General features: G+C 38.6%; 42 protein-coding genes and 1 other annotated feature. Of the genes, 12 read left to right on the top strand and 30 right to left on the bottom strand.

Translation table 11 applies throughout. From position 1 onward, the window contains the following. Positions 1-31: 31 nt before the first annotated feature. From rarD to refZ, 7 genes are all read right to left on the bottom strand, one after another. Positions 32-964 carry an EamA family transporter RarD gene (gene rarD, locus ACSU6B_RS25675; protein ID WP_410889172.1) on the bottom strand — a complete coding sequence of 311 codons (933 nt, stop codon included), beginning with the start codon at positions 962-964 and terminating at the stop codon, positions 32-34. Between the two features lie 131 nt (positions 965-1,095). Next, a complete protein-coding gene (mbcS, locus tag ACSU6B_RS25680; protein ID WP_410889174.1) occupies positions 1,096-2,682 on the bottom strand; it encodes an acyl-CoA synthetase MbcS in 1,587 nt (528 codons plus the stop codon). Positions 2,683-2,849: 167 nt separating this feature from the next. Continuing rightward, positions 2,850-3,056 carry an alpha/beta-type small acid-soluble spore protein gene (locus ACSU6B_RS25685; RefSeq protein ID WP_088089259.1) on the bottom strand — a complete coding sequence of 69 codons (207 nt, stop codon included), beginning with the start codon at positions 3,054-3,056 and terminating at the stop codon, positions 2,850-2,852. Positions 3,057-3,156: 100 nt separating this feature from the next. Next, positions 3,157-4,362: a tRNA uracil 4-sulfurtransferase ThiI gene (gene thiI, locus ACSU6B_RS25690; protein WP_410889176.1), complete on the bottom strand. Its 1,206-nt coding sequence runs from the start codon at positions 4,360-4,362 to the stop codon at positions 3,157-3,159. Further along, the gene (locus ACSU6B_RS25695) at positions 4,363-5,505 is read right to left on the bottom strand and encodes a cysteine desulfurase family protein (protein WP_410889178.1); all 1,143 of its coding nucleotides are present in this window, start codon (positions 5,503-5,505) and stop codon (positions 4,363-4,365) included. A gap of 106 nt (positions 5,506-5,611) precedes the next feature. Further along, positions 5,612-7,300: a septation ring formation regulator EzrA gene (ezrA, locus tag ACSU6B_RS25700; RefSeq protein ID WP_410889179.1), complete on the bottom strand. Its 1,689-nt coding sequence runs from the start codon at positions 7,298-7,300 to the stop codon at positions 5,612-5,614. Between the two features lie 247 nt (positions 7,301-7,547). Next, positions 7,548-8,180 carry a forespore capture DNA-binding protein RefZ gene (gene refZ / locus ACSU6B_RS25705; protein WP_088089263.1) on the bottom strand — a complete coding sequence of 211 codons (633 nt, stop codon included), beginning with the start codon at positions 8,178-8,180 and terminating at the stop codon, positions 7,548-7,550. 157 nt (positions 8,181-8,337) lie between these two features. On the opposite strand from refZ, the gene ACSU6B_RS25710 reads away from it, so the two are divergent. Then, the gene (locus ACSU6B_RS25710) at positions 8,338-8,820 is read left to right on the top strand and encodes a GAF domain-containing protein (protein WP_410889180.1); all 483 of its coding nucleotides are present in this window, start codon (positions 8,338-8,340) and stop codon (positions 8,818-8,820) included. Positions 8,821-8,858: 38 nt separating this feature from the next. On the opposite strand, the gene megL is transcribed toward ACSU6B_RS25710, so the two are convergent. Together megL and ACSU6B_RS25720 are read right to left on the bottom strand one after the other, a co-directional pair. Then, a complete protein-coding gene (gene megL / locus ACSU6B_RS25715) occupies positions 8,859-10,043 on the bottom strand; it encodes a methionine gamma-lyase (RefSeq protein WP_410889182.1) in 1,185 nt (394 codons plus the stop codon). A gap of 91 nt (positions 10,044-10,134) precedes the next feature. Continuing rightward, positions 10,135-11,565, bottom strand: coding sequence for a sensor domain-containing diguanylate cyclase (locus ACSU6B_RS25720; protein WP_410889183.1), 1,431 nt, complete (start codon positions 11,563-11,565; stop codon positions 10,135-10,137). A gap of 391 nt (positions 11,566-11,956) precedes the next feature. On the opposite strand from ACSU6B_RS25720, the gene rpsD reads away from it, so the two are divergent. Continuing rightward, a complete protein-coding gene (gene rpsD, locus ACSU6B_RS25725; RefSeq protein ID WP_088089267.1) occupies positions 11,957-12,559 on the top strand; it encodes a 30S ribosomal protein S4 in 603 nt (200 codons plus the stop codon). A 390-nt stretch (positions 12,560-12,949) separates the two neighbouring features. Further along, entirely contained in the window at positions 12,950-14,032 is a 1,083-nt protein-coding gene (locus ACSU6B_RS25730) for a hypothetical protein (protein WP_410889185.1), read from the top strand. Positions 14,033-14,042: 10 nt separating this feature from the next. On the opposite strand, the gene ACSU6B_RS25735 is transcribed toward ACSU6B_RS25730, so the two are convergent. After that, complete coding sequence (locus ACSU6B_RS25735) at positions 14,043-14,240, bottom strand: hypothetical protein (RefSeq protein WP_410889187.1); 198 nt, start codon at positions 14,238-14,240, stop codon at positions 14,043-14,045. Positions 14,241-14,438: 198 nt separating this feature from the next. On the opposite strand from ACSU6B_RS25735, the gene ACSU6B_RS25740 reads away from it, so the two are divergent. After that, complete coding sequence (locus ACSU6B_RS25740) at positions 14,439-14,858, top strand: hypothetical protein (RefSeq protein WP_410889188.1); 420 nt, start codon at positions 14,439-14,441, stop codon at positions 14,856-14,858. A gap of 89 nt (positions 14,859-14,947) precedes the next feature. Here the strand turns inward: ACSU6B_RS25740 and ACSU6B_RS25745 are convergent, their stop codons facing one another. Both ACSU6B_RS25745 and tyrS read right to left on the bottom strand, forming a co-directional pair. Further along, positions 14,948-15,136 carry a DUF6954 family protein gene (locus tag ACSU6B_RS25745; protein WP_410889190.1) on the bottom strand — a complete coding sequence of 63 codons (189 nt, stop codon included), beginning with the start codon at positions 15,134-15,136 and terminating at the stop codon, positions 14,948-14,950. Positions 15,137-15,249: 113 nt separating this feature from the next. Further along, positions 15,250-16,503: a tyrosine--tRNA ligase gene (gene tyrS, locus ACSU6B_RS25750; RefSeq protein ID WP_410889192.1), complete on the bottom strand. Its 1,254-nt coding sequence runs from the start codon at positions 16,501-16,503 to the stop codon at positions 15,250-15,252. A gap of 47 nt (positions 16,504-16,550) precedes the next feature. After that, positions 16,551-16,769 (bottom strand) — a binding site (T-box leader). A gap of 146 nt (positions 16,770-16,915) precedes the next feature. Here tyrS and ACSU6B_RS25755 point away from each other — a divergent pair. Next, positions 16,916-19,858, top strand: a complete 2,943-nt coding sequence (locus ACSU6B_RS25755) for a transglycosylase domain-containing protein (protein ID WP_410889194.1) — start codon at positions 16,916-16,918, stop codon at positions 19,856-19,858. A 111-nt stretch (positions 19,859-19,969) separates the two neighbouring features. Here ACSU6B_RS25755 and acsA read toward each other — a convergent pair whose 3' ends face one another. Further along, the gene (gene acsA / locus ACSU6B_RS25760; RefSeq protein WP_410889196.1) at positions 19,970-21,688 is read right to left on the bottom strand and encodes an acetate--CoA ligase; all 1,719 of its coding nucleotides are present in this window, start codon (positions 21,686-21,688) and stop codon (positions 19,970-19,972) included. A 219-nt stretch (positions 21,689-21,907) separates the two neighbouring features. Between acsA and ACSU6B_RS25765 the strand changes: the two genes are divergently transcribed. Genes ACSU6B_RS25765 through ACSU6B_RS25775 form a run of 3 tightly spaced genes read left to right on the top strand, consistent with a single transcriptional unit; the run spans position 21,908 to position 24,397 of the window. Continuing rightward, positions 21,908-22,540, top strand: a complete 633-nt coding sequence (locus tag ACSU6B_RS25765; RefSeq protein ID WP_410889198.1) for a GNAT family N-acetyltransferase — start codon at positions 21,908-21,910, stop codon at positions 22,538-22,540. A 40-nt stretch (positions 22,541-22,580) separates the two neighbouring features. Next, on the top strand, positions 22,581-23,228 hold the full coding sequence (locus tag ACSU6B_RS25770; protein WP_410889200.1) for an acetoin utilization AcuB family protein: 648 nt from the start codon (positions 22,581-22,583) through the stop codon (positions 23,226-23,228). Continuing rightward, positions 23,225-24,397 (top strand): acetoin utilization protein AcuC, encoded by a 1,173-nt coding sequence (locus ACSU6B_RS25775; RefSeq protein ID WP_410889201.1) that lies wholly within the window; start codon positions 23,225-23,227, stop codon positions 24,395-24,397. Before ACSU6B_RS25770 ends, ACSU6B_RS25775 begins: the two co-directional genes overlap by 4 nt. 37 nt (positions 24,398-24,434) lie before the next feature. On the opposite strand, the gene ccpA is transcribed toward ACSU6B_RS25775, so the two are convergent. From ccpA to ACSU6B_RS25800, 5 genes are all read right to left on the bottom strand, one after another. Next, the gene (gene ccpA, locus ACSU6B_RS25780; RefSeq protein ID WP_410889203.1) at positions 24,435-25,433 is read right to left on the bottom strand and encodes a catabolite control protein A; all 999 of its coding nucleotides are present in this window, start codon (positions 25,431-25,433) and stop codon (positions 24,435-24,437) included. A gap of 246 nt (positions 25,434-25,679) precedes the next feature. Further along, positions 25,680-26,759, bottom strand: a complete 1,080-nt coding sequence (locus tag ACSU6B_RS25785) for a bifunctional 3-deoxy-7-phosphoheptulonate synthase/chorismate mutase (RefSeq protein WP_168245349.1) — start codon at positions 26,757-26,759, stop codon at positions 25,680-25,682. Positions 26,760-26,977: 218 nt separating this feature from the next. Continuing rightward, positions 26,978-27,313: a bacillithiol system redox-active protein YtxJ gene (gene ytxJ, locus ACSU6B_RS25790; protein ID WP_410889205.1), complete on the bottom strand. Its 336-nt coding sequence runs from the start codon at positions 27,311-27,313 to the stop codon at positions 26,978-26,980. A gap of 95 nt (positions 27,314-27,408) precedes the next feature. Beyond that, a complete protein-coding gene (locus ACSU6B_RS25795) occupies positions 27,409-27,903 on the bottom strand; it encodes a YtxH domain-containing protein (RefSeq protein WP_410889206.1) in 495 nt (164 codons plus the stop codon). Between the two features lie 20 nt (positions 27,904-27,923). Next, a complete protein-coding gene (locus tag ACSU6B_RS25800) occupies positions 27,924-28,385 on the bottom strand; it encodes a DUF948 domain-containing protein (protein WP_215010612.1) in 462 nt (153 codons plus the stop codon). Between the two features lie 223 nt (positions 28,386-28,608). On the opposite strand from ACSU6B_RS25800, the gene ACSU6B_RS25805 reads away from it, so the two are divergent. Further along, the gene (locus tag ACSU6B_RS25805; RefSeq protein WP_088089281.1) at positions 28,609-29,724 is read left to right on the top strand and encodes an aminopeptidase; all 1,116 of its coding nucleotides are present in this window, start codon (positions 28,609-28,611) and stop codon (positions 29,722-29,724) included. Between the two features lie 36 nt (positions 29,725-29,760). Here the strand turns inward: ACSU6B_RS25805 and murC are convergent, their stop codons facing one another. The 6 genes from murC to ACSU6B_RS25835 all read right to left on the bottom strand — a co-directional run bounded on the left by murC (position 29,761) and on the right by ACSU6B_RS25835 (position 36,868). Next, a complete protein-coding gene (gene murC, locus ACSU6B_RS25810) occupies positions 29,761-31,062 on the bottom strand; it encodes a UDP-N-acetylmuramate--L-alanine ligase (RefSeq protein ID WP_410889207.1) in 1,302 nt (433 codons plus the stop codon). A gap of 235 nt (positions 31,063-31,297) precedes the next feature. Further along, entirely contained in the window at positions 31,298-33,523 is a 2,226-nt protein-coding gene (locus tag ACSU6B_RS25815) for a DNA translocase FtsK (RefSeq protein WP_410889226.1), read from the bottom strand. A gap of 427 nt (positions 33,524-33,950) precedes the next feature. Further along, on the bottom strand, positions 33,951-34,739 hold the full coding sequence (locus ACSU6B_RS25820; protein ID WP_410889227.1) for a DUF1444 domain-containing protein: 789 nt from the start codon (positions 34,737-34,739) through the stop codon (positions 33,951-33,953). A 95-nt stretch (positions 34,740-34,834) separates the two neighbouring features. Beyond that, positions 34,835-35,149 carry a thioredoxin family protein gene (locus tag ACSU6B_RS25825; RefSeq protein ID WP_214719066.1) on the bottom strand — a complete coding sequence of 105 codons (315 nt, stop codon included), beginning with the start codon at positions 35,147-35,149 and terminating at the stop codon, positions 34,835-34,837. Positions 35,150-35,230: 81 nt separating this feature from the next. Beyond that, positions 35,231-35,734 carry a DUF84 family protein gene (locus tag ACSU6B_RS25830; protein ID WP_410889208.1) on the bottom strand — a complete coding sequence of 168 codons (504 nt, stop codon included), beginning with the start codon at positions 35,732-35,734 and terminating at the stop codon, positions 35,231-35,233. A 60-nt stretch (positions 35,735-35,794) separates the two neighbouring features. Then, positions 35,795-36,868, bottom strand: coding sequence for a M42 family metallopeptidase (locus tag ACSU6B_RS25835; RefSeq protein WP_215001123.1), 1,074 nt, complete (start codon positions 36,866-36,868; stop codon positions 35,795-35,797). Between the two features lie 193 nt (positions 36,869-37,061). Between ACSU6B_RS25835 and ACSU6B_RS25840 the strand changes: the two genes are divergently transcribed. Continuing rightward, the gene (locus tag ACSU6B_RS25840) at positions 37,062-37,391 is read left to right on the top strand and encodes a PepSY domain-containing protein (protein WP_410889210.1); all 330 of its coding nucleotides are present in this window, start codon (positions 37,062-37,064) and stop codon (positions 37,389-37,391) included. A gap of 184 nt (positions 37,392-37,575) precedes the next feature. On the opposite strand, the gene ACSU6B_RS25845 is transcribed toward ACSU6B_RS25840, so the two are convergent. After that, a complete protein-coding gene (locus ACSU6B_RS25845) occupies positions 37,576-38,418 on the bottom strand; it encodes a YtnP family quorum-quenching lactonase (protein ID WP_410889211.1) in 843 nt (280 codons plus the stop codon). 98 nt (positions 38,419-38,516) lie between these two features. Beyond that, the gene (gene trmB / locus ACSU6B_RS25850; protein WP_410889213.1) at positions 38,517-39,158 is read right to left on the bottom strand and encodes a tRNA (guanosine(46)-N7)-methyltransferase TrmB; all 642 of its coding nucleotides are present in this window, start codon (positions 39,156-39,158) and stop codon (positions 38,517-38,519) included. A 153-nt stretch (positions 39,159-39,311) separates the two neighbouring features. Between trmB and ACSU6B_RS25855 the strand changes: the two genes are divergently transcribed. Then, a complete protein-coding gene (locus ACSU6B_RS25855; protein ID WP_410889214.1) occupies positions 39,312-39,590 on the top strand; it encodes a YtzH-like family protein in 279 nt (92 codons plus the stop codon). Here ACSU6B_RS25855 and ACSU6B_RS25860 read toward each other — a convergent pair whose 3' ends face one another. From ACSU6B_RS25860 to thpR, 4 genes are all read right to left on the bottom strand, one after another. Continuing rightward, positions 39,591-40,364 (bottom strand): phosphotransferase, encoded by a 774-nt coding sequence (locus ACSU6B_RS25860; RefSeq protein WP_410889216.1) that lies wholly within the window; start codon positions 40,362-40,364, stop codon positions 39,591-39,593. 220 nt (positions 40,365-40,584) lie between these two features. Beyond that, positions 40,585-42,717: a type I pullulanase gene (gene pulA / locus ACSU6B_RS25865; protein WP_410889218.1), complete on the bottom strand. Its 2,133-nt coding sequence runs from the start codon at positions 42,715-42,717 to the stop codon at positions 40,585-40,587. Next, positions 42,704-43,687: a diacylglycerol/lipid kinase family protein gene (locus tag ACSU6B_RS25870; protein WP_410889220.1), complete on the bottom strand. Its 984-nt coding sequence runs from the start codon at positions 43,685-43,687 to the stop codon at positions 42,704-42,706. Before ACSU6B_RS25870 ends, pulA begins: the two co-directional genes overlap by 14 nt. 22 nt (positions 43,688-43,709) lie before the next feature. After that, positions 43,710-44,288, bottom strand: coding sequence for an RNA 2',3'-cyclic phosphodiesterase (gene thpR, locus ACSU6B_RS25875; protein ID WP_410889222.1), 579 nt, complete (start codon positions 44,286-44,288; stop codon positions 43,710-43,712). Between the two features lie 167 nt (positions 44,289-44,455). On the opposite strand from thpR, the gene cysK reads away from it, so the two are divergent. Then, entirely contained in the window at positions 44,456-45,385 is a 930-nt protein-coding gene (gene cysK / locus ACSU6B_RS25880) for a cysteine synthase A (protein ID WP_410889224.1), read from the top strand. Positions 45,386-45,418 lie beyond the last annotated feature (33 nt).

The following is a 45,418-nucleotide window of genomic DNA, read 5'->3' on the forward strand; positions in this document are numbered from 1 at the left end:
CCTTATCCTATTAAAGGGATAAGGTTTTTGCTTATATGCTCGTGCTCTTTTCTTTTCGCAAATGTAACCATTGTGGAGACAATAGTTTTGTTTTTGAAAGGGAATAAATTGTTAACGCAGACCAGATGAACATAAAGGATAGAAGTTGTATTTTTGAAAAATGTTCATGATAGATAAATACCCCTAATAATAAGGTTAATGTAGGTGCAATATATTGGAGAAATCCTAATAAAGATAAGGGAATTTTTTGTGCTCCTTTTGCAAAATATAGAAGCGGCACTGCTGTTGCAACTCCTGCACCGATTAAAAGCAGATCGGTTTGGATCCCTGATGTTATAAAGGAATTGGATTCATTCATAAATAAGTAACCAATATAGATGGCGGCAACAGGTGTAACAACAAGTGTTTCTAATGTTAATCCGACTGCAGAATCAACGTTTATTAACTTTTTCGCTAAACCATACACTCCAAAGGATAGGGCCAAAGAAATGGCAATCCATGGAAACTGCCCATGCGAAATAGAAATAATCAATACCCCTATTGCAGCTAAAATGAAAGAGACGTATTGATAAATAGTTAATTTTTCCTTAAGAACAATCATTCCTAATAAAATACTAATTAATGGATTGATATAATATCCAAGGCTAGCTTCAATCATATGACCACTATTAACCGCCCAAATATAAATGAACCAATTCACACTTATTAATAAGGAGGCAATCGTCAGGGCATACATTTGTTTTTTATTCTTAGTAAACCCTTTAATGGTTTGGAGAAATAGTCCTAATTTTTTTGTTAGGAAGAGAATGATGATCATAAAAATAAATGACCATAAAACACGGCTCGCTAAAATTTCCTTTGCATTAACATGGTCTAAGAGCTTCCAATAAATCGGCAATAATCCCCACAGCAAGTAAGAAAAGCCGGCATAAATGACTCCTTTTTGCGTTTCAGTCTTTTTCATCTGTTTTCGAGCCCCTATTCTTTCTAGTTTCGAAATAATTTCTATTATAACTCGAAACATCGTGAAATGGGGAATTTTTTGCTTCCAATAAAAAGCAGACGGAATTCCGCCTGCTTCCATGAAATATTAAACTAAACTTGTTTAGCCGCCTCGAGTTCCTTTTTGCGGAGTTCAATTCGACGGATTTTCCCTGAGGTTGTTTTTGGAAGTTCACTCAAATATTCTATTTTTCTAGGGTACTTATATGGAGCTGTAAGTGTTTTGACATGCTCCTGCAAGTTCTTTGTTAATTCTGGGTCCGTTGAATCAATATCCTCTTGTAAGACCACAAATGCTTTGACAATAAAGCCACGAATTTCATCCGGGCTTGCCACGACGGCACATTCCTTAACAAATGGATGTTTAACGAGCGCATCCTCCACTTCAAATGGTCCAATTGTATAGCCCGAGCTAATGATAATATCATCACCGCGGCCTTCAAACCAGAAATAGCCATCTTGATCCATTTTGGCTTTATCGCCTGTTACATAATAGTCACCTCGGAACTGCATTGCCGTTCTTTCTGGATCTTTATAATAATTTTTGAAAAGAGCTGGAGTTTCTACATGGACGGCAATATCGCCCACTTCCCCGACAGCACAAACTTGGCCTTCTTCGTTAATGATTTCAACTCTATTTCCAGGTGTCGGCTTGCCCATGGATCCAGACTTCAATTCCATCCCTTTTGTAACCCCTACTAGCAAGGTATTTTCAGTTTGTCCATAACCGTCACGGACATCAATATGAAAATGCTTTCTAAACGTATCAATAACCTCTCTATTTAAAGGTTCACCTGCTGAAACCGCACTATGAAGATTTGGCAATTGATAATCAGCTAAATTATCTACCTTCGCCATTAATCGATATTCGGTAGGTGTACAACAAAGGACATTGACATCATATTTTTGAAGGAGGCTCAAATATTTTTTCGGATCAAATTTTCCGTTGTAGACTAATCCTGTTCCTCCTGAGCCAAGTACCGATAGGAAGGGACTCCAAATCCATTTTTGCCATCCTGGACCTGCAGTTGCCCAAACCGTATCACCATCTTCAATGCAAAGCCACTTTGGTGCAGCTGTTTTTAAATGAGCATAGGCCCAGCCGTGCGTATGAACAACCCCTTTAGGATTCCCTGTTGTGCCGGAGGTATAGGACAAAAATGCCATATCGTCTCTAAACGTATCTGCTAGCACCAATTCTTCTGATGCAGCTTTCATCTCTTCGTCCAAATGAATCCAGCCATCTTCAGACCCTCCGATAGTAAATTTAACCAAAGCTTGTGGTGCCGTTATATTTTTAAATTGATCAACGAATGGATAATAACTAATGATTCCCTTAACATCACCGTGTGTAATACGATACTTCAAGTCTTTTTCCTTTAACATTTCAGAGCTTGGAATGACAACCATTCCAGCTTTTATTGCCGCTAAATAAACAACATATGCTTCAATCAGACGGGGCACGATAACAAGGACTACGTCGCCCCTGTTTAAACCATTCTTGGCGAAAACATTCCCCGCTTGGTTAATCTTCTTCATTAATTGCTGATATGTAACTTGTTTTGTCTCTCCAGTCTCATTCTCCCACTTCAATGCGACTCTGTTCGGTTCTTTGGCAAAACGCTCCATTTCAGAAACAAGATTATACTTTTCCGGCGCAATTAAATCTTCCCGCTTCATACTTCTCCCCCTTAACTTTTTCGTATTTATCCCATCAAATTAATTATACAAAATTATTTAAAAATTTTAAATTATTTTTATTTTAAAAACATTTTTCACTATCTTGAGCATAAAAAAGAGAGCGGGGGAAGCCCCACGCTCTCTGTAGCCATCGTATTTATTTTTTATTAACGAGAGAATCCGCCGCCTAATTGAGATTCAGCCATTGCTACTAGACGCTTTGTGATTTCACCACCAACAGATCCGTTGGCACGTGAAGTAGTGTCAGCTCCAAGATTTACACCAAATTCAGAAGCAATTTCATATTTCATTTGGCTTAGAGCTTGTTCAACACCAGGAACCAATAATTGATTTGAGTTGTTGTTGTTTGCCATGTGATATCACCTCCTTGTGAGTATAGAATGTGTAGAACTTAAAAGCTTCATTCTATTTTACAATTGGTAATTGTTCACAAAATATTCTAATTTTACCTTTTTAAAATAATTCACTAAATTCTGAGTGCTGTTTGTCATCAGGTTTAATTACAAGTGTCTCTGTCTCCTGCACCGCTTCATGAATGAGTGGCTCGAAATCAAAGAAGCTTTCATAATGCTGAACCTTTTCCCTTTTTGGCTTTGTTTTTGGAGAAGCTGGGACAAAGATGGTACAGCAATCCTCAAACGGCCTATTCGAAATTTCTAGTGTATCAATTTCCTGTGCGATTTTAATGATATCCGTTTTATCCATCGTAATCAATGGCCTCAAAAGAGGCGTATTTGTTACATCATTGATTGCGTACATACTCTCAAGCGTCTGGCTCGCAACCTGACCGAGGCTTTCACCGGTAATTATAGCAAGACCTTCATGTTTTTTCCTAATCTCATCCGTGATTCGAAGCATCATCCTTCTCGTAGATGTCATCGAATAATTTTCAGGTACTTGTTCGCGAATTGTTTGCTGAATATCAGTAAACGGGACAATATGCAAGGTCATCGATCCATATATTTCAGCCAGTTTTTTTGAAAGGTCAATGACCTTTTCCTTCGATCTTTCACTTGTAAATGGGGGGCTGAAAAAATGAACCGCTTCGATTTCTAGACCCCTCTTCATTGCCATATAGCCGGCAACAGGGCTGTCAATTCCACCTGAAAGCATGAGCATGGCTTTTCCACTTGATCCAATCGGTAGTCCACCGGCACCCTGTATGGTTTCGCATGATAGGTAAATGGCTTCCTTTCTGACTTCAATCCGTAAATTAATATCCGGATTTTTCACATCCACTTTGAGTCCAGAGATATGCTGCAACAAATGACCGCCAAGGGTGTGGTTAATTCCGTCCGTATCCAACTCAAATGTTTTATCAGATCTTTTCGGAGTAATTTTGAAGGTTTGACCCTTCTTGTATAGGGAGCACATCATATCTAGTGAAGTCTGTTTTAATACCTCAATATCTCTTTCCAGCTTGATGGCCGGACTAAAGGATTGGATACCAAATATATTCTTCAATTTTCCAATAATTGCTTCGCTGCTTTCACCATTTAATAAGACATACATCCGATCACGGCTTGCTTCTACTTTAATTTTTGGAAAGGGAGCAAGAGCAATTCTAACACTTTTTCTTAATTTTTCTACAAATTGATTGCGATTTCTTCCTTTTGTCGATATTTCACCGTAGCGAATGAGTATACGATCATATTCCATTTATTTCATAACCTTTCGTAATTGGTTTGCGGATTCTTTAAATGTAACTAGAGCTGTCACTGCCTCTTCTCTGGTATTCTCAAATGAGAGACTAATCCGGATGGCACTTTCAGCTTGCGTTTCATGAACGCCCATTGCGAGAAGCGTTTTACTTGGTGATTTCTTTTTTGAGGAACATGCACTTGTGGTGGATACAAAGATACCTTTCCGCTCAAGTGAATGAATGAATACTTCTGATTTTATTCCCTTTAATGAGAAATTTAAAATATGGGGTGCTGCATGTTCAGTAGGTGTATGAATTTGAACACCTTCTATTTCTGCTAACCCCTTCCTGAGCAGGCTGTGGATATTCTTCATTCGTTCCATCTCTGCTTCGCCTTTCATTAATGTCATCCTAAGTGCCTTTGCCATCGCAACGGCGCCTGCCACATTTTCTGTACCGCTTCGAATCTTCCGTTCCTGATTGCCGCCGGAAAATAATGGAGCAAGTCTCACACCCTCACGGATAAAAAGGGCACCGGTGCCTTTTAAACCATGAAATTTATGACCGGATATCGAACAAAGATCCACTCTGTTTTTATAGAGAGAAAGGGGAATCTTTCCTATTCCTTGAACTGCATCAACATGAAATAAAATTGTTGGATGTTTTTTTAATAGGTCTCCAATTTCTTTAATTGGCTGAACCGTCCCCACTTCATTATTCACCTGCATAATGGATATTAAAATGGTATCTTTTCTTATCGCTTTTTCAAGATCCGAAACATTAATTCTTCCAAACCTGTCAACAGGCAAGTAAGTTATCTCAAAACCCTCCTGTTCAAGCTGTTCCATTGCGGCTCTTACTGATGGATGTTCAACACTTGATGTAATCAGGTGCCGACCTTTATTTTTATGTAATAAAGCAGATCCTTTTATCGCTATATTATTACCTTCCGTTCCCCCGGAAGTAAAATAAATTTCAGATGGCTTTACTGTTAAGAGCTTGCTTACTTGTTCCCGCGCCTGGGATAACAGCTTCTCTGCCAGTCCCCCCATACTGTGTAGTGAGGATGGGTTCCCATAATATTCACTAGACACCGTAACAAACGAATCTATAACGTCTTTAAACGGTTTTGTCGTTGCACTATTATCAAAATAAATCATTTTTTCTCCTCCGAACTCTTACAAAAATAAATCTTATCATAAAGACAAAAAAAAGAATAACAAAAAACCGATTCAGCGAAAATGGCACTGATCGGTTTTTTGTTATTTATTCTGTTACAAATGTTGCTTTTATTTTTTTCAATGCATCTGGGTCAATAACATCAAGTGTTGCAGCCGCTTGTTCTAAAGCCTCTTGATATTCATAGTGTCTAAATGCCATTTCTGCTTCCAATAATCCTTTTGCTACATTTGGATATTGGCTTTTATAACGATTTCCATATTGAATGGCTTTTTCCGCTAACATAACATTTTCTAGCAGTTCTATCGTTGAATTGGTAAGTTTCTCCACCGTTAATACAGCAATTTCTAAATATTGATTGAGAGCAGAAATGTTAAGTGGCTTTTCTTCAAGCTGGTATCTCACATTTTGAATACTTTCATTTGTATCCTCAAATAAATACCTATAATCTTCTGGTAAGCCAGGGACATTACTCTTAGTAACGAGACGAACCGTCTCTCCAACTTTCTTGGTAAGTTCTTTAAGCTTTTCTCTTGCTTCAAATTCATCTTTCCTAAGGGCTTGAAGTTTTAAAGCAAAATCTTGCTGCCCTTCTCGAATGATATCCAACTGTTCTTTTACTTGAGCTAACTCTTTACTAATCACCGATTGTGCTGTTTCGTTTAACTTTAGTTTTTCAATCAGAATCTCAAAATGTTTATAAACAGTGGAAAGTTCTTTTTCGAGCTGTCGCTGCGTTTCAAAGTCACCTTCAGATAGCTGGTAACTTTCTTGAACATGAATGACTTCACTTGAAAGATGACTATTTTCCTCATAGGCAGAAATGAGAAGTTCACTTGCTATTTTTTCATTTTTTTGGACAAAATGCTTGGCGTGTACTTCTTTTTCCAATAAATCGAAAAGGACATCAATTCTTTCCTTTATTTCTTTTATACATTCTACTGCCTCATCAATCTTCGTTGCTTCGATAAGCTCTAGATTCTCAACCAGTTTCTCTTCTAAGCGTTTGATTTCTTTTTCCAAATTAATATGTCCTAAATAGTATTCTTGATCAGACATTTCACGGTATCCGTCAAGCATATCTGAAAGCTGATTTGGCAGAAGTGATTGACATTCAATTAACAGCTGCGGAATCAAGTCCATATCTTTTTTAATCATTCCAAGCTGACTATGAATCATTAAAACTACTTCACGGGCTTCAAGATAATTACCATGTTCAGTTTTCTCATCAAATTCCTGAAATTTTAGTGAAACGCCGTTGAGTTGTTCCTCTAAGCACTTTTCTGAACTGCCAAAGCTGTGACGATGGGCAAGCAGCATTTTTTTTGATTCCCGATACTGCTCTTTAAGCTCTTCAATTTCAACTCGGTTCTTTTCCTCGCTGCCAACCAATTCATGTAACTCTTCTAATATACTTTTTATTTGATCCTCAGTTTCTTGTAACTTTGCTCCAATAGCTTGCTGGACACCTTTCGCTTTGCTAAATCGGTACTTATCTATGTACTCTTCGGCATCAAAAAGCATTTCCTCTAAATCAGGCAGCTGTACCGTTACCACATCGTCCCATTGATTTCGCCAACGTTCGAATAGTTCTTCAGTTTGCCCTGTCATATTAAGCAGCTTCACTTTTGACATTTCATCCAGTACTGGACGATTCATTAAATCGATTTTCCATCCTTCCAATCGATCCATTTCCTTAAAGTACTTTTTCTTTATTAAATACCCAATTACAAATAAGGCTAGTAAAAGGATAAAAAATCCAATGAAATATTTCACAAGTAAGCCCCCTATTTCCCAAAACATTCTTTCAAATTCCAGTTTTCATGCATCTATTATAAAAAAATCTCTTAATGTTCGATTCAATGCTATTATGATACCATGTTAACGACATTTTTTGACTATTATTTTCAATTTTTTTGTAAAATAAATGAAAACTCACCAATTGGCGAGTCTGATAGGACGGTTCATGAGCCTCAGTTGAATTTATGCTTTCCTATTAACTAAAAAAAAATAGCGATTGCCGCTATTTTATGACTGCACTCATTTTCATTGGTACATCCGAGCATAGTGTTTTATCAATCCACAAGTTAATATCCTTTAAATATTTCTGCTCAAAAAATGGTTCATTTGGAAAGACATACAAGACTTCCCTCATATAATGTGTATTCATAAATGGCATCATCAATAATCCTTTAAGTTGAATAATTAAATAAGGAATCGAGTGGGGGCGGAATTCATTCCATTCAAAACCACGCTCAAATACTAATTGAAAATAGTATTTTTCCTTAAGTAAATAGGTTGACATGATTTCGCGAACCACCTGCGAATCCATGGACATTTCCCGATAGACAAGACTGGCTAATTTACTATTTTCACATTGATAATGAAGTAAATCAGTGACAATTCGCTTTAAACACTCCTTTGCTCCCTTGTCTATCGATGCGTAGGCTTCTTCCATTTTACTAATATACTGTTCAAAAAAATGCGTAAAGCAATATTCTAGCAGACCTGGTTTATTTTCGAAATGGTAGGCAATCGTTGCCGTATTTACTTTTGCCAGTCGGGCGATATCCCGAATTGATGTTCCAGAGTATCCATTGGACTTAAACAATGTTATAGCGGCCTTAACAATTGCTTCTTTAGCATTTTTCTTCATAAATTGTCCCCCCTTCTGGTATACCCAAAAATCCCCTTACATTATAATTCTTTGTTATAACACAGATTCCTTTATGAAAAAATCGACAAAGTCTGCTCATTTTCTTGTAAATTTGATAAAATAATAAATAAAATTGTTGAAAAAAAGGGGAAATACCATGTTTAACGTCGAAATGTATACTGCGAGCCGCGAGGAAAATTATAATCTTGTTAAAAAACAACTGCATGCTCTTATTCACGATGAGAGCAATCAGATTGCAAATCTCAGCAATGCCAGTGCCCTTTTGAATCAATTTCTTGACCGAATTAATTGGGTCGGTTTTTATTTAATGGATACGAATCAACAACTAGTATTAGGACCATTCCAAGGTCTTCCTGCATGTGTACGTATTCCTTTGGGTAAGGGTGTATGCGGGACATCTGCTTTGAAAAAAGAAACCTTTCTTGTAGCAGATGTTCATCAGTTTCCCGGCCACATTGCTTGTGATGCAGCCTCCCAATCCGAGATTGTTATCCCTCTCATTAAAAATGAGCAGCTAATTGGAGTTTTGGATATTGATTCACCTGAAAAAAATCGTTTTGATGCACTTGATCAACAAATGTTGGAGGAATTTGTTGCAATTCTAGTTGAACATATATAGAAAATAGCACAGAGAAATTCTCTCTGTGCTTTTTCTCTTTAAATCCTTTCCAGTGCCTGATCCAGGTCTTCTTGAATGTCCTCCCATGCTTCTAAACCAACAGATAGACGCAGCAAGTTATCTTCAATCCCCATTTTTTTTCGTTCCTCCTCTGGAACCACGGCATGGGTCATCGTTGCAGGATGCTGAATCAATGTTTCTGCGTCTCCAAGACTTACCGCAATTTTTATTAATTGTAATTGATTCATAAACTGTTGTGCCGATTCCTTAGATCCCTTTATCGTGAATGATATGAGCCCGCCTGATTGTTTCATTTGTTTTTTCGCGATCGAATAATCTTGGTGTTCTGCATCGCCAGGGAAATACACTGATTCAATTTTCGGATGACTTTTCATAAATTCAAATAACCTCTGGGCATTTTCACAATGGCGGTCCATGCGCACTGGAAGTGTTTTAATCCCCCTTAACAACAGCCATGCATCAAAAGGCGAGATAATCCCGCCAATATCTTTTTGGGTCGTCCGTGACACCTGCCTAATAAACTCCTTCTCCCCAATGACAAGACCCGCTATAACATCGCCATGGCCACAGATATATTTTGTTGCACTATGAATGACAACATTGCATCCGAGGGTAAGAGGGGTTTGTATATATGGGGAACAAAATGTGTTATCCACAACAACGGGAATCCCTTTTTTATTTGCCACCCTCGCCACCAATTCCAAATCTACCAGCTTCATTGTAGGGTTTATTGGCGTTTCAATATAGATACAAGCCGTATTAGGGAGGATTTCTTGATCTAATGCTTCTGCCGATTCCATTAATGAAAAGTCGTGTTCAATCCCATATTTCCCTTTTAATAGTTCCAACAATCCGAAGGTACAGCCGTATACTCCTTGTGAACAAAGGATATGGTCACCTGTTTTTGTTAAGGCCACTAGCACTGCACTCACGGCCGCCATTCCTGACGAAAAAGCCAAGCCTGCCTCACCTTGTTCAAGGACTGCTATCCGTTCTTCCAGTATTTTCACCGTTGGATTTCCCAAGCGTGAATAAATAAATCCCTCTTCTTGCCCAGCAAACCTTCTTTCCCCTTGTTCCGCACTGGTAAATGTAAAGGTAGATGTTTGATATAACGGGGGAACTAAACTGTCATGATGTTCGTCTGGCCGGTAGCCTGAATGAATAACTTCCGTTTCAAACCGTGATTTCTTTTTCCCCATTTTGGATTCCTCCTGTTTGAAAACGTTTTCATACTTATAATATATTATGTTGATTGGGGGAATATCGTTAGAGAATTCATAAATGAATGTCCTAACTAACCATTATTTTGTTTCCTTGAATGACCACTTTGTTCTTCCCAGTTCCTTTAGCAATATACAAAGCTTCATCTGCTCGTTTAAATAAGAAATTATAGGCATCGATCCGTTCCTTATGCCAATAAGAAACACCACAGGACACTGTAATATGCGGGTCGGAGCATTCGGATACCTTTTTAACTAATCTTTCAGCGATGGCTGCTCCTCTTTCTAAAGGGACACCAGGAAGATAAAGGGCGAGTTCTTCCCCACCCCAGCGGGCGCCTATATCTTGCCCGCGAATATTTCGTTTAATAAGGTTTGCAACCTGAACCAGAACTTTATCTCCAACCTGATGGCCGTATGTATCATTTAATTCTTTAAAATTATCAATATCGAGGAGAATAAAGGTACCTTCTTCAATCTCTTTCATTGACCACTGGATTTTTTCATCCAAAAATTTGCGGGAATGGAGCTTTGTAAGGTGGTCTGTGATTACCATATGCTCTAACTCTTCTCTGAGCATTGAATTGGTAAGCGCTAGCGATGAATGATGAACTAGTGACTGCAGGAGCTTAAATGTGTCAAAGGAAAAGAAATAAGGCTTTTGATGCATCACAATGGAGAAACCTTTTAATTTTTCGCTCTGAATCATCGGAATCGCAAGAATCGAATGAAAGCTTTTCATACTTTTTATGTTTTGGAGATTGATATCTCCTATAAATAAAGGATTTTTTTCCTTTTCGATCTTTTCCTTTATATAATCAATGTAGAGTCGGGCCTGTTTAGTGTAAAAGTATGAAGTGGAACCTGGGAGTATTTTTACATTTGCTTGTTCATTTGAGAATAAGAAAAAGCCAACTTCTTGTGCATCAATGGAAGTGATGATTTGTTCTGACATATATGTCATCGTATCAACCATGCGTAGGTTAGAATTTAAACAATGGGAAGTTTCGTTGATTAATTGTAAGTTGGAGATTTCCCTCTTTGACTGTTGATAGAGGTGGGCATTCTCCATAGAACATCCCGCAGAACCTGCCAATAATGTAAGAAACTCCACCTCATATGCCATAAATTCAGTCGTATCTGCTGCAATTAACTGCAAGACTCCATAGGTTACCTGCTTCCCTTTTAATGGGGCATAAATAAGTGCATGTTTATCAGGGGCGGAATATTCAAATTGAATCTCCCCGGTTGCATAAGCATTGATAGCAGCAATATTTTCACTATCATATTCAAGCTCAATAATCGGAAGGTCGCTGTGGCTTTGAGTATCCTGTGAAAGCAATAAGGAAAATGAGTAGTCAGGGTACACTTCCTTAAGCGCTACGCATAATTCTCCCAAGATGAAATTCACATCAAGGAACGAATGAAGTTTTTCTGTAATTTGTATTAATTGTTTATATCTATTAACTTGCATGTGTAAATCACATTCGAGAATATCCATATAGGTTTCACCCGATCTAATTCCAGATATATACATAGTACCCTAATTATAGTTAATTTTCAGACAATTTGGCGACAGTTATTTGTATAATTTATTAACTTTATTTAAATAATCTTTCCGATAATTTTCTCCTGTATCATCATCCCCAAAAAATATTCTTGACTTTATAGGAATAAAAATTATATAATACTCCTTGTGTAAAATATTGCAGCCTATGTGAAAACTTTATTCGTCTCATTTTATTCCTCTTAAAGGTAGATTGCCTTTAAATGATGGTGTATCTTGTAACCCTTAGCTGCTAGGGCGAAGGTGCATGAAAATAAAATGGCTTTAAAGCGTCTCATAACGGTTTTTATTTTACCAAAATAAAAACACTAAGGAGGAGTCATTCATGGCTCGTTATACTGGCTCTAGCTGGAAAATTTCCCGTCGTCTTGGAATCTCTCTAAGCGGCACAGGTAAAGAATTAGAAAAGCGTCCGTACGCTCCTGGACAACATGGTCCAAACCAACGCAAAAAGCTTTCTGAATACGGATTACAATTACAAGAGAAGCAAAAGCTTCGTCATATGTATGGCGTAACTGAGCGTCAATTCCGTAATCTTTTTGATAGAGCTGGCAAATTAAGCGGCGTACACGGTGAAAACTTCATGATTCTTCTTGAATCACGTCTTGACAACGTTGTTTACCGTTTAGGTCTTGCTCGCACTCGTCGTGCAGCTCGTCAATTAGTAAACCATGGCCACATCTTAGTTGATGGCGCTCGTGTAGATATCCCATCATACCGCTTAAAAGCTGGTCAAACAATCAGCCTACGCGAAAAATCTCGCAATCTTGATGTTGTAAAAGAAGCTGTCGAAGTTAATAATTTCGTTCCTGATTTCTTAACATTTGATGCGGACAAATTAGAAGGTACTTTCACTCGCTTACCAGAGCGTTCTGAATTACCTGCTGAAATCAACGAAACTCTTATCGTCGAGTTCTACTCACGTTAATTGATTTGCTTATTAAATAGCAATCACAAAAACCCTAGAAACAGCGTTATATCAGCGCTTCTAGGGTTTTTTGTTTTTACTATGTTTAGTAGAATTTTGTATTCTCCCCCAAAGAGATGGGGGCAATTTTGGAGGAAGTTTTAACAAAATTATTCAAGTGGACAAACCCATACTATTTTGTAAAAATCCTACTAACAATAGTCATCGCAGGAGTTTTTAGCAACAAAATTAAAAAAAGGCCATGATAATATCAGGATCTAAATAACGATGTTCTATGAAGGGATCGAACCGGTGAGCAAAAGACAGGCTATTTGCTTAGGACAACTTCCTCCCGTTATACATACGATGCAGTGTAGTTAATAACTTAATTTAAGGGGGAGAATTTTTTATATGGGTAAAGACCTCACGAAATATTTTCAAGATAGAGTAATCAAGGTTGATCGAGGCGGACCAGAATCCAGTGTTGGGATGTTTATGCATGCAAGTGAAGATTACCTCTGCCTTCTCACGGAAGAAGATGGGATCGTCTACCACAACACTAAACATATTAAAAATTTTACAGATAATCTGAAAGAGCAGTTTAAATTCGACGTTGATGTTCCGAAGGATTTCGAATTTAAAAAAACTAAAAATTTCAAAGACCTGCTTAAATCATTGGAATATCGTTGGGTAATTATCAATCGTGGCAGTTCTGAGACGGTAGAGGGGGTACTCTGTGAGGTAAAAAATGATTTAGTTCATTTGGTCAATAATGGGGAAATCGTTCGCATTGCCATGTCCCACATTAAAAATGTTAGTTATGGAGTAAAAATTAAAAAGGCGAAATCGGAAAAACATGAGTCACGTCGAAAATCAAACGATAAGAGTGGAAATAACAAAAATAACACCAATAATAGCCCTAAGAGAACTTCACAAAAATTACATCAAAAATCAAACGATAAGAGTGAAAATAACTGCAATAACATCTATTGTAGCCCTCAGGTAACTTCCCAAATATTATGTCAAGAATCAAACGATGAGAGTGAAAATTACAACAATAACACCAATAATAGCCCTCAGGGAACTTCCCAAATATTACGTCAGGAATCAAACGTTGCGAGTGAAAATAACAACAATAACACCAATAGTAGCCCTCAGGGAATTTCCCAAATATTACATCAAGAATCAAACGATGGGAGTGAAAATTACAACAATAACACCAATAATAGCCCTCAGGGAACTTCCCAAATATTACATCAAGAATCAAACGTTGCGAGTGAAAATTACAACAATAACATCTATTGTAGCCCTCAGGGAACTTCCCAAATATTACGTCAAGAATCAAACGTTGCGAGTGAAAATAACATCAATAATACCAATAATAGCCCTCAGGGAACTTCGCAAAAAACATCTTTTGAAAATGAACTTGATGTGTCAGTTCTTTTATCCTCATTAATCTCATTGGAAAAGATTTTACGAAGATTAAATTTTTAAAGTTTCTCACTCATAGTGGTTCGCAGAGTAGTTGAAAATGAAGGGACACTGTCAACAAAAACGCTTGATAGTATCCACTCATTAAATAAGTTATTTCTTCATGAAATTTTGTTTTTGCCCAAGCCATTTTAGTTTTAATAATATTTAGTGAAGCGTCTAACGCTTCTTTTTTCTTCTTCTTTTTGACTATTAAGACATAAAGAGACATTATCGCTCTCCTCTTTTTTAACGATTGAGCAGGGTCTTCTTAAGTATTTTCATTTTTCTAATCTTGAAGATACCTATTTTCATGGTAAAAGATGAAAAAGACAAACAATTTAAAGACAGGCCATTTGCTTAGGACAAGTTCCTCCCGTTAAACATATGATGCAGTGTAATTAAATTACTTTAAGGGGAGATTTTTTATATGAGTGAAAACCTAATGAAATATTTTAAAGATACAGTAATCAAGGTTAATCGAGACGGATCGGAATCCAAAATTGGGAAGTTATTGGATGAAAGAGACGATTATATCGTCGTTCTTACAGAAGAGGATGGAGTCGTTTATTACAAAACTCAACACATTAAAAGTTACACAGAAAATATGAAAGGGAAGTGGGAATTCGACGTTGAAATTCCTGAGAATTTTAAAAATGCTGATAAATTCAAAGACCTACTTAAATCATTGAAATATCATTGGGTAAAAATTAATCGTGGAAGTTCTGAAATGGTTAAGGGGGTACTTTGTGAGGTAAAAGATGATTTTGTTCATTTGGTTGCTAAAGAGGAACTCGTTCGCATTCCCATCTTCCACATTAATAATGTTAGTTATAGGAGTAAAAATTGAAAAGCTGAATCCGAAGAACATAAGTCACGAGGACATGAGTCACGTTAATAAGGCCTGAGCCCTCATACCCATTGGTATCAGGGCTTTTTCTATCTTCGATTGACCCATTTGATAGATTTCCGATATAAAAAGGCAAGTATTATATAAATGACAACTACGATAGCCGCAGTCGATAATCTTTCTTGTAATATCCCGTCTGCATATAAAACAGGACCAAGTCCGAAAAATGTAACAAGTGCGATGAGAATAATAAATACGGCGTGTAATAAAAATTTCAATATATTCACCCCCATTTTCGTTCCTTTTTTATTAGACGAAATAAATTAACCCGTTGTTACACCGATATCCTTATAGCAAAAAAAGGGCTTTGATTTCCAAAGCCCTTCTTTTATTAGTATTTAATTAAGGTATACTTCTTTTTACCTCTTCTAATAATCGTAAACTTTCCTTCAATTCGATCGGATTCTGCTAAGATATAAGCGTTGTCCGTAATTTTTTCACCATTAACAGTAACAGCACCATTTGAGATGTCTTCACGTGCTTGACGCTTGGATGGAGAAATTTTCGCTGCAACCAAAAGATCGACCAAATTCTCCTCGTTTTGTGAAGTATAAGCTGGTACATCTTTAAAGCCCTGCTCGATTTCCGCACCTGAAAGACTTCTTACATCCCCGCTAAATAACGCCAGGGAAATTTTGATTGCCTGTTGCAAGGAATCTTCACCGTGTATCAAACGAGTCAGTTCTTCAGCTAATACCTTTTGTGCCTTACGAAGATGCGGCTCTTCCTGAACAGCTTTTTCTAATTGTTCAATTTCCTCATGCGAAAGGAATGTAAAAATCTTTAAGTATTTCACCACATCTGCATCAGCTGTATTAATCCAGAACTGGTAGAACTCATACGGGGTAGTTTTTTCAGGATCTAACCAAACTGCACCACTTTCCGTTTTCCCAAACTTTGTACCATCTGCTTTTGTCACAAGCGGAATGGTTAACCCAAATGCCTTCGAGCCTTCTGGCTGAACTTTGCGGATTAATTCCAATCCTGAAGTTATGTTCCCCCACTGGTCACTTCCGCCAATTTGTAATTTACAGTTGTGATGCTCATATAAATGAAGAAAATCCATCGCTTGTAAAATGGTATAGGTGAATTCTGTAAACGAAATACCCGTCTCAAGCCTTGATGCAATGGTATCCTTCGCCAGCATGTAATTGACACCGATATGTTTGCCGATATCACGCAAGAAGGTAACGACATCCATTGAGCCTGCCCAATCATAGTTATTAACCATGATTGCTCCGTTTTCACCTTCAAATTCGAAAATAGATTCAAGTTGCTTTTTGATACCTGCTACATTATCCTGAACTGTTTCTAGTGTTAACAACTTTCGTTCTTCACTTTTACCACTCGGATCACCAATCAAGCCTGTTGCTCCTCCGACTAACACAATCGGACGATGTCCATGCTGTTGAAATCTTCTAAGTGTTAAAAATGGCAGCAAATGGCCGATATGCATACTATCAGCAGTTGGGTCAACACCACAATATAAAGAAATTTGCCCCTTGTTTAATGAATCCTTCAGACCTTCTTCATCCGTTTGCTGGTAGATGATTCCTCTCCATGCCAAATCCTGTAATAAATCCATCCTATTCCCTCCAATTTGGTAAAAAAATAAAAACGCCCCTGCAAAAATGCAGGGACGTAAATTTACGCGGTACCACCCAGCTTGAGGAAAATTCCTCCAACTCAAAAAATTAACGGTTTAGACCGTTCTCCGCTACAAAAAAATCATTTTCACAGAGAAAGCTCAGGGGAGTAATTCATTCTTCTATATGTATCAGCTTTCACCACCGCTGACTCTCTTGAAACAGGGATAGAAGAACTACAGTTGGTTCCCTTCACAGCTTTTTTATTAAATTAATGTATAGCTTTTTTTACCATATTTCAAGTTCCCTGTCAAACTTAACTGGAAATTTCAGATAAATGTAGAACTTTGTCAGTTTTTATACCTTTGGTATGCTATAATGTACTTGATTTTAGATGAGGTGATACTATAGATGGTTGAAAAATTACAAGCATTGATAGAAAAAGCAAAATCCGTGCTGAACATATTTACCCATAAAAGAACGGTTAAAAGTGCACGAATCACATATCAAGTAGTTTGGAATCTGTTCCTCCTTGTATTAACAGTCGGCATTCTTGGCGGATCATTTGCGACAGGTGTTGGGGCGGGTTATTTTGCTTCACTTGTAAAAGATGAACCTGTTCGCTCGTATGACAGCATGAAAAAAGATATTTATAACTATACGGAAACTTCTGAGTTATATTTTTCGGATAATGTTTATCTTGGTAAACTTCACACCGACTTGGAACGGGAAGAAGTAAAATTGGACGATGTATCAAATGATTTAGTCAATGCGGTAGTTGCAACCGAAGACGAATACTTTTACAAGCATAAAGGTGTTGTCCCAAAAGCAGTATTTCGGGCCGTCTTTCAGGAAGTGACAAATTCTGCTGTTCAATCCGGCGGCAGTACGTTAACACAGCAATTAATAAAAAATCAAATCTTAACAAATGAGGTCTCGTTTCAAAGGAAAGCCAATGAAATTTTACTTGCTCTTCGTTTAGAGAAATTTTTTGATAAAAAAGACATTCTTGAAGCTTATCTTAATGTGTCTACATTAGGAAGAAATTCGTCTGGACGAAACATTGCGGGTGTTCAAGCAGCTGCAAAAGGGATCTTTGGTAAAAAGGCGAGTGATTTAACACTCCCGCAAGCTGCCTTCATTGCAGGATTGCCTCAAAGCCCGTTTGGATATACCCCGTTTACACGGGAAGGGACGATAAAAGAACCGCAATATCTGGAACCTGGTCTCACACGGATGAAAACCGTCCTAAAGAGAATGTTTGACGGCGGCTATATTAACGAGCATGAATATGCGCAAGCCTCTGCCTACGATATTAAAAAAGATTTTATCAAACCGGTTGCAAATCCACTGGAAAAATACCCATGGCTAACAGTCGAAATTGAAAAGCGGTCGATTGAAGTCCTGACCACTGTCTTAGCAAAAAATGATGGGATTTCAGAAAAAGAGTTAAAAAACGATGACAACCTTGCATATAAATATCAAATATTAGCTAGAAATGCTTTGCGTCAAAATGGATACCAAATTCATTCGACAATAGACAAAAAAATATACGATGCGATGCAAAAAGTTAAGGACAATTATCAATATTACGGACCCGATAAGCCACAAGAAAAAAAGGATCCTGAAACTGGAGAAATAAAAACAGTTATGGAACCAGCTGAGGTTGGGGCGGAACTGATCGAAAACAAGACTGGAAAAATTATCAGTTTTGTCGCTGGAAGGAATTATGACGACCAACAGCTTAATCACGCAACCAGTGCCATCAGACAAAACGGTTCTACCATGAAACCACTTCTTGTCTATGCACCAGCGATTGAGTTAGGAAAAGCAGCTCCGGGAACACCGCTGCCGAATGTAGCGTTAAGTCTTGCTCCCGGCAGAAGTGATCCTTGGCCGCAAAACTATGACTATCGGTACAGCGGACTAGTTTCAGCAAGATATGCATTAGCGAAATCCTATAACGTACCAGCGGTTAAGCTTTACAAGAGTATCGTTGATCAACGTCCCGCCACGTATCTTGAAAAAATGGGATTTACCTCTTTAAGAAAAGATGATTATACCAATCTAGCTACTTCGATTGGATCAATGACAAATGGGGTAACCATCGAAGAAAATACGAACGCATTTAGTACCTTTGCTAATGATGGGAAATTTATTGATGCCTATATGATTGATAAAATTGTCGATAAAAATGGCAAGGTTATCTATCAGCACGAAGTGAAACCTGTTAATGTCTTTAAGCCACAAACAGCCTATTTAACGATTGATATGATGCGTGACGTGGTAAAGATGGGAACGGCAGCAGGAGTTAGAAGCAAACTAAATTTCAGTGCGGACTGGGCTGGGAAAACGGGGACAGGAAATCAATATATTGACTCTTGGTTCGTTGCTTCAAACCCTAATGTCACCTTTGGTCTTTGGAGAGGGTATGATACACCAAAATCGCTCCAGACATCCGGTATGTCTTATAGTTCACGGACCAATAATTTATGGGCTCAGTTAATGAACGCTGCCTATAAAATTAAACCTGATCTAATTGCTCCAAAGAAGACATTTAAAATGCCAAAAGGAATCGTGCAACGTTCTTATTGTGCAGTTTCCGGAATGCTGCCTTCTGAGGCATGCTCAAAAGCAGGGTTAATCGAATCAGATTACTTTAATGTCAATAATGTACCAACAAGAGTTGATGATAGCTTAATTGAAGGAAAATATGTTATGGTTGGCGACAAAAAATATTTGGCCTTGGATTCTACACCAAAAGAGTTTGCCCAATTTGGTCTCATTTTAAATCCTGATTTTATCAAACGCATTGTTGGAAGTAACTTCCATAATTATAGACAACTAATTCCACAGAAAGAGCGCTGGGGGAAAATTCTCGTATCAAGTGCAAAAATGTCCGATAACGGGAAGAACCCCGACAGTGTCAGCTTAAAAGTAGAAGGAAATACATTAACATGGTCAGCATCTGGTGATAATGATGTTGTCGGTTACCGAGTCTATCAAGGTGGATTAGTTTCAGCAAAGGTAGGCAGTGTGATCAATGGCTCAAAACGATCATTTCAAGCTGGTACTGGTACCTATTATGTAACGGCGGTCGATATTGCTGGTAGAGAGTCTGCCCCATCGAATCTGGTTGAGGCTGGAGTAATAGTAACACCACCACCTGTAGATCCTACTAAACCTGCGGTACCGAAAGATCCTGCTAAACCTGGTGTACCGAATGGCCCCGCTAAACCTGGTGTACCGAATAGCCCTGCTAAACCTAGTGTACCGAATGGCCCTGCTAAACCTGGTGTACCGAATGGCCCTAATGTTCAAACTAAACCGACTGATCCAACAACAACACCGTAAATATTTAAAACCGCACCGATAGTTGGTGCGGTTTTTTCTGCTCTTGAACACTAAAAAGCCAGGCATCTGCCTGGCTCTAGTCATTGTTTTTTCCCTATGAAAAACGGGTCTTTAATCTTCCATTGTAGAAAGGTCACCTGTTGGCAGGTTTAGTTCCCATGCCTTTAACACACGTCTCATGATTTTCCCGCTTCTTGTTTTCGGCAGCTTATCACGGAAATCAATTTCCCTTGGTGCTGCATGAGCGGCAAGACCTCTTTTCACAAATTGCCTAATTTCTTCTTTAAGTTCGTCCGTTGGAGCATAGCCGTCTCTGAGTGCAATGAAGGCTTTAATAATTTCACCACGAACTGGGTCTGGTTTACCGATGACACCGGCTTCAGCAACGGCAGGATGCTCGACAAGCTTGCTTTCTACTTCAAACGGTCCTACGCGCTCCCCTGAGGTCATAATAACGTCATCGACACGGCCCTGGAACCAGAAATAGCCCTCTTCATCCATGTAAGCAGAATCGCCTGAAACGTACCAATCGCCTGGCATAAAGTAAGATTCATATTTCTCTGGATTATTCCAAATTGTATTCATCATGGAAGGCCAGCCTTTTTTAATCGCGAGGTTCCCCATCCGATACGGCGGAAGTTCATTCCCTTGATTATCAACAATCGCTGCTTCTACACCTGGAATCGGTTTCCCCATTGAACCTGGTTTAATTTCCATACAAGGATAGTTACTAATCAATTGCGCACCAGTTTCTGTCATCCACCAGTTATCATGAATTCGCTTATTGAATACTTTTACCCCCCATTTAACAACTTCAGGGTTTAATGGTTCCCCGACGCTTAGAACATGACGGAGACTGCTTAGGTCAAATTTCTTAACCAATTCATCACCTGCACCCATTAACATTCGGAATGCTGTAGGAGCACTGTACCAAACGGTTACACCAAAGTCCTCAATCATTTGATACCAGGACTCTGGACTAAATCGACCGCCTACAATTACGTTCGATGTCCCTGTTAACCACGGCCCAAAGATACCGTAAGAAGTACCAGTTACCCAGCCTGGGTCAGCAGTACACCAATAAACATCATCCTCTTTTAGATCGAGCACCCATTTAGCTGTTTGGTAATGCTGAAGCATGGCATTATGTACATGCAATACGCCTTTTGGTTTTCCTGTTGAGCCTGATGTGTAGTGCAGGATCAAGCCGTCCGTTCTGTCAACCCATTCAATTCGAAGATCCTTGCTAGCGGCATCAAATTTTTTCAAAAAGTCAATATATCGGCCTTGTTCATCAACTTTATTACCGATAAGGAAAATATGCTTCAGTGCAGGCAGGTCTTGAACAGGTACCCGGTCCAACAGTTCAGGTGTCGTGACTAAAACTTTCGCTTCACTATCTTGCAGACGGTCCCTGACAGCCCCTTCCATGAATGCTTCAAATAAAGGACCAACAATAGCCCCAAGCTTGATTGCACCCAAAACCGTAAAGTAAAGTTCTGGAGAGCGCGGCATAAAAATAAATACACGGTCACCTTTTTCTACATCCCCGTAAGTTTTTAACACATTGCCCGCTTTGTTTGATAGATCTTTCATTTCTTTAAAGGTGTACTTCTCATTTCTTGAACCATCACGATAGTATAGTGCAACTTTATTTTTCCGGAAGGTTTTCGCGTGACGGTCAATGGCCTCATACGCCATATTGACAAGCCCCGTTTCACTCCATGTAAATTCCTTTTCTGTTTCCTTCCAGTCGAAATGCTTGTACATTTCTTGATAATTACCTAGATTATGATCCCCTTGCACAACTGGCAACGCTTCCACTTTCATTCAATCTCCCCCTTTGACCTTATTTTAAATTATTATAGTACAAATAATAACTATTCACAATTTTAAAAAAAGTACTATATTATTATTTTTTATATTTATACATAAAATGTCAATATTTTTTTACTATAAGACAGAAAATTTTGTAAAGTTACTTTTCTGTAATAGATTTTATGTATAATAGAATTATATTAGAAAGATTTTTCCAGGGTAGGTGACCGTATGGAACACAAAATGACATACAATGCCAAACAATTAAAAACACCTCACGGGTCTATAATTGTTGAAGGGCCTATTACTTCAGATAAACTTGCTGGCTATGAATTTCACGAAGACCTCACTGCCTTCCGCCCTTCTGCACAGCAGCATCAGGCTTTAATTGGTATTGCTGAGCTTCCAGAAGGTAGAATTATTATTGCAAGGAACAGAAACACCATTGTCGGATATGTTACTTTTCTATATCCTGACCCGCTTGAACGATGGTCAGAAGGCAAAATGGATAATTTAATCGAATTAGGTGCCATCGAGGTGATTCCTCAATTTAGGGGATGTGCAGTCGGGAAAAGCCTATTAATTGTCTCCATGATGGATGATGCGATGGAAGATTATCTTACCATCACAACTGAGTACTATTGGCACTGGGATTTAAAAGGTACCAAACTAAATGTGTGGGAGTATCGGAAGATCATGGAAAAAATGATGAATGCGGGCGGCCTTGAGTGGTATGCAACAGATGATCCTGAAATTTGTTCACACCCTGCTAATTGTCTCATGGCTAGGATGGGAAAAAGAATCGATATGGAAACCATCCAAAAATTTGACCGTCTAAGATTTATGAACCGGTTTATGTATTAATCATTTTCCTGATATTTGGTTAGGTAAGGGGGATTTTCTTATGATAGTAGAACAAATCATGAAAATAGATGTTGCAGTACTTCTGCCAACAGATACCATTGCAGATGCAATCCAATTAATGGAGTCAAGAAAAATCCGCCATATTCCTATAATTAATGAGGAGAAACATTTAGTTGGTCTTGTCACTGTTTCGAAAATACATGAAGCAACTCCATCTATTTTTCATGCCAATGAGCATCCAGAGGATATGAAAAAGCCACTTGAGGCGATTATGGAACGAAATGTCATTACAGGCCATCCTCTTGATTTCGTCGAGGAAGTGGCAGGTCTCTTCTATGAGCATAAAATCAGTTGTCTGCCGATCATAAATAACCAGGAATTGGTTGGAATTTTGACCGAAACAGATTTGCAGCGGACATTAGTTGAATTAACAGGGGCCCATCAGCCAGGATCACAAATTGAAATTAAGATTCCTAATCTTGCGGGTAAACTCAGTGAAATCACTGCTGTTATTAAGAACCGGAAAGCAAATATATTGAGTGTATTAGTTTACCCTGATAAAACAGATGAGCAATATAAAATACTTGTGATAAGATTGCAAACTATGAATCCCACTGTATTAATTCAAGACCTTAAACAGGCTGGCTTTCATGTATTATGGCCAAACCTTCCGGGGATTTCAATATGAGCGATAAGTGTTCCTTTATTTTTTCAGACGAGCTGCTGAAATATAAATTTAGCAATCAGCATCCTTTTGACCAATTCCGGCTTAAGTTAACAGTAGACCTACTAGAGAAGATTAATGCTCTTAATCCAGACGATGTCATCCCGCCAAGAATGGCATCTACGGAAGAGTTAGCCTTAATACACGACCTAAGTTACATAGAAGCAGTAAAAAAGGCAGGGAATGGCCAATTGCCACAAGAGATAGCAGAAAACTATGGCCTTGGGACGGAAGACACTCCTATATTCCCTAGCATGCATGAAGCGAGCGCCTCAATTGTTGGGGGGACATTAACGGCCGTCGATCAGGTTATGACTGGAAAGGCACTTCACGCTCTTCATCTTGGCGGAGGATTGCATCACGGATTCAGAGGAAAAGCATCTGGATTTTGTGTTTATAATGATAGCTCGGTCGCCATCAAATATCTTCAAGAAAAATATAATGCTCGTGTCTTATATGTGGACACCGATGCACATCATGGAGACGGCGTTCAATGGTCCTTCTATGATGATCCAAATGTATGCACCCTTTCGATCCATGAGACAGGAAGATATTTATTTCCTGGTACAGGCAATGTAAATGAGCGCGGTCAAGGGTTAGGCTATGGCTATTCCTTTAACATCCCCGTGGATGCCTTTACCGAAGATAAATCGTGGCTGCAGGTCTACACACATGCGTTTAGAGAAGTGGCTGAGTTTTTTAAACCGGATGTGATTCTAACCCAAAATGGTGCAGACTCCCATTATTTGGACCCTTTAACACACCTTTCTTCAACAATGAAAATCTATCGAGAGATACCAAGGCTTGCTCATGAAATTGCCCATCAGTATTGTAAAGGGAAGTGGATTGCAGTAGGTGGCGGCGGTTATGATATCTGGAGGGTAGTTCCAAGAGCATGGGCCCTTATTTGGCTGGAGATGACAGAAAACTCAAACTGTTATGGCAGTTTACCTAAGGAGTGGTTAGCTTCCTGGCGAAAGGAAGCTCCTGTTTCGTTACCAAAGGAATGGGACGATCCAGACAATTTATATACTCCCATCCCTAGAAAAGCAGAAATTACCGAAAAGAATTTATTAACCCTCGAAAAAGCACTTTATCCGATTCGAAGTCAGCAAAAGAGCGAATCCGTATAAAAAAGTGGGGTGGCCAACATGTGGCCACCCCATTATTTTATTTTGTAGATTGTCGGTGTTCAATCCGATGTGGGAGAACCACAATTTGTTCTGACACCTTTTCTTTGTTCATTAATTTGGTTAAGAGCCGCATTGCAACCGCGCCAATATCATATAATGGCTGAACAATGGTTGTAAGCTGCGGGCGCACCATTAGTGATAGCCTTGTATTGTCAGATGTGATAACCTCAAAATCTTCAGGGACCTTATAGCCTTTGTCCTCTGCACCATGGACAACGCCTAGTGCCATTTCATCAGAACCCACTAAGATGGCTGTAGGTCGGTCTGCCACTTCAAGTAGTTTTTCTATTGCTTCAATCCCAGAATCGTACGTATAATCACCTTCAACCACAAGTTCTTCATTATAAGGAATGCCGGAATCTTGTAATGCCCTTTGATACCCTCTCAACTTCTTGAACGTATTTTTAGGTTCATGAAGTGGTCCAACTACAAAGGCAATATTCTTATGACCTTTTTCGATAAATTCCTTGATTGAGTCATATACCGCTTCTTCATAATCAATATTTACTGAAGGTATCTTGTTTGATTCTTCAATCGATCCTGCCAACACAATCGGTACCGGTGATTTTTCAAATTCCTCCACATGTTCGGCTGTAATATTACCGCCCATGAAGACTAATCCATCCACTTGTTTACCGAGCATCGTATTAAGCAAATGTAATTCTTTATCTTTGTTTTGGTCGGAATTACTTAAAATGATATTGTACTTATACATCGTTGCAATATCTTCAATCCCACGGGCTAATTCGGCAAAAAAGATATTTGAAATATCTGGAATAATAACTCCAACTGTAGTAGTTTTTTTGCTTGCCAATCCTCTAGCGACAGCATTTGGACGGTAGCCTAATCTGTCAATTACTTCTAACACCTTTTTGCGGGTCACCGGCTTTACATTCGGATTTCCGTTAACCACACGGGAAACGGTTGCCATTGAAACACTGGCTTCTCTTGCTACATCATAAATAGTAATATTCACTTAACACACTCTCCTAAAACGAACATCGTTTTCTTTATTTTACATCAGCTTGTATAAACTTAAACATTTAGTTTTTGTTTTTGTTTGTGAGAACGTAAACAATCTTTAATATGTATTTAATGATACGACAAGAAGATTAAAGCCGCAATTGCATTTGTCAACATTTTTGCTAAATAGCTAAATATTATTAAAAAAACCTCCTGCAAGGAGTTGCAGAAGGTTTTTCATAAAACTATCTACTTGAAATTAGAGTCGAACATAATTGGATGCAAGCAGTTCATTATAGAATTTATCAAACTGATTAAGATCCATTTGCTGCTTTTGATCCGAAAGTGCCACTGCTGGATCTGGATGAACCTCTGCCATTACACCATCTGCACCAATTGCTATCGCGGCTTTCGCACATGGCAATAATAAGTCTCTTCTACCTGTAGAATGCGTTACGTCAACCATTACAGGTAAATGTGTTTCTTGCTTTAAAATAGGTACTGCTGAAATATCTAGAGTGTTTCTTGTAGCACGTTCGTAAGTCCTTATGCCACGCTCACAAAGGATGATTTGCCCATTCCCTTGTGCCGCGATGTACTCAGCAGCATTGATAAATTCTTCGATTGTAGCCGCAATCCCTCTTTTTAATAGAACAGGTTTTTTGACGGAACCTGCTGCTTTTAACAGTTCAAAGTTCTGCATATTACGTGCCCCAATTTGAATGACATCGATATAGTCACAAGCCATTTCAAGATCAGCTGGGTTAACAATTTCACTAATAACAGCCATATCAAATTCCGTTGCAACACGTTTCAAGATTTTTAATCCCTCAACACCTAGCCCTTGAAAATCGTAAGGAGATGTTCTAGGTTTGTAAGCTCCGCCACGTAATAGGTTTAATCCTTTTTCTTTCATTGCTTTTGCTACAGTTGCCACCTGCTCATATGACTCGACTGCACATGGACCAAAAACGAAGTGTGGTTTACCATCGCCAATATTTTCACCCTTTAAGGTAACAATGGTGTCTTCAGGCTGCTTTTTTCTTGAGACGAGTAAGGCTTTACTATGGTCATCCTGTTGCAGGTCAAGACCAGCTTTAAAAATCTCTTTAAAAATATGATCAATGGTCGAATTTTCAAAAGGGCCATCATTATTCTCTTTGATAATATCAAGCATTTTTCTTTCACGGACTGGATCGTAACGGTAAACCCCTTGGTTTTCTTTAACCCGCCCTATATCCTGAACGAGCTGTGCTCTTTCATTAATTAACCTCAACAATTCTAAGTTTAGTTCATCGACACGCGACCTCAATTGTTCTAATTCAATTTTTTTGCCCATCCTTCGTCCCCGTCCTTCCTTTGCTAATCAGAACTCTTTAAAATAAAGCTCTGAATGCCTTTTTTTCTTCTGTCATTATAATATCGGCTCATGTTTAAGAATTTAAATATTATAACAATTTAATAATTAGGACTTATTATAGCGGATAAATATTTGTTTGTCACTTGTTTTTTCTTTAATGATTAAACGCTTTTAAGCGCTAAAGCGTTTGTAATATATTATGCTTGATTTTCACCAAAAGCACCTGTCAAAGAACGACTTGTTATTTTCCAGTGTGAAGCATTCCATAAAGGCTCTCCGTTTGAAAACAAGATGGTTTGTGGCGATTCATGTTTGATTTGGAATTTCTCTGCTACTTCATTGGACAAGGGGCGAGAATCCTGAACAGCTAAGAAATAAGTGGGTACAGCTTGATTTTCATTTGCAAATTTTTCATATTCTTTATATGCAGCATGGCTAATCGGACACGTTAGGCTATGCTTTAAGAGAAAAAACGTACTCTCCTTTTTTAATACTTCATGAAATTGTTCAATTGAATCAATTTTCTCTAACATGTGTACATACCTCCAGAAAATAAATAAACGGTGAAGTAATTTTATCACTCCACCGTTTTTATAACAAATAAACAGATTTAGCTTGCGACTAATTTTTATAATTTAACCTTATTTTCTTCATCATCAAAGGCTTTTTCTGCTTCTTCCAGCTTTTTTCTTATTTCTGAGCTATCAAGGGGTCCAATTTCGATTGACTTCTTCGATTCTATCTTTTCTTTTGGAGTATGAAGAGGAATATAGTTTAATTCTCCTTCTTCTTTCAACTCGTCTTGGCTCGTTATTTTTCCTTTTACCTTGTTCAATAGTTCTTGGGATTGTAGGACAATTCCTTGGGAAAGGCTGGATCCTTTGGACGCTAATTCATTGCTTTTTGTCATTACATTTTCACGCATGGCAGCTGTTTTATCGAAGATCGTTCCAGCTTGGTTATTAAACTTATTGCGGAGATCTTTTCCGGACTTGGGAGCCAAAAGCAGTGCCGCAGCTGCACCAACCACTCCTCCGATAATTGCTCCCAGCAAAAATCTATTGGAAGACTCCTCATTTCGAGTTTGATTCGTATCCCGTGAATCATATTCTCTATTAGGCATTTAATTTCCTCCTCTTTATTCTAATGGGATCTAACCTTCTTGCCCTCGTCTAAGCTTACCCTGTTTTTTTGTTGCTTCCTAGCTTGCCACTTATCCTTTAATTCAAGAATGATATGACTCCATTGAACAATTTGCGAGACCTTTTCTTTACTTTCCTCTACTTGTTTATCTACAGATTGAGTAATGTTTTGTAAAGTCCCATTGAATTTAGTGACGGTTGTACCTACGTCTTTTACGGCTCCAACCACACTATTTAAACTATCGGATTTCTCCTTAATATCGTCAGCTAGAGCGTTTGTTTTTTGTAAAAGAATCGTGGTTTCTGCTGTAACACCCTCCAACTGTTTTTCTAATCCAGATAATGTCTTCGAAACGTTTGTAAGTGTAACCTGAAATGATTTGAGTGTTGTCGATAAAAATATGACAAGTACAAAAAACGCAATCGCTATCAAGGCTACGCTTAAGTATAAAATAATTTGCATCGTGCACCTCCGCCTTAATCCTATCAATATGTATTACCCATCAAGTATAGATATAAACCTCGCTAATTATCTTATACTACTTCCATAAAATTGTCTTCATTTCCTGCCGCTTCTAATAAAAATTTAATCTCGGGTTGGGAGCAGAATTTTATTTTTCAACTTTCGGCCTTTATTCGGTTACAATATGTGTGTACTTACTTAATTCTGTTGGAGGCGTAAAAATATGAAAGATCCACGTATTGAGAAACTGGCAAAAAATCTAATTAATTACTCGGTACAGCTTCAGAAGGGAGAAAAAGTTTTAATTGAAAACTTTGGACTTCAGCGTGAACTTGTGACTGCCCTCGTGAAGGAAGCCTATCTAGCAGGGGGATACCCTTTTGTGCTCTTAAAGGACCACCAAGTGGATCGCTCTCTTTTATTAGGTGCACAGGAAGAGCAATTTAACATGATGGCAGAATTTGAAGCAAATGTGATGAGCAAAATGGATGCATACATAGGTCTTCGTTCGGGTGATAACATCAGTGAACAATCAGATGTTCCTGATGATAAAATGAAAGTCCATGGAAATACCATTGGTAAAAAGGTTCATCGTGACATCCGTGTTCCTAAGACCAAATGGGTTGTTCTTAGATATCCTACTTCGTCCATGGCCCAATTAGCAAAGATGAGTACGGAAGCATTTGAAAACTTTTACTTTGATGTTTGTAACCTTGATTATGGAAAAATGGATAAAGCAATGGATAGTCTTAAGGAGCTTATGGATCGTACTGACAAAGTACGAATTACTGGTCCAGGAACGGATCTAAGCTTTTCCATTAAGGATATCCCAGCCATCAAATGTGCAGGACGGTTAAACATTCCTGATGGTGAAGTTTATACTGCGCCTGTTAAGGACTCCGTTAATGGGGTTATCACTTATAACACTCCATCTCCGTATCAAGGTTTTACATTTGAAAATGTGAAGCTAACTTTTAAAGATGGGAAAATTGTAGAAGCTGAGTCTAACGATTCTAGCCGTATCAATAAAATATTTGATACGGATGAAGGGGCCCGCTATATTGGGGAATTCGCCATTGGGGTAAATCCTTTTATCCTCAATCCAATGCAAGATATCTTGTTTGATGAAAAGATTGCTGGCAGCTTCCATTTTACACCTGGACAATGCTATGATGATGCCTTTAATGGAAACCATTCAAATATCCACTGGGATATGGTTAATATCCAACGTCCTGAGTATGGCGGTGGGGAGATGTATTTTGATGAGGTATTAATCCGCAAAGATGGTCTGTTCGTTATTCCTGAATTAGAAGTGTTAAATCCTGAAAACCTTAAATAAAAGAAAGGATGCCAACAATTGCTGGCATCCTTCTTTTTATTTAGTTAATTGTTTTTCGTAAGATTCTTGGAATTTTTGAATATCTCCAGCGCCCATGAAAATAATTACACTGTTTTCATATTCATTTAGTACGGATGTATTTTCTTCGGTAATTATTTCGGAACCTTCAATTCGGTCCTGGAGATCCTTGATTGATAGTTTTCCATGATTTTCACGAGCAGAGCCGAAGATCTCACACAAATAGGCTTTGTCCGCCTCACGTAAACTTTTCGCAAAGTCTTCTAAGAACGCTTGAGTGCGTGAAAAAGTATGTGGCTGGAAGACCGCCACAATTTTCCGATCCGGATATTTTTGCTTTGCTGCATCGATAGTTGCTTTAATTTCAGTTGGATGATGGGCGTAATCATCAATTAAAATCTGTGTCCCAATTCTTTTTTCGGAAAATCTTCTTTTTACACCTTGGAAGGTAGTTAATTGGTCCTTGACTATCTCTACATTTGTTTCTTCATAATGGCACAATCCAATAACAGCAAGTGCGTTTAACACACTATGATCACCAAAGGTTGGGATGGAAAAATTATCATAGAATGTATTACGAATAAATACATCAAAGCTCGTTCCACTTGTTGTTTTCACAATATTTTTGGCTTGATAGTCATTCTCCTCGCCAAAACCATAAAACAAGACAGGGACCTTTGCTTGGATTTTTTGAAGCTGTTCATCATCGCCATAAGCGAATATTCCTTTTTTTACCTGAATGGCCATCTCTTGAAATGCCGAAAAGACATCATCAATATTAGCAAAGTAATCGGGATGATCAAAATCGATATTTGTCATAATCGCATAGTCAGGAAAATAAGACAAGAAGTGCCTTCTGTATTCACAGGCTTCAAATACAAAGTATTCCGAGCCCTCTTTACCTTTACCTGTTCCGTCACCAATTAAAAACGAGGTAGGTTTAGCCCCTTCAATCACATGGGCGAGTAAACCTGTTGTAGACGTCTTACCGTGCGCACCGGTGACCGCAACACTAGTAAAGTTCTGCATAAAGTCACCCAAAAACCGATGGTATCGCACAATAGGGAGACCTAGCTTCATCGCCTCTTGAATTTCCTCATGGGTATCTGGAAAAGCATTTCCTGCAATAATCGTCATTCCTGGCTTGATATTCTCCTTTTGAAAGGGAAGGATCGTTATCCCTGATTGTTCAAGGGCCAGTTGTGTAAAAAAGCGCTTTTCGACATCGGAGCCTTGCACTTTAAATTTCATATCATGTAGAACTTGTGCGAGTGCACTCATTCCAGACCCCTTTATACCTACAAAATGGTAAATAGTCATAGAAGAACCTCCAACAACGTCTATCTGTATAACAGTATATGACATCTGTCTGTATTTGCTAATAAGAAAAACTGAGTGCTATTGCACCCTAAAAAATTCAGTTACTTGTAAAAACATATTTAATAATTATAACATTGTTCATCCTGAAAAACTATTTGCGGACCTAAAATCTTTACGGCCGCACTAGTCAGTCCACTATATATTATTTGTTCCTGTCATTAAAGAATACTATAGATTAATTATTTGCACTAGCATCTTGAATTGACTCTAAATCGGCTAAGGTAATTAAAACCTCACGTGCCTTGCTTCCATTTGCGCTGGTAATATACCCATGGGTCTCAAGCATATCCATTAACCTTGCCGCTCGGTTGTATCCTATTTTAAACCGCCTTTGCAGGCTTGAAGTGGAAGCACCGCCTTGGTCAATAATAAATTCACAGGCTTCATAAAAAAGTTCATCTTCATTTTCGGTTACTTGTGCCTTTTTTAATAGTTCTTCTTGCTCGAACAAGTACTCTGGCTCCCGCTGCTCTCTCACATGACCCACCACTAGATCAATCTCTTCATCCGACACAAACGTTCCTTGCAGACGGACGGGTTTAGAGGAGCCGTTTTCTAAAAATAACATATCGCCGCGTCCTAGCAACTTTTCAGCACCGCTAATATCAATAATCGTCCGCGAATCGACCTGAGAAGAAACAGAGAAGGCGACTCGTGTCGGAATATTGGCTTTAATTAATCCAGTTATCACATCCACCGAAGGTCTTTGTGTTGCCACGATGAGATGTATACCGCAGGCTCTAGCCTTTTGAGCAATCCTGCATATTGCTTCTTCCACATCTGCTGGGGACATCATCATTAAATCGGCTAACTCATCTATGACAATAACAATGAATGGAAGTTTATCTGAATACTGTTTATGTTTTATAGCCAATTCATTAAAGCGGTTAATGTCACGAACGCCTGTATGGGCGAATAGTTCGTAACGTCTTTCCATTTCATCTACAGCCCATTTTAATGCAGCTGTTGCCGCCTTTACATCTGTTATAACTGGACTAACAAGATGTGGAATACGGTTATATGGAGCAAGTTCCACCATTTTTGGATCAATCAGCAAAAGCTTTACATCTTCTGGGCTCGCCTTAAATAGCAAGCTAACCAAAATCGTGTTAATACAAACGCTCTTTCCTGACCCGGTCGCTCCTGCGATCAATCCGTGGGGCATCTTCTTTAAGTCAGTTACAATCGGTTTTCCTGCAATATCAAGGCCAAGTACCGCTGTTAATGGTGACGTAGATTCTTTAAAGATGCTGCTTTGAATAATTTCGTTAATGAATACAGGTCGCGACTTTTGGTTTGGAACTTCGATCCCAATGGTATGTTTTCCGGGAATAGGTGCTTCAATCCGAATATCTCTTGCGGCAAGGCTTAACTTGATATCATCACTTAAGTTAGTTATTTTATTTACCTTTACACCAGGCTCCGGCTGAACTTCAAAGCGGGTGACGGAAGGACCTTGTGTCACATTAACAACACTTGCACCTACATTAAAGTTTTGTAAGGTTTCGTTTAAAATCTCCTCTTGCTCTAGTAACCATTTGGTATCATTCACCACCGTAACAGGAGGGTTAAGTAAACTATCTGTTGGGAATACATAATAGCCATCATCCGTAGGTGTCAGACTCTCTTTTTCCTTGATTGGGAAGAGGTCAATTACTTGACTAACCTTCTCTGCCTGCTTATTCTCAGTGGGGACCTCAGACGGATGTTCGAGCCCTCTTTTTCGTTTTCGCTCTTCCCATTTCTGTTTATCTTGTTTTAACATCATCACATTAAATGGCAAATTAGATCGCTTCGGTGCGGGCGGTTCAGATAAAGCCTCAACTACTTCCGCTTCCTCGATGGATTCTGTTGAAACTGCAATTAATTCTTTTACTTCCTCTATTGAATCTTCTTCCTGTGTTACTTCTTCTGTTGATTCCTCTTCCTGTGTTACTTCCTCTGTCGCTTCTTCTTCTTGTGTGACTTCCTCTTCAACTTCAACCAATTCTATCTGAATTTCTGCCATTGGAATTGGAACAATCTCTTCGATCGTGTGTTCCAGCAGTTCAGATGAAGGCATTTCTTTGTTAAGGCCCACTTGTTCTACTTGATTAATTTCTAACCAAGTTGTTTCCACCTCTAGCTCTTCATCGTTTACAAATGGTACAGTTTTCTCCGTTTCGATCGTCGTTTCTTTTGAAACAACTAAACTATCAAACCGATTTTCAACATCATCGTTTAAAAAATGGCTTAATTCATGCTCGACTATGATATCCGTATTCTTAGGCCGCTGATTAAATCCAAAAACAGGCGAAGGAATTTCTGTTGGTTGGAAGGGACCCCTCTTTTTAGGCAGCGGCTCTTGTTTGCTTTTAGGCACTTCCTTTTTGAATGTTTGAACCACAGACTTTTCCGTCATTTTTCTTTTTTCCGGAAGCCGCTCTGTTCGTTTTTGACGCAATGTTTCTTCCTTCACTTTCTGAGTTACCTTAGGAATGGGTGTATAAGAAGGACGATTGCTTCCCTTTGGGTATTGATAGGATATTTTTGTATCCAAATCCTTTAGCTTTTCATATTTGTTAAGTAACGGCGGACCTTCATGTTTATGTATAATATAACCGTCAAATTCTTCATCATCTTCCTCTTTTTTTAATCTTTGAAAAAAGTTTTGGAACCAGCTCAAAACTATCACTCTTTCTACTTTCAACTTTCACTATCACTCTATTTTATCAGTTTTTCATATTTTTTCGACATAATTCTTTGAAATGAGTCAAAATACATAAAGACTAAATATCGTGCAATGAAAAAAGATCACCTTTCTTGATGTGATCCTTCTTCTATTTTAATTATTTATTTTTTCCTAAAATAAAAATAGGTTCTAATTCACCATTTTCATATAAAAATGAAAGGGCAGTGATTGGTACATGACCGTTTGCGAAAAAGCTCATTGCCATTTGCGCTAGAACATCGTAGCCTCTGTCATTACGAATATCCGCGATAATTAATACATCCTGATGTGGAACAGCAAGTACCATCGTACCAGTAATTTGCTTCTCCATTTCATTTAAGAATCCCTTATTTAGGATCCTGCTTGCATCGTATCCATCATTGGTATTGAGGAAGTAAAAACTATTGCCAGCCACTTGGTCTTCTTTTAAAGAAGTCGAAAGGGATCTTACATTAAATAAGGCAATTTCCTTAATCCTTTTAGCTTCCCAGCCCTCTTTAGCCATGATACGTGAGTCAATTAGCCGATACGTACTGCCTTGATCATACGCATAATAAATTTTTGTTTCCGCTGTGTGGTCGTCAACTAAGAATGGCACACCCTCTTCTGCTTCTGATGGGAAAGAAGTGGAGCGGATAATGGGAAAGATTTTTTTCTCATGATTGGTTAATTGAATGTCGTCCTCCATCGCACGGAGCCCTTCTTCGATATAATAAACGACTTCATCAATGGCTTTTTCCTTTTCACTATGCCATTTGGCAATAATCCCAGGTAATGCTACTGTTATACCTTTACCGGACACTTTACTTTCAAATCGAAGTTGGTCCTTTTCACGGTCATAAGTTATTAAACGATCTTTTCTAGCCAAGCGCTGTTCTAATTCACTTTTCATTTTTCTGCTATCCATTTTCATCTTTTAATCCCTCCATTTTAGGAGCTGCACAGCTTATTTTACAATAAAAACCCTCCATCTCAAAAGGTGATGGAGGGTTTCGGACTTTTTTATTTCAAACCCGAAATAAAACCTTCAATTTCTTCTTGCGTTTTTCGGTCCTTACTTACGAATCGACCCAGCTCTTTCCCATTTTCAAAGGCAATAAAGCTCGGGATCCCAAAGACGTCCAATTGCTGACATATATCAATAAACTGATCACGGTCTACATGAATGAATGTATACTCATTAAATTTGGATTCTACTTCCGGTAGAACCGGCTCAATCACACGGCAATCGGGGCACCAGCCTGCAGAAAACATGAAGATCGTTTTCCCATGATCGCGCAGCTGTTCAAATTGTTCAACTGATTCTAAATTCTTCAAATTCAACGCCTCCATTTGAATATATGACCTTTTTCGTAACATCTTCACAAATCATATCAGTCCTGCAGCATTTCAGTCCAATTATTTGCTCCTTTGATATTGTCCCACTAAAAGGTTCATAACATGAGTAAACATTTCAGAACGATTCACTATTCCATTTGTAAAAATCCCGACTGCACCTTCTTGTTTCCTGACATTTTCCTTTTTCGCATAATCTTCCATAACCGGTCCGAGTTCTTCACCTGCCCTTAATCGAATGGCTATTTCTTCAGGCAGCGGGAGTCTTGCTCCACCTGCAATAATCGGCTCCCTCCCACTTGATACAAGAGCTCCCCAGTTACAAATAAGCAAACCGTAACTCGTTTCCTGAACGCCTCCCTCAAGGCCAATCCCAATATCGCCATTTCCCTGCTTTAAGGCAGTTGCCGCTCGATTAATGGCTCCTCTAATCGTTTCTTCGTCGGAAAAAGGCTGCTCGCTGACACCCGATGGGATATCTAAGGAAACAAACTCATCTTCATGAGAAAAACTGTTTTTTACTGCAGTAATTTTAGCTGGGTTCTTTGAACCAATGATAATTTTCATTCTAGTAACTCCTTTAGACATAGTAAAAGGAGGCATATTGTAAAATGCCCCCCATTAAATTCAGCTGTTGGCTTTAATGGAATCGACCGTTGTTTGGTCACAAGCCTTGACTAGTTTAACAATTAACTCTTTAGCCGCTGCATAATCATCAACATGAACAATGGAGGCATGCGTATGAATATACCGAGAACAAATACCAACGACAGCACTTGGAACGCCCTCATTTGATTGATGGACACGACCGGCATCTGTTCCACCCTGTGAAACAAAATATTGGTAACGGATATTATGTGTTTCCGCTGTATCTAGTACAAACTCTCTCATCCCGCGATGGGTGACCATAGACCGGTCAAGGATCCTGAGCAAGGCCCCTTTACCTAATTGGCCAAACTCTTGTTTATCTCCTGTCATATCATTGGCAGGACTTGCATCCAGTGCAAAAAAGAGGTCAGGTTTAATCATATTGGCGGCAGTTTGGGCACCACGTAAGCCTACTTCTTCTTGCACCGTTGCACCTGAATAGAGAGTATTTGGCAAGGTTTCGTCTTTAAGTTCTTGAAGCAATTCAATCGCTAAACCACAGCCGTAGCGATTATCCCATGCTTTAGCTAATATTTTTTTCGGATTAGCCATTGGAGTAAATGGACAAATAGGCAAAATCGCCTGTCCTGGCTTAATCCCAATTCGTTTTGCATCTTCACGGTCATCTGCGCCGATATCGATCAGCATATTTTTAATTTCCATTGGTTTGTTACGTTTTGCATCGTCCAATAGATGTGGTGGAATGGAACCAACGACACCAATCACCGGACCATTATTTGTCATTACTTGAACCCGCTGGGCAAGAATAACCTGACTCCACCATCCACCAAGCGGCTGAAAACGAAGCATTCCATTATCCGTTATAGAAGTAACCATGAAGCCCACTTCATCCATATGACCGGCCACCATAACAGTTGGACCAGTCACCGTACCTCTTTTCACCCCAAAGATGCTGCCAAGATTGTCTTGAACAATTTCATCTGAGTATTGTGACAGTTGTTCTCTCATGAATTTTCTTACTAAGTGTTCATTTCCAGAGGCACCTGGAAGCTCTGTTAACGTTTGAAAAAGCTTTAAGGTTTGTTCATTCATTTTTTTGAGGCTCCTTTGGATTTCTTTGGTAGTTTATGTAGATATTTTTATATTACAGAACTTCGATTTCTCTTTCCAACAATTGAATTTAATATTTGTCATATTATGTTCCTCATGGCAAATACGATATACTAAAGAAGAGAATTCTTGATAGTAAATCTTTTCCAAATTTATTTTTTTTGGAGGTCCTGTTATGAATTGGAAGTCGTTTTTCCTCGGTGCAGCAGTTGGTATTATCGGTGGATTTGCTGCTAAAGAAATGGTTAACTGTAAGACCCCTGTTTCACCTGAAAAAGTATTAGAGCAAGTCAAAAAACAATTTAATCAGAATGGGCCGATCTTCGGGTCATGGATACATATGGAAGCAGAGCCGTATGAAAAGCAGCAGATTAATTATCGTGTTTACAAAGGTGGTATTTCTAAAAACAACAATGGCATAAACGAACAATTTGAATTCATTGCAGATGCCCGAACGGGAACTTTATTAGATGTGCGTAATTTATCAGAGGAACTTGTATCATAAGATTAAGCGTAAGCGCGCCTTGTACAGAGACAAGGACATTAGGACATTTTTGCTTTCCCATCGGATTTGTGTCCTCATGAACCTCTCATGAGGACAGTTTCGCTTTCCCGTTCCTATTTTTGTCCTCATGAATCTCTTATGAGGAATCTAAAAGCATTTGCGTTCTCCTTCGGCTATTTTCACCCTACCTTTCCCTCTTGATGCTCTCCACTGTTTGCTTTCCGTCAGCGTCCCACTTCACTGCCCGGTAATAGGCATCATGATAAAAGCTAAACCATGCATTTTTTTTAAAGCCGTATGGCAGCCATTTTTTCTTTGCCGCTATTGAGGTCATTGGGTAATCATCATAAGCCATTACCCATAATACCTGTTGGTGGGCATGTGTTGCCATCAGATCTGCCATATGAATTAACATTTCCCCCTCGTCCTCTACGACAAGAATAGAATGTCCATCACTATGGCCCCCCGTATGGACCATTGTAATCGCCCCTAAATTCCAGTTTTCCTTGAAAGGAACCACCTGTGATTCAATGGCTTCCCAGTTTTCTTTCCAGTATGTATTTTTCGAACGAATATTGGGGTTACGCATTTCGTCCCATTCTACTTGTGAGGTAATAATTTGTGCATTGGGAAATGCGGAAACATATTGATCATTTTCAAACTTGGTTAGGCCGCCGGCATGGTCAAAGTGCATATGGGTCATCAGGATGTAATCGATCTCCTCTGCTTTTAACCCTAATTTTATTAATGATTCATCAAGCTCCGATTCCTTGGTGACTCCAAAATTTCTTAATTGCTTTTCCGATAACTTTCCTTTTCCAATACCGGTTTCTACTAAGAAATTCTTTCCATCCATTTGAAGTAACATGGGATCTGTTGGCAATTCAATTTGATTTTTCTCATTGGGTGGATATTTCTTGGACCATAACCCTTTTGGAACAACCCCAAACATGGCACCACCGTCTAAATTGGTTACCCCTCCAGATAACCACGTCAATGATACGCCGCCTATTTTTAATGTTTCCAACTTTCCATCCCCCTTTGTACCTTTTTCTATATATTAACATTGACTAACTATTTAGAGAAACGAAAAAGGACAGTTCAAAATTGAACTGTCCCTAAAATTTAGTTTTGATACTTTACTTCACAACGATAAATGCGACTTCCTTTTTCTGAAAATTTCTCTTCATACTCTGTCATGATGTTACCTTCATAATCACTTTTATGAAGATCTAGACTAATGTACTTTAATAATAAACCGTACTCCGAAAAGCTCATTAAAGAATTTTCAAATAACCCTTGGTTGTCGGTTTTGAAATGGATTTCTCCACCATCAACCATAATATCCTCATAAAGCTTCAAGAAATCCTTATATGTTAATCTTCTTTTTCTATGACGATATTTTGGCCATGGGTCAGAAAAGTTTAAATAGACCTGATCCACATCATTCTTTGTAAAGTATTTTGCTAAATCATTTGCATCTACGTTAAGAAGCCTGAGGTTCGGTAAATCGGCTTCAATTAAGCGGTCTAATGCTGTAATGATGACACTGTCGTATATTTCAATCCCCATATAATTAATCCCCGGATTTGCTTTCGCCATTTCCGTAATAAATTGACCTTTTCCTGTGCCCACTTCAATATGAATTGGATGATCGTTTTCAAATACTTCATGCCATTTTCCTTTATATTGTTCTGGATTGGCAACTATATATTGGGGATGCTGTTCTATTTTTTCCTTTGCCCAAGGTTTATGTCTGACTCTCATTTATGACACTCCTAAAAATAATATTGTTTACTACATATCATGCACCATTTGTCCTTACAAGTTTAACTAAGATGATGCATAAACAAAAAAAGAATTCACAACCTAACAGTGTGAATTCTTTTTTTTAAATAACACTTGAGAGGGTGTACATTCATGCCATTAAGTCATGGTGACCAAGTTACATTATTAAAAGATATATTAAACAATCATCAAACAGATTGCTGCGGGTCCGTTTCAGAATGTGAACAACTGGAACGCTTAGTGAAATCCCTAATGGTTAATACACAGGTTGATCAAAATGTTAAAAGTATCTTACAGGAAGTATATCAGTACAGCCAACATGGGGTTGGCACAGCAGATTTAGATCAACATATCTTATCAAACCAAGAAAATTTATCCAATTGGGTTAGCGATATTGGTCAGTTTTCTTAACTAGAGAATTCCATCTAAGAACTTTATCCATTTGTTCATTTCTTCCAAGCGACTTTTATTTTTATACCATTGGATAGAAGAAAGAGTTTGAATGGTCACATACCATTTCATGCGCAGTTTTAGGTTATCTGTCAGCTTTTTTCCGTAAAGCTTAAGCCAATCCTGCCAATTTTCTTCTGGAATATACCAATAAAGGAGCAGCCCTAGGTCAATGGCGGGGTCGGCTATCATTGCCCCGTCCCAATCAATCAAGTACAACTGGTTGTCTTCTGCAAGCAGCCAGTTGTTATGGTTGACATCACCATGACAAACCACCTTTTCATCGCAATAAACATTTAAAGCTTCTTTTTTTAAAAAGTTCATTGCTTTTTGCGATTCAGGCATTAGGAGTACCTCTTCATCTAACTCGTTTGCAACTCTTTGCAATAACGGTTCAGGATGCATTGGAGAGCTCTCTAATCGACTTAACATTCCAAGCATTGGCTCGGAGCAATGAATTTTCTTAAGCAGTTTCGCCACGAGTTCTTGGTTCATTTCAGACGGCTTTAACTCTCTGCCGGGAAGCCACTGCTGTGCAGTTATGACGTCTCCACTTTCCAACCGTTTTGTCCAAACAAGCTTTGGGACGATGCCTTCTGCTGAGAGTACAGCAAGGAACGGAGAAGAATTCCGCTTTAAAAAAAGCCTTTGGTCTTTATATTTCGCATAAAAGGCTTCACCTGTTTTGCCTCCAGCAGGGGTAATTTCCCATTCTTGTCCTAGTATATGATCCAAAATTGCTCACCTTCAATTTATGCCGTTCTAATGGGCTTATTCCCCTTATTTCTAAGAGGTAAAACCTGCGCTGCCGGAAGGTCCTATATTACCACAGTTTCATTAACAGCTTTTTATTTTTTTAGAAATAAAAAAAAGCTATTGAAACCATTGCACACAATAGCCATCTTAATAAATTTTATCTCGGATTACCTTTTTTCGTCAAGTAAATCTGAAGAAACTATTTTTTTAGCAAAACATTTATGGAAACTGGCTCCATCAAAACTTGGCCACCATGCAAAATCTTTTTAGAGGAAATTTCAGCTTGTTCATGGTCAACTAAAACAGCCCAGTCCCCTTTTGGTATCGAAATTGCTTGCTTCTTTGACGAAGGGTTAATTAATAAGATTACATCATCTTCCCTATTAAACAAATACCCCAACATCGGTGCAGCTAATGGTAATTGTCGTATATTTGCACGGATTTCAGCAGAAGTTCTCATTCGGAAAGAATAAAGAGATTTACGGATTTGAATAAGTCCTTTAATATATTTTACGTTCTCTTTATATATTATCTTTCTATCCCAATCAAGTTGATTGATTGGATCAGGAGAACGATAACTATTTCCATCACCCTTTTTTGTTCGCAAAAACTCTTGGCCGCTGTGGAGAAATGGAATTCCTTGTGATAATAAGACAATACTCGTTGCGAGACGATGATATTTTATTCGTAAAGAATCCTCTGCATCAGGGAGACAAGCAATAAGTTTATCCCACATTGTATGATTATCATGGCACTCAACATAGTTCACTGATTGGAAGGGTTCATTAAAAAGGGCCACCCCCTGTTTCGTAAAACCGATACTGCCCGTTATAACCTCATTAGCGGCCTCAACGTAGTGCTCACTTCCTAAGGCAAAACCTTTATCAAACAAGTTAAATGAACTACCTTTTATACAATCACGATATTTATCATTGAATTGAGCTATTTTTGGCATTTTTGCCTGATTTGCTATTGTTGCTTTCCGCTCAACTGGAAGGGGTGTGTTGAGACTCCAGCCTTCACCGATGATGATTGTTCCTTTTGACAGGCTGTCGCACACTTTCCTTACTTCGTTCATAGTCTCTACATCCAATATCCCCATCAAATCAAAGCGAAAACCATCGATATGATATTCCTTCAGCCAATAACGAATCGAATCAACAATATATTTTCTGACCATTTTTCGTTCTGATGCAATGTCATTCCCAACCCCTGTACCATTGGAAGGGAGTCCAATTTCGTTATGACGGAAATAATAACCCGGGACCACCTTTTCAAAGGAGGAATTCTCACGGATGTAAACATGATTATAAACCACATCCATAATCACTCGAAGTCCAAGACTATGAACTTGATCAATTAACTGTTTTAACTCCATGATTCTTGAATAGGGATCGGCAGGATTCGTTGAATAGCTTCCTTCGGGAGCATTGAAATGGAGAGGATTATATCCCCAATTATATTCATTATTTGGTTGCAGTTCATCGACGCCCGCAAAATCATGGAAGGGGAGGAATTCTATATGGGTAATACCAAGGTCTTTTATATAAGATAATCCTGTAGGTTCATCGTCGATCCCTTTTGTATTTAGCTCACCTGCACCTAGATAAAGTCCTTTATTCTTTACACCACTTTTAGGGTGGATCGTTAAGTCTCTGATATGTGTTTCATAAATGATTGCATCTACGGCATTTTCAATAGCGGGTAAGTTTGGACGCGGCCTATGTGTTTTCTCAAGCCTCACAATCACTCCAAGCTCACCATTGACCGTCACAGCCTTAGCATAAGGATCTGTAGCCTCTCGCCATTCTTGATTAACAAGGATGAGGAAACTATATTGATAGAATTCTAATTCACGGTTGACAGTAACAGACCATATGCCGCGATCCTCTCGTTTCATTTTTACAATTTCTGAAAAGCTGCTATTAGCAGGACGTAACTTTAATTTAACTTGGGTGGCGGTTGGGGCCCATAGCTTAAAACAGGTCTGGCCAGCATGAAACGTAACACCAAGGTCATTACCGTCATAATAGAATTTCTCGTCAAAGGCGTCCGTTCGAATCACTGCACCAATATGCAGGTCTGTTTTCCCGCCATGTTCATCTATAATCACATATTGTTTTTCAAAGGAATAATCTTTTGAAAATTCACAAATATATTTCATATTATTATCTATTTGTCTCTTCTCGATGATTTTCAAGGGATGTTCTTGAAAATCACTAGAAATTAAGAAAGCGGATGACAAACCGTGATGATAGGAAAGTGGTAGAAGAATCGTAATGATCTTCATCTCATCTAGATAGGCAAAGAAATTTCGGTCAGTAGCAATCATTCGAGTCCCTCTCTTTCAACTCCACTTCTTCCGGACGTTTTATTCTCGACAACACTTCCAAAGCTCTTGCTTGAAGATGTATATTCAAAGGAGTAAATCCAATATGCTCCCCATCTGCGTGAACAAAAAGGGCTGAAGGGGATTGGATAGAAACATCCTTTCCTGTATAAGTTTTCACTTCTTTAAAATAGATGTGCTTCCCCCAAAACACACTGATAAAAACGAGTAAAAGCTTCCACCTTGATAATCGTTTAACAACGGTTATATCAAAAAGTCCATCATCAGGCTCGGCAACAGGGGCAATTTTCATTCCACCGCCATAATATGGTTGGTTGGAAACCGTTACAAACCATGTTTGTTCAAATATATGCTTTTCTCCGTCAATTGATAAATCAATTGTTGAGGTTTTATAAGTAAATAATTTTTTTAATAAAAAATAAACATAAACCAACCTGCCCAACGAAAGTTTATTGAGTAATGCCTTCATCCGGGATTGATTAACTTCATAAGAAATGATTGCATCAAACCCAGCACCCACATTGTTAATAAAATAGTGCTGATTCGAATCATCCATGGTAATTTTCCCAATATCAATAGGCAGACCTTTATGTTTCGCGAGGCGGAGAATCACTGCTAATGCTTCCACGGGGTCGACAGGAATTTGAAATCCTCTGGAAAAATCATTTCCAGACCCACCAGGGATAAATCCCAGTGTAATATTATTATCCTTCACTGCTCCATTTACCACTTCATGCATCGTTCCATCTCCGCCAACAGCGATGATCATCTTTTGCTCAGGGTCCTTTAACGTAATTTGGCTAGCAAGGATATTTGCATGGCCTGGATATTCGGTAAAGAATGCAAGGTAGGAAACCTGTTCAACTTTGAGTTGCTGTTCTACCCGTTCCCAAATCTTAAAGCAGTCGCCATTTCCAGCTTTTGGATTAATAATAAAGTAAATTTGTTTCATATTACCAACCCTTATTTTAATTTTATGTTTTTGTGTAATTTAAAGGAAATACTTTTAGGGCTTCATACTTGGGTGTTTTGTTAAGGTTTGTCCGATATAATACTACTTCACTTGCTTCAAATGAGAGAGGGTTAGGCTGAAGATCTTCCCATAAATCAAGCATTGCCTTTTGGAAAGGATGGACCCCGCCCCACTTTCTAGCAAGTGTTATATGAGGTCGAAAGGGTCTGGTTTCAAGTTGAAACCCTGCATTCTCACAAGCAGAAAACACCTTTTTTCTGATGGCTTGTAAATGTTTGCTTTCATCGGTATCTGCCCAAAAAACACGAGGAGAATCAGCACTTCCGAAAAATCCAAGTTTGTTGATTTTCAGGGTGAAAGCTTTCTCATCTTTGAGGGCATCCTTAACATTATTTTCTGCAAGTGCAAGTTTATCAGGTGGAGCACTGCCTAGAAATGCTAGGGTTATATGCAAATCTTGATAATGAACCCAGCGGCTAAATGGGATTCGTTCCTTTATTTTTTCCATATGTTCTTGCATCGTTATTTTTGATTGTTCTGGTATTCTTACGGCAAAGAAAAAATGAGATCGATGTTCCATTGTTATCTTCCTTTCTTTAGTTAATTTTAGTCTATTTTGTCCTAAATGTATCTATTAGCAAACAGGCAATTACCCGATATTTTTTACATAGAGCATAAATTTATTTATTATTAGATAGGAAACTATAATTTTAGAACTTACTTCAAGGTATTGAAAGGAAGGTCCCTATGAAAGTAGTCAACAATATCGCTGAATTAATCGGGGATACACCATTAGTGAAACTAAATCGATTAGCACCAAAGGACGGGGCCTCGGTTTATTTAAAACTGGAGTACTTTAATCCCAGCAAGAGCGTTAAAGACCGGGCAGCTTTTAATATGATTATCGAAGCAGAAAAGGCTGGAAAATTAACAGCAGATTCAACGATTATTGAGCCGACCAGTGGAAATACAGGGATTGGCCTTGCCATGAATGCTGCTGCTCGCGGCTATAAATCGATTATCGTGATGCCCGATACGATGACACAAGAACGAATCAGCATCCTAAGGGCATACGGGGCTGAGGTTGTCCTTACACCTGGGGCTGAAAAAATGCCAGGAGCCATCCAAAAAGCACTTGAATTAGCAAGTGAGATTCCAAATAGTTTTGTCCCCATGCAATTTGAAAATCACGCAAATTCAGATGCGCACCGATTCACTACTGCTGTTGAAATTATCAAAGCGATGAAGGAAATCGGTAAACCGCTGGCAGCATTTGTCGCAACAGCTGGAACTGGAGGAACCATCACTGGCACAGGGGAAACATTAAAAGAGCATTATGAAAATTTAACGGTCCATGTTGTCGAACCGAAAGGCTCGCCTGTTTTATCAGGCGGAAAACCAGGTAAACACAAGCTGGTTGGGACAAGCCCAGGTTTTATCCCAGTTATTCTTAATCAAAATGTCTATGATGAAATCCATCAAATCAATGATGAAGATGCCTATGATATCGCACGTCGGTTGGCTGTCGAAGAAGGAATTCTAGTCGGACCATCCTCTGGCGGTGCTTGCTTCGCCGCATTAGAAGTTGCCAGACGGTTAACTCCAGATGATGTGGTCGTTTGTATTGCATGTGATACGGGGGAACGATACTTATCCAGTGATTTGTTTCAATATTAATTAGAAAAGACGTGGACACTCCTGTGTTCACGT

The sequence above is a fragment of the Neobacillus sp. C211 genome (assembly GCF_051842875.1).
Lineage (GTDB): Bacteria > Bacillota > Bacilli > Bacillales > Cytobacillaceae > Neobacillus.

What these genes read in the sequence shown, in the direction of transcription:
- ACSU6B_RS25835 (WP_215001123.1), bottom strand. Translation starts at nt 36,868, where the DNA reads ATGAATGAACAAACCTTAAAGCTTTTTCAAACGTTAACAGAGCTTCCA.
- ACSU6B_RS25820 (WP_410889227.1), bottom strand. Translation starts at nt 34,739, where the DNA reads ATGGATAGCAGAAAAATGAAAAGTGAATTAGAACAGCGCTTGGCTAGA.
- ACSU6B_RS25775 (WP_410889201.1), top strand. Translation starts at nt 23,225, where the DNA reads ATGAGCGATAAGTGTTCCTTTATTTTTTCAGACGAGCTGCTGAAATAT.
- ACSU6B_RS25765 (WP_410889198.1), top strand. Translation starts at nt 21,908, where the DNA reads ATGGAACACAAAATGACATACAATGCCAAACAATTAAAAACACCTCAC.
- ACSU6B_RS25735 (WP_410889187.1), bottom strand. Translation starts at nt 14,240, where the DNA reads ATGTCTCTTTATGTCTTAATAGTCAAAAAGAAGAAGAAAAAAGAAGCG.
- thpR (WP_410889222.1), bottom strand. Translation starts at nt 44,288, where the DNA reads ATGGAACATCGATCTCATTTTTTCTTTGCCGTAAGAATACCAGAACAA.
- trmB (WP_410889213.1), bottom strand. Translation starts at nt 39,158, where the DNA reads ATGAGAGTCAGACATAAACCTTGGGCAAAGGAAAAAATAGAACAGCAT.
- ACSU6B_RS25755 (WP_410889194.1), top strand. Translation starts at nt 16,916, where the DNA reads ATGGTTGAAAAATTACAAGCATTGATAGAAAAAGCAAAATCCGTGCTG.
- ACSU6B_RS25840 (WP_410889210.1), top strand. Translation starts at nt 37,062, where the DNA reads ATGAATTGGAAGTCGTTTTTCCTCGGTGCAGCAGTTGGTATTATCGGT.
- rarD (WP_410889172.1), bottom strand. Translation starts at nt 964, where the DNA reads ATGAAAAAGACTGAAACGCAAAAAGGAGTCATTTATGCCGGCTTTTCT.
- mbcS (WP_410889174.1), bottom strand. Translation starts at nt 2,682, where the DNA reads ATGAAGCGGGAAGATTTAATTGCGCCGGAAAAGTATAATCTTGTTTCT.
- ACSU6B_RS25685 (WP_088089259.1), bottom strand. Translation starts at nt 3,056, where the DNA reads ATGGCAAACAACAACAACTCAAATCAATTATTGGTTCCTGGTGTTGAA.
- ACSU6B_RS25800 (WP_215010612.1), bottom strand. Translation starts at nt 28,385, where the DNA reads ATGCAAATTATTTTATACTTAAGCGTAGCCTTGATAGCGATTGCGTTT.
- pulA (WP_410889218.1), bottom strand. Translation starts at nt 42,717, where the DNA reads ATGATTGCTACTGACCGAAATTTCTTTGCCTATCTAGATGAGATGAAG.
- ytxJ (WP_410889205.1), bottom strand. Translation starts at nt 27,313, where the DNA reads ATGTTAGAGAAAATTGATTCAATTGAACAATTTCATGAAGTATTAAAA.
- ACSU6B_RS25785 (WP_168245349.1), bottom strand. Translation starts at nt 26,759, where the DNA reads ATGGGCAAAAAAATTGAATTAGAACAATTGAGGTCGCGTGTCGATGAA.
- rpsD (WP_088089267.1), top strand. Translation starts at nt 11,957, where the DNA reads ATGGCTCGTTATACTGGCTCTAGCTGGAAAATTTCCCGTCGTCTTGGA.
- ACSU6B_RS25830 (WP_410889208.1), bottom strand. Translation starts at nt 35,734, where the DNA reads ATGAAAATTATCATTGGTTCAAAGAACCCAGCTAAAATTACTGCAGTA.
- thiI (WP_410889176.1), bottom strand. Translation starts at nt 4,362, where the DNA reads ATGGAATATGATCGTATACTCATTCGCTACGGTGAAATATCGACAAAA.
- ACSU6B_RS25815 (WP_410889226.1), bottom strand. Translation starts at nt 33,523, where the DNA reads ATGACGGAAAAGTCTGTGGTTCAAACATTCAAAAAGGAAGTGCCTAAA.
- ACSU6B_RS25770 (WP_410889200.1), top strand. Translation starts at nt 22,581, where the DNA reads ATGATAGTAGAACAAATCATGAAAATAGATGTTGCAGTACTTCTGCCA.
- ACSU6B_RS25805 (WP_088089281.1), top strand. Translation starts at nt 28,609, where the DNA reads ATGAAAGATCCACGTATTGAGAAACTGGCAAAAAATCTAATTAATTAC.
- ACSU6B_RS25855 (WP_410889214.1), top strand. Translation starts at nt 39,312, where the DNA reads ATGCCATTAAGTCATGGTGACCAAGTTACATTATTAAAAGATATATTA.
- acsA (WP_410889196.1), bottom strand. Translation starts at nt 21,688, where the DNA reads ATGAAAGTGGAAGCGTTGCCAGTTGTGCAAGGGGATCATAATCTAGGT.
- megL (WP_410889182.1), bottom strand. Translation starts at nt 10,043, where the DNA reads ATGGGGAAAAAGAAATCACGGTTTGAAACGGAAGTTATTCATTCAGGC.
- ACSU6B_RS25730 (WP_410889185.1), top strand. Translation starts at nt 12,950, where the DNA reads ATGGGTAAAGACCTCACGAAATATTTTCAAGATAGAGTAATCAAGGTT.
- ACSU6B_RS25720 (WP_410889183.1), bottom strand. Translation starts at nt 11,565, where the DNA reads ATGGATATTCTCGAATGTGATTTACACATGCAAGTTAATAGATATAAA.
- tyrS (WP_410889192.1), bottom strand. Translation starts at nt 16,503, where the DNA reads ATGGATTTATTACAGGATTTGGCATGGAGAGGAATCATCTACCAGCAA.
- refZ (WP_088089263.1), bottom strand. Translation starts at nt 8,180, where the DNA reads ATGAAGAAAAATGCTAAAGAAGCAATTGTTAAGGCCGCTATAACATTG.
- ACSU6B_RS25795 (WP_410889206.1), bottom strand. Translation starts at nt 27,903, where the DNA reads ATGCCTAATAGAGAATATGATTCACGGGATACGAATCAAACTCGAAAT.
- ACSU6B_RS25710 (WP_410889180.1), top strand. Translation starts at nt 8,338, where the DNA reads ATGTTTAACGTCGAAATGTATACTGCGAGCCGCGAGGAAAATTATAAT.
- murC (WP_410889207.1), bottom strand. Translation starts at nt 31,062, where the DNA reads ATGACTATTTACCATTTTGTAGGTATAAAGGGGTCTGGAATGAGTGCA.
- ACSU6B_RS25695 (WP_410889178.1), bottom strand. Translation starts at nt 5,505, where the DNA reads ATGATTTATTTTGATAATAGTGCAACGACAAAACCGTTTAAAGACGTT.
- ACSU6B_RS25740 (WP_410889188.1), top strand. Translation starts at nt 14,439, where the DNA reads ATGAGTGAAAACCTAATGAAATATTTTAAAGATACAGTAATCAAGGTT.
- ACSU6B_RS25870 (WP_410889220.1), bottom strand. Translation starts at nt 43,687, where the DNA reads ATGAAACAAATTTACTTTATTATTAATCCAAAAGCTGGAAATGGCGAC.
- cysK (WP_410889224.1), top strand. Translation starts at nt 44,456, where the DNA reads ATGAAAGTAGTCAACAATATCGCTGAATTAATCGGGGATACACCATTA.